Annotated in this window: 51 protein-coding genes, 1 other RNA gene, 1 pseudogene and 1 riboswitch (1 of these 54 running past the window's edge); of the genes and pseudogenes, 11 read left to right on the forward strand and 42 right to left on the reverse strand. The window is 64.3% G+C overall.

All coding sequences use genetic code 11. The annotated features are described in order from the left end of the window. Positions 1-782: pseudogene (locus tag IEX97_RS02965) on the reverse strand (hypothetical protein); the annotation flags it as partial. Between the two features lie 383 nt (positions 783-1,165). Here IEX97_RS02965 and IEX97_RS02970 point away from each other — a divergent pair. The 4 genes from IEX97_RS02970 (at position 1,166) to IEX97_RS02985 (ending at position 4,610) form a co-directional block, all read left to right on the forward strand. After that, positions 1,166-2,149 (forward strand): FTR1 family protein, encoded by a 984-nt coding sequence (locus IEX97_RS02970; protein ID WP_188881049.1) that lies wholly within the window; start codon positions 1,166-1,168, stop codon positions 2,147-2,149. A gap of 166 nt (positions 2,150-2,315) precedes the next feature. After that, positions 2,316-2,618 carry a HesB/YadR/YfhF family protein gene (locus IEX97_RS02975; RefSeq protein ID WP_188881050.1) on the forward strand — a complete coding sequence of 101 codons (303 nt, stop codon included), beginning with the start codon at positions 2,316-2,318 and terminating at the stop codon, positions 2,616-2,618. A gap of 194 nt (positions 2,619-2,812) precedes the next feature. Then, positions 2,813-3,808 (forward strand): HoxN/HupN/NixA family nickel/cobalt transporter, encoded by a 996-nt coding sequence (locus tag IEX97_RS02980; RefSeq protein WP_229776306.1) that lies wholly within the window; start codon positions 2,813-2,815, stop codon positions 3,806-3,808. 166 nt (positions 3,809-3,974) lie between these two features. Continuing rightward, positions 3,975-4,610, forward strand: a complete 636-nt coding sequence (locus IEX97_RS02985; protein WP_188881052.1) for a peroxiredoxin — start codon at positions 3,975-3,977, stop codon at positions 4,608-4,610. 207 nt (positions 4,611-4,817) lie between these two features. Here the strand turns inward: IEX97_RS02985 and IEX97_RS02990 are convergent, their stop codons facing one another. The 14 genes from IEX97_RS02990 to fmdA form a co-directional block, all read right to left on the reverse strand. After that, complete coding sequence (locus tag IEX97_RS02990; protein WP_188881053.1) at positions 4,818-5,651, reverse strand: sugar phosphate isomerase/epimerase family protein; 834 nt, start codon at positions 5,649-5,651, stop codon at positions 4,818-4,820. Positions 5,652-5,734: 83 nt separating this feature from the next. Further along, on the reverse strand, positions 5,735-7,324 hold the full coding sequence (gene cimA / locus IEX97_RS02995; RefSeq protein WP_188881054.1) for a citramalate synthase: 1,590 nt from the start codon (positions 7,322-7,324) through the stop codon (positions 5,735-5,737). A 147-nt stretch (positions 7,325-7,471) separates the two neighbouring features. Continuing rightward, on the reverse strand, positions 7,472-9,568 hold the full coding sequence (locus IEX97_RS03000) for an ABC transporter ATP-binding protein (protein ID WP_188881055.1): 2,097 nt from the start codon (positions 9,566-9,568) through the stop codon (positions 7,472-7,474). Beyond that, positions 9,565-11,334, reverse strand: coding sequence for an ABC transporter ATP-binding protein (locus IEX97_RS03005; protein WP_188881057.1), 1,770 nt, complete (start codon positions 11,332-11,334; stop codon positions 9,565-9,567). The genes IEX97_RS03000 and IEX97_RS03005 overlap by 4 nt, the downstream gene beginning before the upstream one ends. An 81-nt stretch (positions 11,335-11,415) precedes the next feature. Then, entirely contained in the window at positions 11,416-12,348 is a 933-nt protein-coding gene (locus IEX97_RS03010; protein WP_188881058.1) for an urease accessory protein UreD, read from the reverse strand. Next, positions 12,312-12,920: an urease accessory protein UreG gene (gene ureG, locus IEX97_RS03015; RefSeq protein ID WP_188881060.1), complete on the reverse strand. Its 609-nt coding sequence runs from the start codon at positions 12,918-12,920 to the stop codon at positions 12,312-12,314. Before ureG ends, IEX97_RS03010 begins: the two co-directional genes overlap by 37 nt. Before the next feature lie 76 nt (positions 12,921-12,996). Continuing rightward, positions 12,997-13,692 (reverse strand): urease accessory protein UreF, encoded by a 696-nt coding sequence (locus IEX97_RS03020; RefSeq protein WP_188881061.1) that lies wholly within the window; start codon positions 13,690-13,692, stop codon positions 12,997-12,999. Then, on the reverse strand, positions 13,682-14,131 hold the full coding sequence (locus IEX97_RS03025; RefSeq protein ID WP_188881062.1) for an urease accessory protein UreE: 450 nt from the start codon (positions 14,129-14,131) through the stop codon (positions 13,682-13,684). The genes IEX97_RS03020 and IEX97_RS03025 overlap by 11 nt, the downstream gene beginning before the upstream one ends. 82 nt (positions 14,132-14,213) lie before the next feature. Further along, positions 14,214-15,926, reverse strand: coding sequence for an urease subunit alpha (gene ureC / locus IEX97_RS03030; protein WP_188881063.1), 1,713 nt, complete (start codon positions 15,924-15,926; stop codon positions 14,214-14,216). Beyond that, positions 15,923-16,303 (reverse strand): urease subunit beta, encoded by a 381-nt coding sequence (locus IEX97_RS03035; protein ID WP_188881065.1) that lies wholly within the window; start codon positions 16,301-16,303, stop codon positions 15,923-15,925. Before IEX97_RS03035 ends, ureC begins: the two co-directional genes overlap by 4 nt. A 13-nt stretch (positions 16,304-16,316) precedes the next feature. Next, the gene (locus IEX97_RS03040; RefSeq protein WP_188881066.1) at positions 16,317-16,619 is read right to left on the reverse strand and encodes an urease subunit gamma; all 303 of its coding nucleotides are present in this window, start codon (positions 16,617-16,619) and stop codon (positions 16,317-16,319) included. Continuing rightward, positions 16,616-17,674 carry an aliphatic amidase gene (locus tag IEX97_RS03045; protein ID WP_188881068.1) on the reverse strand — a complete coding sequence of 353 codons (1,059 nt, stop codon included), beginning with the start codon at positions 17,672-17,674 and terminating at the stop codon, positions 16,616-16,618. The genes IEX97_RS03040 and IEX97_RS03045 overlap by 4 nt, the downstream gene beginning before the upstream one ends. 50 nt (positions 17,675-17,724) lie before the next feature. Then, positions 17,725-18,000: an FmdB family zinc ribbon protein gene (locus IEX97_RS03050; protein ID WP_188881069.1), complete on the reverse strand. Its 276-nt coding sequence runs from the start codon at positions 17,998-18,000 to the stop codon at positions 17,725-17,727. Positions 18,001-18,010: 10 nt separating this feature from the next. Continuing rightward, positions 18,011-19,189 (reverse strand): formamidase, encoded by a 1,179-nt coding sequence (gene fmdA / locus IEX97_RS03055; RefSeq protein ID WP_188881070.1) that lies wholly within the window; start codon positions 19,187-19,189, stop codon positions 18,011-18,013. A gap of 296 nt (positions 19,190-19,485) precedes the next feature. On the opposite strand from fmdA, the gene IEX97_RS03060 reads away from it, so the two are divergent. Continuing rightward, positions 19,486-21,216 carry a purine-cytosine permease family protein gene (locus tag IEX97_RS03060; RefSeq protein WP_188881072.1) on the forward strand — a complete coding sequence of 577 codons (1,731 nt, stop codon included), beginning with the start codon at positions 19,486-19,488 and terminating at the stop codon, positions 21,214-21,216. Between the two features lie 145 nt (positions 21,217-21,361). Here IEX97_RS03060 and IEX97_RS03065 read toward each other — a convergent pair whose 3' ends face one another. The 4 genes from IEX97_RS03065 to IEX97_RS03080 are packed head-to-tail and all read right to left on the reverse strand — an operon-like array spanning position 21,362 to position 24,441. Then, the gene (locus tag IEX97_RS03065) at positions 21,362-22,108 is read right to left on the reverse strand and encodes a hypothetical protein (RefSeq protein ID WP_188881073.1); all 747 of its coding nucleotides are present in this window, start codon (positions 22,106-22,108) and stop codon (positions 21,362-21,364) included. Continuing rightward, positions 22,108-23,016 (reverse strand): ATP-binding cassette domain-containing protein, encoded by a 909-nt coding sequence (locus tag IEX97_RS03070; RefSeq protein ID WP_188881074.1) that lies wholly within the window; start codon positions 23,014-23,016, stop codon positions 22,108-22,110. The genes IEX97_RS03065 and IEX97_RS03070 overlap by 1 nt, the downstream gene beginning before the upstream one ends. Before the next feature lie 22 nt (positions 23,017-23,038). Next, positions 23,039-23,521, reverse strand: a complete 483-nt coding sequence (locus IEX97_RS03075; RefSeq protein WP_188881075.1) for a hypothetical protein — start codon at positions 23,519-23,521, stop codon at positions 23,039-23,041. Continuing rightward, positions 23,518-24,441, reverse strand: coding sequence for an agmatinase family protein (locus IEX97_RS03080; RefSeq protein WP_229776308.1), 924 nt, complete (start codon positions 24,439-24,441; stop codon positions 23,518-23,520). The genes IEX97_RS03075 and IEX97_RS03080 overlap by 4 nt, the downstream gene beginning before the upstream one ends. Before the next feature lie 39 nt (positions 24,442-24,480). Continuing rightward, positions 24,481-24,595, reverse strand: a riboswitch (guanidine-I (ykkC/yxkD leader). Positions 24,596-24,847: 252 nt separating this feature from the next. Here IEX97_RS03080 and IEX97_RS03085 point away from each other — a divergent pair. Next, on the forward strand, positions 24,848-25,756 hold the full coding sequence (locus tag IEX97_RS03085; protein ID WP_188881076.1) for a dienelactone hydrolase family protein: 909 nt from the start codon (positions 24,848-24,850) through the stop codon (positions 25,754-25,756). Between the two features lie 73 nt (positions 25,757-25,829). Here IEX97_RS03085 and IEX97_RS03090 read toward each other — a convergent pair whose 3' ends face one another. The 12 genes from IEX97_RS03090 to IEX97_RS03145 all read right to left on the reverse strand — a co-directional run bounded on the left by IEX97_RS03090 (position 25,830) and on the right by IEX97_RS03145 (position 39,304). Further along, positions 25,830-26,636 carry a pirin family protein gene (locus IEX97_RS03090; RefSeq protein WP_188881077.1) on the reverse strand — a complete coding sequence of 269 codons (807 nt, stop codon included), beginning with the start codon at positions 26,634-26,636 and terminating at the stop codon, positions 25,830-25,832. A 197-nt stretch (positions 26,637-26,833) separates the two neighbouring features. Next, positions 26,834-27,204, reverse strand: a transfer-messenger RNA (tmRNA) gene (gene ssrA, locus IEX97_RS03095). Positions 27,205-27,321: 117 nt separating this feature from the next. Continuing rightward, positions 27,322-27,804 carry an SsrA-binding protein SmpB gene (smpB, locus tag IEX97_RS03100; protein WP_188881081.1) on the reverse strand — a complete coding sequence of 161 codons (483 nt, stop codon included), beginning with the start codon at positions 27,802-27,804 and terminating at the stop codon, positions 27,322-27,324. Between the two features lie 158 nt (positions 27,805-27,962). Then, positions 27,963-30,437: a ribonuclease R gene (gene rnr, locus IEX97_RS03105; protein WP_188881082.1), complete on the reverse strand. Its 2,475-nt coding sequence runs from the start codon at positions 30,435-30,437 to the stop codon at positions 27,963-27,965. A 165-nt stretch (positions 30,438-30,602) separates the two neighbouring features. After that, complete coding sequence (secG, locus tag IEX97_RS03110; RefSeq protein WP_188881083.1) at positions 30,603-30,842, reverse strand: preprotein translocase subunit SecG; 240 nt, start codon at positions 30,840-30,842, stop codon at positions 30,603-30,605. 368 nt (positions 30,843-31,210) lie between these two features. Further along, positions 31,211-31,981, reverse strand: coding sequence for an RpnC/YadD family protein (locus IEX97_RS03115; protein WP_229776310.1), 771 nt, complete (start codon positions 31,979-31,981; stop codon positions 31,211-31,213). A 162-nt stretch (positions 31,982-32,143) separates the two neighbouring features. Beyond that, positions 32,144-33,421 (reverse strand): phosphopyruvate hydratase, encoded by a 1,278-nt coding sequence (gene eno, locus IEX97_RS03120; RefSeq protein WP_188881087.1) that lies wholly within the window; start codon positions 33,419-33,421, stop codon positions 32,144-32,146. A 147-nt stretch (positions 33,422-33,568) separates the two neighbouring features. Then, a complete protein-coding gene (gpmI, locus tag IEX97_RS03125) occupies positions 33,569-35,086 on the reverse strand; it encodes a 2,3-bisphosphoglycerate-independent phosphoglycerate mutase (protein WP_188881133.1) in 1,518 nt (505 codons plus the stop codon). 69 nt (positions 35,087-35,155) lie between these two features. Continuing rightward, positions 35,156-35,926 carry a triose-phosphate isomerase gene (gene tpiA / locus IEX97_RS03130; protein ID WP_188881088.1) on the reverse strand — a complete coding sequence of 257 codons (771 nt, stop codon included), beginning with the start codon at positions 35,924-35,926 and terminating at the stop codon, positions 35,156-35,158. A 14-nt stretch (positions 35,927-35,940) separates the two neighbouring features. Then, a complete protein-coding gene (locus tag IEX97_RS03135; protein WP_188881090.1) occupies positions 35,941-37,128 on the reverse strand; it encodes a phosphoglycerate kinase in 1,188 nt (395 codons plus the stop codon). A 119-nt stretch (positions 37,129-37,247) separates the two neighbouring features. Further along, a complete protein-coding gene (gene gap, locus IEX97_RS03140) occupies positions 37,248-38,267 on the reverse strand; it encodes a type I glyceraldehyde-3-phosphate dehydrogenase (RefSeq protein WP_188881092.1) in 1,020 nt (339 codons plus the stop codon). Then, the gene (locus IEX97_RS03145) at positions 38,252-39,304 is read right to left on the reverse strand and encodes a sugar-binding transcriptional regulator (RefSeq protein ID WP_188881093.1); all 1,053 of its coding nucleotides are present in this window, start codon (positions 39,302-39,304) and stop codon (positions 38,252-38,254) included. The genes gap and IEX97_RS03145 overlap by 16 nt, the downstream gene beginning before the upstream one ends. 145 nt (positions 39,305-39,449) lie before the next feature. On the opposite strand from IEX97_RS03145, the gene IEX97_RS03150 reads away from it, so the two are divergent. Together IEX97_RS03150 and IEX97_RS03155 are read left to right on the forward strand one after the other, a co-directional pair. Beyond that, positions 39,450-40,406 carry a pyrroline-5-carboxylate reductase dimerization domain-containing protein gene (locus IEX97_RS03150; RefSeq protein ID WP_268238311.1) on the forward strand — a complete coding sequence of 319 codons (957 nt, stop codon included), beginning with the start codon at positions 39,450-39,452 and terminating at the stop codon, positions 40,404-40,406. Between the two features lie 315 nt (positions 40,407-40,721). Then, positions 40,722-42,281, forward strand: a complete 1,560-nt coding sequence (locus IEX97_RS03155) for an ATP-binding protein (RefSeq protein WP_188881095.1) — start codon at positions 40,722-40,724, stop codon at positions 42,279-42,281. A 31-nt stretch (positions 42,282-42,312) separates the two neighbouring features. Here IEX97_RS03155 and IEX97_RS03160 read toward each other — a convergent pair whose 3' ends face one another. Further along, the gene (locus IEX97_RS03160) at positions 42,313-43,284 is read right to left on the reverse strand and encodes a GNAT family N-acetyltransferase (protein ID WP_188881096.1); all 972 of its coding nucleotides are present in this window, start codon (positions 43,282-43,284) and stop codon (positions 42,313-42,315) included. 3 nt (positions 43,285-43,287) lie between these two features. After that, positions 43,288-45,222, reverse strand: coding sequence for an oligoendopeptidase F (gene pepF, locus IEX97_RS03165; protein ID WP_229776314.1), 1,935 nt, complete (start codon positions 45,220-45,222; stop codon positions 43,288-43,290). A gap of 352 nt (positions 45,223-45,574) precedes the next feature. On the opposite strand from pepF, the gene IEX97_RS03170 reads away from it, so the two are divergent. Beyond that, positions 45,575-46,237 carry an HD-GYP domain-containing protein gene (locus IEX97_RS03170; protein WP_188881098.1) on the forward strand — a complete coding sequence of 221 codons (663 nt, stop codon included), beginning with the start codon at positions 45,575-45,577 and terminating at the stop codon, positions 46,235-46,237. Between the two features lie 85 nt (positions 46,238-46,322). After that, positions 46,323-47,675: a lipopolysaccharide biosynthesis protein gene (locus IEX97_RS03175; RefSeq protein WP_188881099.1), complete on the forward strand. Its 1,353-nt coding sequence runs from the start codon at positions 46,323-46,325 to the stop codon at positions 47,673-47,675. Between the two features lie 78 nt (positions 47,676-47,753). Here the strand turns inward: IEX97_RS03175 and IEX97_RS03180 are convergent, their stop codons facing one another. Beyond that, positions 47,754-49,277: a fumarate hydratase gene (locus tag IEX97_RS03180; protein WP_188881100.1), complete on the reverse strand. Its 1,524-nt coding sequence runs from the start codon at positions 49,275-49,277 to the stop codon at positions 47,754-47,756. A gap of 57 nt (positions 49,278-49,334) precedes the next feature. Beyond that, complete coding sequence (lysA, locus tag IEX97_RS03185) at positions 49,335-50,663, reverse strand: diaminopimelate decarboxylase (protein ID WP_373289383.1); 1,329 nt, start codon at positions 50,661-50,663, stop codon at positions 49,335-49,337. A gap of 298 nt (positions 50,664-50,961) precedes the next feature. On the opposite strand from lysA, the gene IEX97_RS03190 reads away from it, so the two are divergent. Then, a complete protein-coding gene (locus tag IEX97_RS03190) occupies positions 50,962-52,302 on the forward strand; it encodes a cation:proton antiporter (protein WP_188881101.1) in 1,341 nt (446 codons plus the stop codon). Positions 52,303-52,361: 59 nt separating this feature from the next. Here IEX97_RS03190 and IEX97_RS03195 read toward each other — a convergent pair whose 3' ends face one another. The 7 genes from IEX97_RS03195 to chrA all read right to left on the reverse strand — a co-directional run. After that, positions 52,362-53,432 (reverse strand): GerAB/ArcD/ProY family transporter, encoded by a 1,071-nt coding sequence (locus tag IEX97_RS03195; protein ID WP_188881102.1) that lies wholly within the window; start codon positions 53,430-53,432, stop codon positions 52,362-52,364. A 22-nt stretch (positions 53,433-53,454) separates the two neighbouring features. After that, entirely contained in the window at positions 53,455-53,679 is a 225-nt protein-coding gene (locus IEX97_RS03200) for a hypothetical protein (protein ID WP_188881103.1), read from the reverse strand. Beyond that, on the reverse strand, positions 53,680-54,876 hold the full coding sequence (locus IEX97_RS03205; protein ID WP_188881105.1) for a Ger(x)C family spore germination protein: 1,197 nt from the start codon (positions 54,874-54,876) through the stop codon (positions 53,680-53,682). It lies immediately after the preceding gene. A gap of 10 nt (positions 54,877-54,886) precedes the next feature. Then, complete coding sequence (locus IEX97_RS03210; protein WP_188881106.1) at positions 54,887-56,533, reverse strand: spore germination protein; 1,647 nt, start codon at positions 56,531-56,533, stop codon at positions 54,887-54,889. A gap of 28 nt (positions 56,534-56,561) precedes the next feature. Next, positions 56,562-56,831, reverse strand: coding sequence for a hypothetical protein (locus IEX97_RS03215; RefSeq protein ID WP_188881107.1), 270 nt, complete (start codon positions 56,829-56,831; stop codon positions 56,562-56,564). Positions 56,832-56,920: 89 nt separating this feature from the next. After that, positions 56,921-57,394 (reverse strand): universal stress protein, encoded by a 474-nt coding sequence (locus IEX97_RS03220; protein ID WP_229776317.1) that lies wholly within the window; start codon positions 57,392-57,394, stop codon positions 56,921-56,923. 107 nt (positions 57,395-57,501) lie between these two features. Further along, positions 57,502-57,671: the end of a chromate efflux transporter gene (gene chrA, locus IEX97_RS03225; protein ID WP_188881109.1), read on the reverse strand. It continues 1,066 nt past the right edge of the window; only the last 170 of its 1,236 coding nucleotides appear in the window; its start codon lies beyond the right edge, outside the window; the stop codon is at positions 57,502-57,504.

The following is a 57,671-nucleotide window of genomic DNA, read 5'->3' on the forward strand; positions in this document are numbered from 1 at the left end:
AGGACGCCGTGCCGTCCGCCCGCGGGACCGGCGCCTCCCGCGGCCCACGAGGTGCGAGGCTCGTCCGCGCCGGAGGACGGCACGGCGTCCTCCGCTGCGCCGGACAGGCGGGATCGCAACCGCAGCGCCGTCTGCCACCGCGCTTTGGCCGCCTTCGCCGTCTGCGTGAGCCATCGCATCCCTGCTCCCGTGCGCACGCGCCGCACCGCCCGCGGCCGCGCGGACGGAAGCAGGTACTGTTCCGCGATGTCGCCCAGCCGGAAGTGGTTGTGCCGCAAAAATTCCAGCACGTTTTGCAGGCACGCCTCGTGGAACGGCTCCTCCACGTTCAGGGTGGCGCACTCTTCGCAGACCAAGGTGCGCAGCGTCTCCAGGAACGACGCACGGAAGTAAACGGTGCGCGGAATGCGGTACAAGGGGCTCTCCCCGCGCGCGTCGACCAACTCCAGCTGTCCCTGTTCAGCCAGCCGCTCCGCCGCCCATTCTGCCGCGACGGGGTGCAGCGGGAACGCCCATTCAGGCTCCGCGATCACGTCGGCCACCCGCACCTCGTGCCAGTGACGCTCCTTCAGCGCCCGGTGGAAGTACGCCAGAACGATGCGCTGGCCCTCCTCCTCGGACTCCGGCCAGCCGTCGATGACAAAATCGTGCGGGTTGCGACCATGGGCGATGTCCTCCCGCACGCTCTCCACCGGCCGTTCTGTCTGGTGTTGCAGATCGTACAGAGGAATGCTGTACAACTGCGCAATTTCGATGGCTTCATATCCCCGCAGTGTCTTCATCGGTTCCCCTCTCGCCTCGACGGACGTTTGCCGTTCACCGCGATTATAGACGTGTTTCGACACGGGCGACAATCCCGTCTCGCGCGGCCTTCCCGCCGCCGCACCGGTGCCGCCGCGCAAGGTCCCGGCGCGTCTTCTGGTGTGTTCTCCCGCAAGAAGCATTCGTGATTGTTTGGACAAAGAAATACTTCAATTCGTCGACACTAACTATTGAAATTCGCATGTACAAATGATAACCTCTGGATAAAGATGAGTAACGCAGTCAACTTTGTCCGGGCGAACCATGCAGGACGGACGAGCGGCTGCGTCGACATCGTCCCGGGAACGTGCCCGCCGGCCGCAAACCGGACGCGTTCCCGGACGCGAACAAGGAGGTTTGGTGCGTGTCTGCATCCATCCGGAATCTGCTCCTCGGACTCGCCGCGAGCGTCGTGATCGCGGCGATGGTCTGGCAGGGTCTCGCCGCCCACGGCAACCCAGACCCGACGGCGAGCCACCTCACGCGCGCGGCAGCCATCCTCGACACCGGCATCCTCGTCTTTCGCGAGGGGCTGGAAGCCATCCTCGTCCTGGCGGCCATCACCGCCAGCCTGATGCGCACGCAGACGAGCTACTGGCGTCCTGTGGCCCAAGGTTCCGGCCTCGCCTTCTTGGCCACGCTCGCCACCTGGGTTGTGGTCGTGGCGCTCATTTCCGCCGTGCGCGCGCCGGAATACGACGTGCAGGCGGCGACCGGGCTGCTCGCGGTCATCGTGCTGTTGGTCGTCATGAACTGGTTCTTCCATCGCGTGTATTGGACAGGGTGGATTGCCCACCACAACCGGAAGAAACAGGACATCCTCGCGTTGGCGCAGGACGCGGGCGGACGTCTTACCCCCGCGGTGTACAGGGGACTCGTGCTGCTCGGATTCTCGGCAATGTACCGGGAAGGGTTTGAAATTGTCCTCTTTCTCCAGTCCATCCGGTTGCAGGTCGGTTCGGGCGCCGTGCTGTGGGGCGCGCTGACAGGGATGGGGTTGACAGGTTTGGTGGCCATGCTCACGTTTGCCGCGCACCGGAAGCTGCCGTACAAGAAGATGCTGGTGCTCACCGGCATCATGCTCGGCGTGGTGCTCGTCGTCATGGTGGGCGAAACCGTGCAAGAGATGCAGCAGGCCGGCTGGTTGTCCACCACCCCCATCGGCGTCGACTTCCCGGGGTGGATCAACGTCTGGTTCGCCACCTTCCCCAACATCGAAGGCTTGACCGGACAGGCGTTCGCCGCATTGTTCGTCGTGGGATCGTACTTCGCGGCCGAATACCTCCGGGTGTGGAAACCGCGCCGCCAAGCCCTGGCGGCGAGCAATGCCAACGGGATACACGACTGACACCCAGGGCAGGCGCGTCGTCACGGCGCGCCTTGCTTGTTGCCAGGCGCACGAGGACCTGACGCCGCATGGTCCGCAGCGACCGGTCGCTTTGTGCCATTGACGCCGCGCCGCCAGGGATGCAAGATGGACACAAGACGGGTGCCGCCAAAAGGAGGAACCCCGCATGCACATCGACGTCTCGCCGCGCGCCGTGTCCTGGATGCGCGAAGAACTGAACGTCCGTCCCGGCGACTGGGTGCGCATCTACGTCCGTTACGGCGGAAGCCCCCAATTTCAACCCGGGTTTTCCCTCGGGCTGGCTGTCGAACCCCCCGCGGATGTCGGATCCTGCACGGAACAAGACGGTATCCGGTTCTACATCCGGCACAGCGACCTGTGGTATTTCGACGGACACGATTTGACCATCGAATACAACGACAAGGAAGAAGGACCGGAGTTTGTCGTCGGCACCCGCGCGGCCCACTGAATGCGCGGGTGTGTTCGTGCCCCTCTCCTGCATCTGGTTTTCCCGACATACCGGCAGTCCCCCGCATCCTGCATCGCTTCCCGGCCGAGCAGGTCTCCCGTCTCAACCCTGCGCATAAATATGGTAGAATGGCGGGTGACCGCCCGTCCGCCATCACCCAACCACGAGGGATGAACCCACGGGAGGGAACACGCTTGACACGTCCGCCATCCGCTCCCTACTTCGCGGTGGTGCTCGGCCTGCACGTGATTGCGCTTGCCTGCCTGGTCGTCGGCGCCCACGGCCGGCCGGCACTGTGGGGTCTGGGCGCGCTCGCCTACGCGTTCGGATTGCGCCACGCGTTCGACGCGGACCACATCGCCGCCATCGACAACACGGTCCGCAAGCTGCTCGAAGAAGGAAAGAACCCGCGCGGCGTCGGTTTCTACTTCTCGCTCGGACACGCGACGGTCGTGTGCATCATGTCGGTCGCCACCGCCATCGCGGCGACCTGGGCGGAACGTGTGTTGCCGCGCTGGCACGTGTACGGCGGCCTGGTGGGGACGTTCGTCTCGGGTGGATTTCTCATCGCGATGGGTCTCATGAACCTGGCCGTCTTCATCCGCATCTGGCGCCGTCCCCGCGCGGCACACGGCGGTGACGGCCACCACGTGCGCGGGGTGTTCGCCGTCCTGTTGCCGCGCCTGACGCGCCTCATCAACCGGGCATGGCACATCTACCCCGTCGGCTTCCTGTTCGGGCTGGGATTTGACACGGCGACCGAAGTCGCGCTGCTCGTGCTGTCGGCGCAGGTCGCCCATCAGGCTGCCTCCGTCCCTGCGGTCCTCAGCCTGCCGCTTTTGTTCACGGCAGGCATGAGCGCCATGGACACGCTGGACGGGGTGCTCATGACCAAGGCTTACGGTTGGGCGTTCGCAGTCCCGGAGCGCCGGCGCACGTACAACCTGTGCGTGACGGGGCTGGCGGTGGTCGCCGCGCTGGGCATCGGCATCACGGAATTCGCCCAATTGGCGGGCGACGAACTCGGCCTGCGGGGGGCGGTGTGGACCGCGCTCCAAAACGTCGATCTCGGTACCCTCGGCTACGTGATTGTGGCGCTGTTCTTGCTCTGTTGGCTGGTATCGCTTGGAGCTTGGAAATGGCTGCGCCGCGATCGGCCGGCGGGCTTGCAGGAGGCAAAACGGGGATGATGCGAGGACCCGCCGCCCCGGTTCTGCATCCTGGCCCGTCCGGGATCGAAACATGCACACAACTCCTTAAAATTAGTTGTCCCATAGGGATATCGTGATTTATACTATGGGTGTCATGCAGAGACGTCCGCTGTGACGTCCTGAAACTCAAGAGGAGGAATGGTCCATGAGCTTGGCACGCCTGAACGAGCCGGCACCGGAATTTGAGGCCAATTCGACCCATGGCCGCATCAAACTGAGCGACTACCGCGGCAAGTGGGTGGTGTTGTTCTCGCACCCTGCCGATTTCACACCGGTTTGCTCCACCGAGTTCGTGCAGTTCGCACGCCGCGCACCGGAATTTGAGCAGCGCAACGTGCAGCTGATTGGCCTGTCGGTCGACGGAGTGCAGGCGCACATCGCCTGGATGAAGGACATCGAAGACCTCGCGGGCGTGAAGGTCAACTTCCCGGTCATCGCCGACCTGGACATGAAGGTATCCAACCTGTACGGGATGATTCAGCCGGGCGCCAGCACCACCGCGACGGTGCGCACCGTGTTCTTCATCGACGACAAGGGCATCCTGCGGGCCATGATCTACTACCCGATGAACGTGGGCCGCAACATCTCGGAGATCCTGCGCGTCATCGACGCGCTGCAGACGGCCGACAAGCACGGTGTGTCCACGCCGGCCGACTGGACGCCGGGCTCTGAGGTCGTGGTGCCGCCGCCGGCCAGCCTGGATGCGGTGGAGAGCAAAGAGGAAGCCGCAGCCAAAGGGTACACCTACCACAAGTGGTATCTGCGCACCAAGTCGGTCTGAACCGTACCGGCATACCGGCATGGTCCGGTCTGGTTTCGGGAAACAGCCGCTCGCCTCGCCGCATCACGTGCGGCGCGGCTTTCACCGCGCCCCCTTCTCCGTAAGGGGGCGCTTTTTTCCACGCACGAAAGCCCGTTTCTTCCCGGCGGCAGAGTGACCCCAAGTGACCCAAGGCGTTTTCAGAACGGCACACCGTCTCACGGTGTGTCAAAGGGACACGCCGATCCGCGCCGCCACCTGGCGCACGTACGCCGCCGCCTGCCGGTATTCCTCCGGCGAAGACAGGTGCTCCAACAACAACGGCGTGTCCGGATGCAACCGGTCGAGCTCCGTCAGGAACACCTCGTAATCGAGATGGCCTGTGCCGGGGATGGTCTCGGAGAGGTGCACGGTGAGCTTGCCGCCGAGCGTGATGTCCTTCCCGTGGCAAGAGCGAATGAACGGTCCCAGCTTGCGGAAGCACTCGCGAATGAACTCCCCGTTGCGGTAGTACCGCCTGGGCGAAGTGATCATGTTCACCGGGTCCAAGTGCACCGCCAACGCCGGCCGGTCCACGGCGCGCAGGATGTCAAGGTATGTGTCCGGCGAATCGGGCAGCGCCCAGGGCATCGTCTCCAGGGCGAAACAGGTCCGCACCGGCCGCACGGCGTCGATGATCTCGCGCACCGTGTCGACGATGAGCGCAAACGTGTCGTCCGAGAAGTTGTCGGGATGCGGCCCGTCCCATTGTTCCCCGCGCGATCCGGCGATGTTCACGCACACCCGGGCGCCAATCTCCTCCGCCAGCGCCAACTGCGCCTGGCAGTAAGCAATCGCCTGTTTGCGCACCTCGTCATCCGGGCTGATGGGATTGCTCCACGCCCCCACCTCCGCAATGAGGATGTCGGCAGCATTGGCCGCATCCCGGTACGCCCGCACCACATCCGGCGGCGCTTCATGGTTGAGGGGAAACACGGTCGCCCGGTACCCCTCCGCCTGCACCGCCCGCACCCAGCCCTCCGGGTCCGGGTGCTGCACAAACACAGGTCCTCCCAGCCTCATGCGTTGTCTTCCTCCCCCGCCATCACGCCTTCAACATCCTGTCGCGGTACGCCATCACGTCCGCGCACCGCGCCGGCAACGCCTCACACCGCCGCAGGCTGTGCCTTGGCCACGCAGAGCAGGAAGTACTGAATGCTGTCGACCAAGGCCTCCCAGCTGGCTTCAATCACGTTTTCGGATACGCCGACCGTCCGCCAGACCTGGTGGCCGTCGGTCGACTCAATCAGCACGCGCACCTTGGCCGCCGTCCCTTCCTTTTCATCCAACACCCGCACCTTGTAGTCCGTCAGGTGCATCGTCTCGATGGCCGGATAGAACGGCTGGATGGCCTTGCGCAGGGCGTTGTCAAGGGCGTTGACCGGCCCGTTGCCCTCGGCCACCGTGTGCACCGTTTGGCCGCCCACCGCCAGCTTCACGATGGCCTCGGCGGTGATGTCGCTGCCCGAGTGCTGCGACGCCACGACGCGCATCGACAGCACCTCGAACGCTTCCTTGTAATCCCCGAACGCGCGCAACAAGAGCAGCTCCTGAGACGCCTCCGCCCCCTCAAACTGATAGCCCTCGTACTCCATGCGCTTGATCTCCTGCAGCAGCTCCCGCATCTCTTCCGTCTTGCCCGAGGTGTCGAGCCCCATCTCCTGCGCCCTGTGCAGGAGATTCGAGAGCCCCGAGAGCTCGGAGACGAGGACGCGCCGCGTGTTGCCAACCAATTCCGGCGGGATGTGTTCGTACGTCTCCGGATTGCGCGAAATGGCGCTGACGTGAATGCCGCCCTTGTGGGCGAATGCGCTGTGGCCCACGAACGGCTGGTAGCTGTGCGGCACGAGATTGGCAATCTCGCACACGTAGCGCGCCGTCTCCGTGAGCAGGCGCAGGTGGTCGGGCGTAGGCAGGCACGGCCGGCGCAGCTTGAGCTCCAGATTGGGAATGATGGATATGAGGTTCGCGTTGCCGCACCGCTCGCCAATGCCGTTGATGGTCCCGTGGACCATGGTCGCGCCTTCCTCCACCGCGGCCAGGGTGTTGGCCACCGCCAGGTCCCCATCGTTGTGGGTGTGGATGCCGATGGGCACCTTCACCCGGCTGCGCACCGCGCGGACCACCTCCGCCACCTGGCCGGGCAGGCTGCCGCCGTTGGTGTCGCACAACGTGACCCAGTCCACGCCCGCCGCCTCCGCCGCCTGCAGCGTGGCGACGGCGTATTCCGGGTTGTGGCGGTACCCGTCGAAGAAGTGTTCCGCGTCAAAGATGACCTCGCGGCCGTGACGCTTGAGGAAGGCGACCGTATCCGAGATCATGTCGAGGTTCTGCTCCAGGCTGACGCGCAGGGCTTCATGCACATGAAAGTCCCACGCCTTGCCGACAATCGTCACCACCGGCGCGCCGGAAGCGAGGAGCGCCCGCAAGCCTTCGTCATCCTCCGCGCGCACGGAAGGACGGCGGGTACTGCCGAACGCGGCCAGCTTCGCATGCCGCAGCACCAGCTCCGTACGGGCACGGCGGAAGAACTCCTGGTCCTTCGGATTCGCGGCCGGAAAGCCGCCCTCGATGTAGGCGATGCCGAGATCGTCCAATTTTTTCGCTATCCGCAGCTTGTCGGTCACCGTGAGGCTGATGCCCTCTGCCTGCGTCCCGTCCCTGAGCGTGGTATCCAGCAACCAAACGCGTTCCATTCCGTATCCCCTCGCCTCAGCCGTCACACCGTGGCACGGGCCGTCCAGCCGAACGGCTCGGCGCGGCCGCGCTGCATTCGAACTGCCTCGACAGCAGAATTACTTTCATGATACTCGAATTCCCGCCGGAGACAACGGTTGCTGCTGTCACGCCGAGGACGCGTCGCCGAGTTGCAGGCGGTACATCTGGTAATACCTTCCGCGCCGCGCCATCAATTCGTCGTGCGTGCCGCGCTCGACAATGCGGCCGCGCTCCAGGACCAGGATCATGTCGGCGTGGCGAATGGTGGCGAGACGATGGGCGATGATGAACGTCGTCCGCCCGCGCTTGAGCACCTCCAGCGCCCGCTGGATGGCCGCCTCCGTCTCCGTGTCGATGCTCGCGGTCGCCTCGTCGAGGACGAGAATGGCCGGATCGAACGCCAGCGCCCGCGCAAACGAGATGAGCTGGCGCTGGCCTGCGGACAACGTGCTCCCCCGCTCCACCACCGGCTCATCCCATCCGTTCGGCAGTCCGGCGAGCAATCGGTCCGCACCCACTTCGCGCAGCGCCCAATCCACCCGTTCCCGGGAAATGGCGGGATCGTCCAGGCTGACGTTCGAGGCGATGGTGCCGGTGAACAAAAACGGGTCCTGCAGCACAATCGCCATATGCCGCCGCAGGTGCTGGGCCGGGATGTCGCGGATGTCCATGCCGTCGACCCGGATGCGACCAGACCGCGGCTCGTAAAACCGGAACAACAGGTTCATGATGGAACTCTTGCCCGATCCGGTGTGCCCCACGATGGCGACCGTCTGGCCCTGGCGCACCGAGAAGCTGATGCCCCGCAACACATCGTCCTTTCCGTCGTACGAGAACCACACGTCCTCAAACTCCACGTCACCGCGGATGCGCGGCATGCTGCCGTCCGCCACGTCCTCCCCGGGCATATCGAGCAGCGCAAACACCCGCTCCGCCGACGCCCGCGCCTGCTCCAAGTTGGACAGCTGGTTGACCACCTGCACCACCGGCTGAAACAGCCGGCCCAGGTAATCGACGAATGCGTACAGCGTCCCGTACGAGATGCCGCCCGGCAGGCGCAGGTAGCGCCAGCCGAAGTAGGCGATGAGCGCGACGAAGAACAGATTGCGCAGCGTCCACGACAGGTTGTACCCGGTCAGCGAGTTGATGACCAAAAGCCGGGTCTGCCCTTGAAAGTAAGCCTGGTTCAACTCCTCGAACTCCGCCAGCGTCCGCCGTTCCCGGTTGAAGGCGTGGATGACCGGCATGCACTGGATGGTCTCGTGGATCATCCCGTTGATCTCCGCCAACAGCGCACGGATGCGCTGATTGACCCGGCCGGCGTACCGCCGGTACAACCAGACCCACACCAAGAGCATGGGCAAAAGCAGGCAGCACACCAGAGCCAGCCGGACGTCGAGCAGAAACAGCGCCACATAGATCCCGGCCATGTTGATGCCGCTCGCGATCACGTTGGCGAGCACCGTCACGTAGAAGTCCCGGATGGCCTCGGTGTCGTTCGTGATCCGCGACACCATCTTGCCGGCCGGCGTCTCGTCAAAATAGCGGACGGGCAGGCGGTGGATCTGGCGGTACACCTGCATCCGCATCGTCTGCAGGATGCGGTTGGCCGCCACCTGCAACCCCAGTTGTTGCCCGTACGTGAGCCCTGCCGACACGGCGATGAGCGCGAGGTACACCCCCGCGAGCCGCCACAGACGCGGGATCTCCGGTTGATAAAAGCGGAACAGTTCGCGGGCGGACAAACGCACCGCCGGCAGCCGTACCTTCCTGCCGCCCGCCTCGACCACCACGGCGCTCTGCCCGAGCGGATGCACCGTCACCGCGCCCGCAGGTCCGGCGGGCCACCTGCCGGCAATCAGGTAAAACCCCCGGCCCGCTTCCGCCAGGTGCACAACCCGGCCATGCCGGGCTGCCGGCGGGAGGTACGCCGACCGCTCGTACCAACGGCCGCGGAAAAACACCCGGTCCGGCCCCGGTCCGCCCACCTCGTACCAGACCGTCTGAATGCCCACGATGTGCCGGTCAATCATCGCTTTGGCGATCAAGGGACCGGTGAGATCGGCGGCGACCGCGACGGAGAGCATCGCCAGCGCGGTGAGGATCTGCCATTTGAACATGCGGGCGTAACCGAGCAGGCGCCAGCCAATCCCGCCGCCCGCCCTACGGGCCGAGCGGTCCCGGCTCGTCCCTTGCGCACCGGCCCCGTGCGCCTCGTTCATGCGCCCTCTCCCCCTTCCGCTGCGCTGCTTGCCGCTTCCAACTGCTGGCGGACGTACTGCGCTCTGTACCATCCGCCGCGGTCCATCAGGTCGGCATGCGTGCCCTCCTCCACGATGCGGCCGGCGTCGAGCACCACAATCCAGTCGGCGTGCTCCACGGCCGCCATGCGGTGGCTGGCGATGACGGTGGTCCGCCCCCGGCGCGCCTGGCGCACCGCATGCAGGATGTGCGCCTCCGTCCGGGCATCCACCGCCGACATCGCGTCGTCGAGGAGCAGGATCTCCGGGTCGGCAAGCAACGCCCGTGCGAGCGCAATCCGCTGCTTCTGCCCTCCGGAGAGCGAGACGCCGCGTTCCCCGACCAAGGTGTCGAGGCCGTCGGGCATGAGGGCGAGATCGCTTAGAAAACCGGCCTGCGCAAGCGCCGCCAACACCTCTTCGTCCGTCGCCTCCGGCCGCCCGAAGCGGACGTTGTCCCGAATGGAACGGGAGAAGAGCAGCGCGTCCTGCGGGACGTACCCCAACCACCCGCGCACACGCGCGAGCGGGATGCGTTCGATGGGCACGCCGTTGATGAGCAGGCCGCCCGCATGGCCAGGGGGGTACTCGCGCAACAGCTGTTTGATGAGCGTCGACTTGCCGCTGCCCGTGCGCCCCACGACGCCGAGCGTCTGGCCGCGGCAGATGCGCAGCGAGATGCCGCACAGGCTGTCCGCGGCGGCCGTCGGATAGCGGAAGCTGTAGTTGCGGAATTCCACCACCACCGGTACCGCCACGTCGATGGGATCCGGCGCATCTTGCACGGCCGGCGTCTCGGCGAGCGTCTCGTTCACGCGGTCGAGCGACGCGTTGCCCCGCTGCATGATGTTGATGAGCTCGCCAATTGCGAGCATCGGCCAGATGAGCATACCGAGGTAGACGTTGAACGAGGTCAGTTCGCCGAGGGTGATCTCCCCTGCAAACACCAGATAGGCGCCGTAGCCGAGGCCCATCAGGTAGCTGAGGCCGACCAGCCCTTTGATGGTCGGTTCGAACAGGCTGTCGACCCGCGCCACCGCGAGGTTCTTCTGAAACACATCCTCCATTTGCGCAGCGAACCGGCGCTCTTCATGGCGTTCCTGGACGAACGCGCGAATGACGCGGATGCCGGCGATGGTCTCGAGGACGCGGTCGTTCATCGCCCCGAACGCGTCCTGCGCCTTGGTGAACCGCTCGTGCACCAACTTCCCGTACCGGGTGACGAGCAGCGCGATGACCGGCAACGGCAGGAGGGAGACGGCGGTGAGTTTCCAACTGATGAACACCCCCATGGTGACGAGCAGGGTGGCCGACCAAGTGGTGGAATCGATGAGGGTGAGCATGCCGAAGCCCGCCGTCTGCGAGACGGCATTGAGGTCGTTGGTGGCGCGCGCCATCAGGTCTCCGGTGCGATGGTGTTCAAAAAACGGTGCCGTCTGGCGGAGAAAGTGGGCCAGCAAGCGGGATCGCAGCGTGCGTTGCAGGGCGTTCGCCCCGCCGTAGAGATAGTACATCCACGTGAAGCCAAAGCCGTAGCTCACCAGGATGAGGAGGCCGTAGACCCACAGGATGAGGCTTAGACGTCCCTTGGTGAGCAGCCCTTGGCTCATCTCGTCGATGGCGTATCCGACCAGCTTCGGCGGCACCACCTCCACGAAATTGAGCAAAAACAACAAGCTCAAGGCGATGGTGTACTGCCAACGGTACGCGCGAAAAAACCAACCGAGCTTGCGCAGCACGTCGAACACGAAGCCGAATCCCCCAGTTGCAGAATGTCCAGCTGCCCGTCTTTACCATGTTCTCTGCAGTCCGGGACATTCCTGCCTGGGTCACAGCTTGCGGAGAGGAGCGGGCGGTGAGCCGAACACCGCTTCGTACACCAAGGCACGCGCAACCTGGAACACGGCTGCGATGGCGGGCGTGGATGGCGCCAGCACGCGCAGCGCGAAGCCGGGCACGCGAAGGGCGGCGAGGCCGACGCGCACGTGCGCGGCGTACGGGGCCAACGCCTCCCACAACCGGTCCCGGAACGTCTCGTCCATGTACGGGTCGATGACCAGCATGGAACCGTAATGGCTGTACCCCTCCAGTTGACCGATGCCGTGCGGCCAGGGCGAGGCCAACGCCGGTTCGGGAGGCGGGCCGAGGCGGACGTGATCGTAGAGGACCAACTCACCTGCCATGCGTACCACCAACTTGGCGCGGATCTCGTCATACGCGTACGGCCGGCCGTCGGGCGCCCAACCGGGTGTGAATATGTCCGTCCAGAGGAGGGTGGCGCGCGGATCCATGTCCACCTCGGTCACTTGCCGGTACCGCGCCCCTTCGTACGCGATGACCGGCTCCGCCCACAGGTCGAGGCTGCTCTCTGCGGCCAGGTGCACATGGGTGGTCTGGACGACCGGCGCGCGCTGCGAGCGAAACACCTTGGTGGCGGATTGCGGCGTGAGGACGGCGCGGGCTCCTGCCTGCAGCTCCAGCCGGGTGTGGTACATGTCGCCGGCCACCCCGCCGCCACCGAGGTGGATGAGGTAACACGTGGCGGCACCGTCGTCCGCAAGGTAGAGCGGCGGCGAGGCTTTGAGCACGCCCTCGCTGTAGACCTTCGCGGCCACGGTGCGCCGGCCGCTGCGGACGAACGTCAAGGCGAGGCGCCCTGCGCACGAACGGTCCGCCGCATGTGCGGCCGCCGCGGCCCATGCATCTGGCCACACCCCTGGCGGCGTCACAGCCCGGTCAGAAACGCGTGTTGTTTCACCCACGTCACCACGTCCTCCAGTCCCACCTCGTCCCGCAGATTGGTGAAAAACAAGGGGCGGTTGCCGCGCGCGGCCCGGGCGTCGCGGTCCATCACCTCGAGGCTTGCCCCCACGTACGGCGCGAGATCGATTTTGTTGATGACCAACAGATCGGACTTGATCATGCCCTGACCGTTCTTGCGCGGGATCTTTTCCCCTTGCGCCACGTCAATCACGTAGATGGACAGGTGGACCAACTCGGGGCTGAACGTCGCCGCCAGGTTGTCCCCGCCGCTTTCGATGAAGATGAGGTCGAGGTCCGGGTGGCGGGAGGTGAGCTCTTCGATGGCTGCGAAGTTCATCGACGCGTCCTCCCGGATGGCGGTGTGCGGACAGCCGCCGGTCTCGACGCCGATGATCCGGTCGGGTGGCAACACCCCCTGGCGGATGAGGTAGTTGGCGTCCTCCTTGGTGTAGATGTCGTTGGTGATGACGGCGACGCTGTATTCGGTGCACAGCCGGCGCGTGAGCTTGTCGACAAGCATCGTCTTGCCGGCACCGACCGGGCCGCCGATGCCGATGCGGACAGGCCGCATACGTTTCCTCCTCCCGTGCCGTCCTGGCAGACGCCGGTTTCAGAACATCGGTGTCCGCTTCAGGACGCGCTTCGGATCACGACATGAAGATGCGAACATCCAGGCGTTCGTGCCGCATCTGCGCCAGTTCCATCCCGGGTGACACCGCGCCGAAATCGTCCCAGTCAAGCGCCAGGGCGCGCTCGGCGCACGCCATGATCCGCGAATGCAGGCGCATCAGCAGGCGTTGCCCCTCCGTCTGGCCGAGCGGGATGGCGCGGACACCGTTTTGCACCAGGGCATTGACGCAAGCGAACAGGTAGGCCGTGAGCCCCTGCCGCAAAGGAATGCCCACTTGCGCCAGGGCCAAGCCGTAGACGACCGCCGGATGGCCGTACGCCGCGTGCTCCCGGATGCGTGTCCGGTATTCCACCCACACGACCTGCTCCGGGAACAGATCGCCCATCAAGCGCAGCAGGCGCTCCCCCATCCGGCGCGCGCCTTCCCGGACTTCACTCGGCAGACACTGTGCGGCGAGCAGGTTATCGACCGCAAAGACATGCTCGGTCTCACCCGCAGATGTCCACTCGTACACCGAGCGGAGCGCGATGGCGTCCGTGTACAAAAGCGGGCCAGAAAGGTACGCGCAGACAAACTCCGCCAAAGTGCCCCCGTCCCGCACCACGCCCTCCTGGATGTACGTCTCCAGGCCGAACGATTGGGTGTACGCACCGGTCGGGAAGCTGGCGTCAAACCACTGCAGCAAAAGGAGCAGGCGCGGTTCATGAAGCATGATGGTGCCCCACGTGCCGGAACGGGCGCGCCACTTTGCGCGTCTCCCGCCGGTACGGCACTTCCAACTCCTGCAGCAAACGCTCCACCAGGTAGTCGTACTGGACGAGGAGGAGGTCGTCCGCGAATTGCACCGGGATGTGACGGTTGCCCAACTGGTGCGCCACCTCACCCATCTCGCGCAGCGAGCGCGGTCCGACCACGAGCAACTCCTCCGGCAGGACGTCGATCACGATGGCCACCCGGTCGTCCATCCAGAGGATGTCGCCGTCGCGCAACTCCGTGCCTTCCGGCAGCCGGATGCCGACCTCGCGCCCGGCATCCGTGGTCACGCGCAGGAGACGTTTGGCGAGGTCATGGCTCGACAAGCGGATGCGTTCCACGGTGCGTCCGTCCAAGGGGTGTGTCGAGACGTGTCCAACCCGCGCTTCCAAAATCACCGCATGCTCTCCCCTTCACCACAAGCCTGCGTTCATCTTCCGGCAGCCGTCCGTCGTGAAAAAATATGACAGAAACCCATCCTTAAAAAAGGAAGTAGCGCTGCGCCAACGGCAACACCTCGGCCGGCGGGCAGGTGATGACCTCCCCGTCCACCCGCACCTCGTACGTCTGCGGATCGACGTCGATGACAGGAAGCGCGTCGTTCCACCGCATGTCCCGCTTGGAGAGCTGGCGCACCCCGCCGACCGGCACCACCTGCTTCTGCAGCCCCAGCCGCGTATGGACACCCGCTTCGTACGCCGCCCGCGACAGGAAGGTGAGCGAGGTGGCGTGGCGCGCCTTACCGAACGCGGCGAACATCGGCCGGTACATCACCGGCTGCGGGGTCGGGATGGACGCGCCGGGATCGCCCATCAGGCTGTACACCACCATGCCGCCTTTGAGCACGAGGTCCGGTTTGACGCCGAAGAACGCCGGATCCCAGAGGACCAGGTCCGCGAGTTTGCCCACCTCGACCGATCCGACGTACGCCGCGATGCCGTGCGTGATGGCCGGGTTGATGGTGTACTTCGCGATGTACCGCTTGACGCGGAAGTTGTCGCCAAGGCCCGTATCCGCGGGCAGTTTGCCACGTTGCCGCTTCATCTTGTCGGCCGTCTGCCACGTGCGCAGAATCACCTCGCCGACGCGGCCCATCGCTTGCGAGTCGGAGCTCATCATGCTGATGACACCGAGATCGTGCAGCACGTCCTCGGCGGCGATGGTCTCCGGCCGGATGCGCGAATCGGCGAACGCCACGTCCTCCGGCACGTGCGGGTCCAGGTGGTGACAGACCATCAACATGTCGAGGTGTTCCTCGACCGTGTTGCGGGTGTACGGCCGCGTCGGGTTGGTGGACGACGGCAGGACGTTCGGCAACGACGCCACCTTGAGGATGTCGGGGGCGTGGCCGCCGCCCGCCCCTTCCGTGTGGTACGTGTGGATGACCCGGCCGCCGATGGCTTGGATGGTGCGCTCGACAAATCCGCTTTCGTTCAGGGTGTCCGTATGGATGGCGACCTGGACGTCGAACTCGTCCGCGACGCGCAGGCAGTGATCGATGGCCTCCGGTGTGCTGCCCCAGTCTTCGTGCAGCTTCAGCCCAATCGCCCCCGCCTGCACCTGCTCGGCGAGCGGCTCCCGCGCCGACGCATTACCTTTGCCGAGGAAGCCGAGATTGACCGGAAACGCCTCGGCCGCTTCGAGCATGCGGAAGATGTGCCACTCGCCGGGGGTGCACGTGGTGGCGTTGGTACCGGTGGTCGGCCCCGTGCCGCCCCCGATGAGCGTCGTCACGCCCGAGCTGAGCGCCGTCTCGATCTGCTGCGGGCAGATGAAGTGGATATGGGTGTCCACGCCGCCCGCCGTCAGGATCTTTCCTTCCCCGGCGATGACCTCCGTGGACGCGCCGATGACCATATCCACCCCGTCCATCACCAGCGGATTGCCCGCCTTGCCGATGGCCGCAATCTTCCCGTCGCGCACCCCGATGTCCGCCTTGTAGATCCCGGTATAGTCGACGACGATGGCATTGGTGATGACCAGGTCCATCACGCCCTCCACCCGGGCCGTGCGCGGGTGTTGCCCCATCCCGTCCCGAATGACCTTGCCGCCGCCGAACTTCACCTCCTCGCCATAGACGGTGTGATCTCGTTCGATCACGATGAACAATTCGGTGTCCGCGAGGCGCACGGCATCCCCGGTGGTGGGGCCGAACATGTCCGCGTACTGCCTGCGCGTCATCGAAAAGGTCATGCCGTTCCCCCCGTATCCGGACTTGCGCCGAGGTCATCGTCCCGATTTTGTGTGTGGCTGCTTGGGCCTTCGGCCAAACTTCCGTTCACCCGGCCTTGAAACCCGTACACCTGGCGCGACCCGCCATATGGGACGAGGTGCACGGTCTTCGTGTCCCCGGGTTCGAAGCGAACCGCCGTCCCCGCCGGGATGTCGAGCCGCATCCCGAAGGCGCGGGACCGGTCAAACACAAGGGCGTCATTGACCTCATAGAAGTGGTAGTGCGAGCCCACCTGCACCGGCCGGTCACCACGATTCGTCACCTCCAGGGTCACGACCGGTTTGCCCGGATTGCACACAATCGGCTCATCCGCCAACACCCGTTCGCCCGGAATCACTCAGACACCCCTCTCACGGAATCGGATGGTGCACCGTCACCAGTTTCGTGCCGTCCGGAAACGTCGCCTCCACCTGAATCTCCTCGATCATCTCCGGCACGCCCTCCATCACGTCGTCACGCGTCAAGATCTGCCGGCCGTACGACATGAGCTCCGCCACCGTCTTGCCGTCGCGCGCACCTTCCATCACCTCGTAGGTGATGAGTGCGACCGCCTCCGGGTAATTGAGCTTGAGCCCCCTCTCCTTTCTCCGCCGCGCCAAATCCGCCGCGACGACGATGAACAGCTTCTCTTTTTCACGCTCCGTCAGCCTCATACCGGGTCGACCACCGCCTCCTCGGCTGCCGTCTCCGGCACAGGGATGCCCTCTACCTGACAATCCGCCGTCCCCAAGGTCGAGCGCGTGATGGACTCCACCATGATCCGCGTCCCTTCGGGATCCGTGACCCAGCGCTTGTAGAAGTCAAACGGGCATTCCGCCACACCTTTGTCGCCGTCGCCCGAGTGCAGGATGCCGGTGTAGCCGCGGTGCAGGAGTTTGAACAAGTGGTTTTGCGCATGGGCGTTGGCACGATAATCCCGAATCTGCGAGATCGACAACTCGGCGTACTGGATTCCGTTCTCCTCCGTGCCGCATTCTCCGAGCGTCCTGCCGTCGAACCCGATGATGGCCGAGTGGCCGAAGTAGGTGTACACCCCGTCGAACCCGGCCGCGTTGGCGACCGCGACGTAGCAGTTGTTGGCCCAAGCCATCGCCTTCGCCATGAGGATCTGCTGCTCTTTCGCGGGATACATGTAACCCTGCGCGCGGACGATGAGCTCCGCGCCCTTCATCGCACAATCCCGCCAAATCTCGGGATAATTGCCGTCGTCGCAGATGATGAGGCTGACCTTCAACCCCTTCGGTCCAGGCGTGACGTATGTCTGGTTCCCAGGATACCAACCCTCAATCGGCGTCCATGGCATGATCTTGCGGTACTTCTGTACGATCTCGCCGCGGTTGTTGATGAGGATGAGCGTGTTGTACGGCCACTTGTGCGGGTGCTCCTCGTGCCGCTCGCCCGTTAACGAAAACACGCCCCACGTGTTCGCTTGCCGGCACGCATTGGCGAAGATCTCCGTTTCTTCTCCAGGAATCTCCGATGCAGTGGCGAGCATCTCGTCGACGTCGTACATGATGCCGTGCGTGCTGTACTCCGGGAACACCACCAGGTCCATGCCTGGAAGCCCTTTTTTCATCCCGACGACCATGTCGGCGATCCGCCGCGCGTTGGCCAACACCTCTTCCTTCGTGTGCAGCCGCGGCATCTTGTAGTTCACGACCGCCACACCGACGGTGTCTCTGCTGCTCGCGATGTCGCCATGGCGCATGTGCATCCCTCCTGTACTTTTTCCTCATCGACCACCACACCGCTTGGCACTCAATGTCCCAACTGCCACGGCCGCGCCGGATGACGATGACGATGTTCGTGCGCAGTCTGCGCGCGCCACTCGTCGCGGGTCATCACCTTGGGCACCTCACCCTGCTCTTCCTTTCGGCGGACAGCACCTGAAACCGCGCAGATTGCGATGTTCGAGAAGATGCGCGTCGCGCTTTGGCCGCAAGAGGGACACGTTGCTGTGGATGACGCTTCCCGCATCGGCATCTGTTTGGCAAACTCCCCGCATCGTTCACACCAGAATTCGTACACCGGCACGTCCCATCCCTCACCGAGGCAGGATGTCTTTTTCAAAGATGGCGGTTGGAATGGCCAACGTGCAGCATGCGTTGGGGATGTCCACGATGCCGCTGATCCTTCCTTCCACGGGTGCGGTGCTCAAGATCATATATGCTTGCTCCGCGGTATACCCGACCGTTTGCAGGTATTGAATCGCATTGAGACAGGCACGCCGGTACGCCACATGCGCATCCAAGTAAGTCTGAGTACCCGTCCGTTCATCCACTGATACCCCCTCGAACACCAAATACTCGGTGTACCGCGGCTCCACAGGTCCAGGGATGAACACCGGATTTGAAACAATGCCGTACTTGGCCATGCCGCCTTTGATCACGTCCACATGCAGGTCGATCCATCCGTTCATCTCGATGGCGCCGCAGAAGGTGATCTCGCCGTCACCCTGGGAAAAATGGATGTCGCCAACAGAGAGCTTTGCGCCTTTCACGAACACAGGGAAGTAGATGCGGCTCCCTTTGGAGAGGTTCTTGATGTCGCAGTTTCCTCCGTTCTCCCGCGGGGGTACGGTCCGCGCCGCCTCTTTCGCAACGCGGTCGAATTCGGCTCCTTTCAACGTGCCCAACACTGCACCCCGCGGCTCCGGCAGGTTGGCGAGCGGAGGAACCCGATCCGGTTGGGTCGCAACCAGTTCGCGCTCACGAGCGTTCCATCGATCCAGCAGCTCATGAGACGGTGCCACACCGATGAGCCCTGGGTGAATCAACCCGGCGAACCGAACACCCGGAACATGCCGGCTCGTGGCGTAGATCCCGTGGAAGTCCCAGATGGATTTGGCCGCTTCCGGGAAGTAGTCGACGAGAAAACTGCCGCCGTTCTCCCGTGCGAAGATGCCGTTGTAACCCCACTCCGAACCGGGCAGAGCGCCGATGTCCAGGATGTCCACCACCAAAAGATCACCCGGTTCCGCCCCGTTGACGTAGATGGGACCGCTCAACACATGCACGCGGGTCAAGTCGACGTCCCGGACGTCGCTGGGATCGTCGTTGTTTTGGATCTGACCATCGGTCCATTCCTTGCATTCAATCCGAAATTCCGTGCCTGGATTGATCGACACCACCGCGGGAATGTCCGGATGCCAGCGATTGTGACCTGGCACGTCCTGCTCCGCCATCGGCTTTGACAAATCGACGCGAAATAATACATCCGGCATAAACACCCTCCTCCGGAACCGCCTTTTCATGTTAAACATACTTACCAATCGGTTTACGCTGGCCAACTCGTGACCAAACGCGTAATCTTGACTATCATCATACCAAAACCTTAGATAATGTCAATAAACATAACCGATAAGGGTTGCGCACGGTTGTATTTCATCTTGATTCATACCCCTCACCAGATGAATATGTAATATTTCATTACATAGACCCTTGCATCGCCCTGAATCGCGTGTTATATTGTCACCAAATCACCCTTCAATTCGACAAAACTCAGAAAGGAGCTGGAGAGATGTCGGCAGTTGAACTGCAGCAAGGACGGCAGCCGGCCAAGCGGTCCTTCAACAAATTTGTCAATAATCCTGTCATGGAGGACTACGCGCTGCGGTACGCACCGCGATCGTTTCGCAAGTGGAGCGAATTTGCGGTGGCGAACTCGGCGCTCGGCGGCATCGCCTACATGGCCGACTTCGCCATTGGCGGTTCCATCGCGCTCAGCTTCGGCTTTACCAACTCACTCTGGGCCATTCTGGTCGTCGCAGCCATCATCTTCTTAACCGGCATTCCCATCGCGTACTACTCAGCAAAGTACAACATCGACATGGACCTGCTGACGCGCGGCGCAGGGTTTGGGTACTACGGTTCAACGCTTACCTCACTCGTCTATGCCTCGTTTACGTTCATCTATTTTGCCTTGGAAGGTTCCGTCATGGCCCAAGCCTTGTATCAGTACTTTCACATCCCGCTGGCCATCGGCTACCTCATCTGTTCGCTTGTCGTCATCCCGCTCGTGATGTACGGGATGACCGCGCTGTCGAAGCTGCAGTTAATCACCCAGCCCATTTGGCTGCTGCTGATGATCGGTCCGTTCATCGCGATCGCGGTCAAAGACCCGGCGGCGTTCTCCGCGTGGACACACTTCGGCGGTTCTTCTGCGAGCGGATCGGCATTCAATACGATAGAATTCGGTTTGGCGATGGGTGTGACACTCTCTCTCATCGCCCAGATTGGTGAACAGGTGGATTATCTGCGTTTCATGCCCGACAAGACCCCCGTCAACCGGGCGAAGTGGTGGTGGGCGGTCCTGCTCGCCGGGCCAGGCTGGGTCATTCTCGGCGCGCTCAAACAGTTGGGCGGCTCGTTCCTGGCTTCGTACATCACGCCCATCGTCGGTGCGGCAAACGCGGATGAACCGATTCGGATGTACACGCACGCCATCGCAGCGGCCGTCGGGAACCCGTTCGCGGCCCTGTCGATCGCGACGTTCTTCGTCCTCTTGTCCCAAATCAAGATCAACGTCACCAATGCGTATTCCGGTTCGTTGTCGTGGTCGAACTTCTTCTCGCGCATCTTCCACGCCCATCCGGGCCGCGTCGTGTGGCTGTTTCTCAATGTCGCCATCGCACTGGCGTTGATGGAAGGCGGGGTGTTCGGGTTCCTCAACACGGTGCTCGGGTTTTACTCGAATGTCGCCGTGGCATGGATTGGCGCCATCGTCTCGGACTTGGTCATCAACAAATCCATCCTCAAGATCAGCCCGTCGTACATCGAGTACAAGCGCGGTCACCTGTACAACTTCAACCCCGTCGGATTCGGCTCGATGATCATCGCCTCCGGCATCTCCATCGCCGCGTTCTTCAATGCGTTCGGGCCGTTCCTCCAGGCGTATTCGGCGCTGTTGTCCATCGTGTTGGCCTTCGTGTTGACGCCCATCATCGCGCTGTTGACGAAAGGCAAGTACTACATCGCCCGCGAGCCCGAGCCCCTCCATATCGTTGCCCGGCACACCTCTGCACACCATGAACATGGGGCCGGCCACGGCCATCATGCTCCCGTTTACCGGACCGCGGTGTGCGTCAGCTGCGGCTATGAGTACGAACAAGAGGACATCTTGCACTGCCCGTTCCACGACGGCCCCATCTGTTCGCTGTGTTGCAGCCTGGAGAGCCAGTGCCATGACGTATGCAAACTCCCGGCCGCATCAGATGACCCTGCGCGCTCGGTGCACGCGGCACGGGGTTAATCCGAATGCAACGTCTGGCATCGAGTCAGAATTGCATCGAGTCGTCTGTTGATTGGCTCCGCTTCAACATTGCAAAGGCCGGGGAGCACGACCCCGGCCCTTTTCTGCTTCATTCAACGAAGAGGGTGTCTTGCATGGAAAGTCACTACGCAAGCGCGGGCAGCCACGACGCCTGGCCTGTCACGAAGAGCAACCCCACCGCCAGGCTGTACACCGCCGTCGAGAGGCCGACACCGAACATAACCGTCTTCTTCCGCAATGTGGCAGCGAATCCGAACAAGCTCATGAGTGCCAACAAGGAGTGAGATACCAAAAGACCCGCCGCGAACAAGAACACCAAAAGCAGCCCTTGCACCGAATCGCCCACGCCGGCAGCCGTGGTGAACAGCAGGAGCTGGGTGGGCGTCTCGGCGCCGACGCCGTGGATGATGCCGATGACGAAGGCGCCGCGCCAGGTCACATCGAGCGTCAACCGCGTGTTGCGCGGCACGTACCGCCCGAGCAAACGCTCCGCAAGCCACGCGATGGCGTTGTACATCCCGAGGTAGAGCAGGCGCCAGCGGCTGACCATGACGTAATCCTGGCCACGGCGGAACAGCGCGGCCAAAAACACCCCCGCCAACAGGATCAGGGTGAGCCCGACCACCCGCTCCATCACACTGTCCACCCAGTGCGGCAACGTCCAGCCCACCAGCACCGCCAGACCGCCGAAGCAGACGATGACCATCTCGTGTCCGAGCGCATACCACGTCGCCAGGAGAAACCCGCGCTTCGCCTGGCGCTCGCTGCCCACCAGGTCGGCGATGGCTGAGATGTGGTCCCAGTCGATGCCATGGCGAATCCCCAAGGCCAACGCCAAGCCGAACAGACCCCACAGCTCTGTTGCGTGCATCAAACCACACCCTCCCACGATCCGCTCATCTCCCACAGTTCACGCACCGCGTCCGTCAGTGTCCGCGGCGGGGCGGCCGTGCGCCCCGGCACCAAGGCGAACGGCAACGACACGAGCGGCAAGCGCAGCCGGGCTTGTTCCATGAGCCGCTTATCCACGAGCAGTCCCGCATCGCCGCTCGCCAGCACCCTCCCGCCGCAGAGCACCGTCACCGCTTCCGCCCAAGCGGCCGCAAAATCGACGTCGTGCGTCGCCACCATCACGGTGACCCCCATCCACTGCATGGCTTGCAGCAGATGTGTCAGTTCGTGAACTGCTTGCGGATCCAACCCGTCGGTCGGATCGTCCACCAGCAAAAAGTGCGGCCGCCTCACCATCGCCGCCGCCAACGCCACCTTGCGCGCAGGCCATCGATGCAGGGCCGCCAAGCGTTCGTCTCGCGCCGCCTGCATGCCCACCATCGCCAGCGCCACCTCCGCCTGCCGCACCACCTCGGCCCGCGGCAGGCGGGTGTGCACCAGCGGTGCGGTGACGTATTCCCACACCGTGCGCATGAACAGCGTCGCGCGCGGCCGGCCCGCCACCAAGGCCATCCCTGCGCGCAGCCGGCGCCAGTCACGCGGCGACCATGGTTTCCCGTCGACCACCACTTCTCCGGCGCTCCACCGTCTGCGTCCGGCCAGAACTTCCAACAAGGTGGTCTTCCCGCTCTCGTGCGCTCCCACCAGCGCGACGCGCTGGCCGTACGGGATGGCCAGCGAGACGCGGTCCAACGCGCGCGTCCCGTCCGCAAAGACCATCGTGAGGTCCCTGAGATGCACCTCGCGCCACGCGGCACCTTCGCAACGCCCGGCCGGCGCGATTCGTCCAGCGGTGCCCTGCCGCACCAGGTTCATCCATCGCGCCATGCCGCATCCCCTCTCCGCCTCATCACGGTTCCTCCGGTAACTCATACCAGCGCACCCGTTCGCCAATCACGGCGCGCAACCGCCACCGCCAACTCTTGCGCCGCGCATCGGTGGCTTCCCGCAAGCGCCGGATACCATCGCGCACCTTCGCCAGCGCCGGGGCGTCACCTTGGAGCAGGCTCTCCGCATGGCGTTCGAGCATGTGCAGATTGTTCGTCACCGTCTTCCACAGCCCCCAATCGCCGGCCAGGACCTCAGCGAAGCGGGCGACGTTGAACACCCCCGGCTCGTCCCGCTCGGCCCAATCCGACGCCAAGATCAGCGCCAACGTGTCCTTGATGTCCTTTTCCGTGAACTCCACAATCTGTAGCTTGGTCAACGCCAGATCGGCGAGCGGCAACGTGACCGGCTGCAGTTCGAGGCGATGGGCGAAGTCAATCCGATGGCACATCTGAAACGCGTCGATGAAGACGTCGATCTTCTCCCGGCCGTACCAATAGATCAAGCGGTGCCGGCCGTGGAGGAGATTGAACTCCTTGTCCGGGACCAGGCCTTTTGCCTCCAGCCACTGTTGTACCCGCCGGCGTTGATACCCAGGCGCTCGACGTCGTTCATGGTCAGGATGGTCGTGCCCCGCTCCCGGGCCACCGAGACGCCCGCCCGCGGCACCTGCCAGCCGCCGATCCCGATTTGGACCAGATTCGACGGCGGCGCGTTGGGGATGTTCGTGGCGTGAAACCACGGCGTGGTGTGCATCCGCTCGTCCATGTCCTTCTCCTGGGTATCCACGTGGCGATCCAGGTGGATGATGCCGACCTTGCCGTCGATGTTCTCCGCCACCCCGCGCAGGCACGGATAGCCGATGGCGTGATCGCCGCCCAGGATGATGGGCATGGTGCCTTTGCTCATCACGTGCGAGACCGCCTTGGTGATTTGGTCGAAACTCTTCTCAATGTTGGCGATGGTGAAGACGTCGCCGAGATCGCAGATCTTCACCTGCTCGCGCAGGTCGACGCCGAGCTCGTAGTTGTACGTGGTGTACAGCGCCGAGATGCGGCGGATCGCCTGCGGCCCGAACCTCGTCCCCGGCCGGTACGTCGTGCCGATGTCGAATGGAACGCCGAGGATGGCGATGTCGAATTGATCCACCTCATGGACGTTTTCCAAAAACGGCATCTTCAAGAACGTGTTGATGCCCGCCCAATGGGGCAGCTCCCCCCGGCTGAAGCACGAGATGGTTCGGTCCTCGATGCTGTCCGCCGCTTCCAGCCCCATGGCGATGGCGCGCCGAATCTCTTCCTCGCCGCGGGTCTTGGGCAACTTCGCTTCCGCGAGGGCCGCGAAATACCCGTCAAGGGTCTCCTTTTGGAACGACATCCCTTCCTGTTCCCGGTACCGTCCGCCGTGGCTGTGGTAAAAGCTCATGGATCACCCACCCTCCTAAAAAAAGAATGAGGGACAAAAACCGCCCGGGTTTTTATCCCTCCGTGTGACGCCCAGGAACCTGAGCACGAACCCCTCTTGGACCAGTCGATGCGTCATTTTTTATAACACATCCGGAACCCTAGGGGTTTCTTTGCTTTCATTTTAGGCGAATATGCGACATAGATCAAGGCGTTTGTCGCAAAAACCGCGTGGTTATGTAATAATTTATGACACGATCGACGCAGATCGCACAGCGTGCCGCGAGGGACAAGAACCGGGAGGCTGATTGCACCGGGGGAGAGGCCAGCACGGTTCAGACGAGCGCGGTGACTTGCACAGGATGGCCGGACAAGTCTATGATGCATGAAGAATCCAAAATCACAAATCCGCAGGAAGTGACGCACACATGGTGCAAACGCCGCCGTTCGACGCCTCGCAACGCCGGGCGGAACTCTATTCCCTGCTCGGGGACCTGCCGCCCCGCAACCTGCCTGTGGGCGCACGGATCATCGGGATGGCAGAGCAGGATGGTTTCGTGGTGGAATCGCTCGTCTTGGACCTGAACGGCCTGGAACCGGTGCCGGCCTACTTCGTGCGTCCAAACGATGCGCGGGAGCCGGTGCCGGCGGTCGTGTTCAACCATGCCTGGGGACAAAGCCGGCGCCAGCTTCTGGAGCGTTTCCACCCCAGCGTCCCGTCATGCGCAGCCGAATTCGCACGGCGCGGCTGGGCGGCCATCTGCATCGACCACTGGGGCTTCGGCGAGCGCAGCGGACGCACGGAAAGCGAGATTTTCAAGTGGATGCTCTGGACCGGCCGCGTGATGTGGGGCATGATGGTGTTCGACAGTCTGCGCGCCGTCGATTATTTGACGGAACGGCCGGACGTCGACCCCGGCCGCATCGCGACGGTGGGCATCTCCATGGGGGCCACCATGGCCTGGTGGCTGGCCGTGCTCGATGAGCGCATCCGCGTCTGTGTCGACATCTGCGGCATGACCGACTTCGACGCGCTCATCGAAACGCGCGGCCTTGATTTGCACAGCATCTACTACTACGTGCCACGGCTGCTGAACCACTTCACCACGGCCGACATCAACCGCCTCATCGCACCGCGCCCGCACCTGTCCATCGCCGGCATCTATGACAAAATCACACCGCCCGCCGGCCTGGCGCGCATTGACGAAGCGTTGCAGGCCGCTTACCGGGAGCTCGGACACCCGACGCACTGGCGCATGTCGCGCTACCACACCGGCCACATGGAGACGGCGGAGATGCGTGCGGAGTGGCTGGCGTTTTTGGAGACGTACCTTTGAAAGCTGTGGATGGTTCCTGGCAGCGAACGGTTCGCAACACCGGATCGTGCATGCCCGTATTTCAATCCGCGTTTCAATCGACGAACGGACCGTTGAAGATGGGGCGTTCTCCCACGGGCTCGCCGAGGGCGAAAACCACGCGCAACCCGTCTTGGCCCGCGATGTGCAGCTGCACCACGGCAGGTTCGCCTGTCCAGAAAATCAGGTCCCCGGGTGCCAGCCCGGCCGTCGGATCCGACGCATTCGCCATGGGCGAGCTCGCCTCCGGTGTGGCCGCAGCCGGTGCGCTCGCCGCCGCTTGTACCTCGCCCCGCCCGGCGAGCACATAGAAAAATCCCTGATGGCCGGCAGGCACGCGAAGAGTCCAGGTACCATCCGCCAGCCAGCACACATCCTGGTAAACCATCGGCCGCCGCACACGCACGGGAGATCCGCCGCCGACCAGGTGCCGGATGCGCACGCCGGACGCCTCGGTCTCCGGCAGCTCGGACGGTTTGACTTCCTGATACTCCGGATCCACACCTTTCTCTGCCCGCGGCAAATTGATCCACAGCTGCAACCCGCTGTCGATGCCGTCGGTCCCCGGCATCTCCGAATGGACGATGCCGCGTCCTGCGGTGACCTTCTGCACACCGCCCGCCGGAATGACGCTCTCGTGTCCTGCGCTGTCTGCGTGCGCCAGCGCCCCTTCGAGCACGTACGTGATGATCTCGAAGCCACGGTGCGGGTGGTCCGGAAACCCTTCCGGGTGTTGGATGGCGAAATGATCGAGCAACAGAAACGGATCGATGTACGGCACCGTGTACGACGGGAACAGCCGCAGGTGGGCGACGCCCATACGGCTGGCCCGGCGTGCATCCGGATAAGTTACAAACGCCACAATGGCATCCCCTCCACAGCCACAGATCGTGCCATTTCTAACTTTACTATAGTCACTTACTGTTTGTAAACAAAGCTGAACGTGAGGCAACTCGTTTCCGGTCTGTCTCCCCATCAGGATGACGCGGTTCATCGCGTAAAAAACCCAGCCGCGACCTGCAAGCGGCTGGGTCTCTACACACATACATGTTCACTTCCTGGTGGAGGCGGCGGGAGTCGAACCCGCGTCCGAAGACCTCGCCACGTGAACATCTACGGGCGTAGTACGTCTACTTATCGTCCCCTTGGCCCGCGGACGCACACGCTGGCGCAAGGGCGAGTTCGCCATGTCTCACCGGCGGCCCGCGAACGAGGCCGGCGGCCAGCCCGCTAAGGTGACGCTACCCGGCGCGCACGGGCGACGCGCTAGGCAGCGGCCTGGATGCGATTAGGCAGCCAGGGCGAGGTTGGTGTTTGCGGTAAAGCGCTTCGCTTTGCCAGTTAATTTTCGCCCGCGTTGGTACGTGGTTCGCGGCCCCACGGCCCGCCGTTCACGCTCGATCGATCCCCGTCGAATCCAAAACGCCCCCATGTCAACGCTGCATCTTGTATCGTACACCAGCCGCTTGCATCGGGCAAGCGGATGCTGGTGGCGGCCTTGGTAAGCCATGCGCGATCCCGGCACTACGCGCGCGCGGAACGCCGCGTCACGCATCCGCGTAGCTTTTCTGGCGGTTGCGCAACGCCCGTTGTATTTCCAGGTTGGCGTCGCGCTTGCGCGCCGCTTCGCGCTTGTCGTACAGCTTCTTCCCTTTCGCCAAGGCGAGTTCGACCTTGCAGAACCCGCGCTTGATGTACAGTTTCGTCGGAATCAGGGTATAGCCCTTTTCACGCACCGCACCGATGAGCCGGCGGATCTCCTGTTTGTGGAGAAGCAGCTTGCGGCTGCGCGTCGGCTGGTGATTAAACCGGTTCCCCTGCTCGTACGGGCTGATGTGCATGTTGTGCACCCAGACCTCGCCGTCCTCGACGCGGGCATACGCGTCCCGCAGGTTCACCGAGCCTCGGCGCACCGACTTGATCTCCGTGCCGGTGAGCACAATCCCCGCCTCGTACGTTTCCTCGATGAAGTAATCGTGAAACGCCTTCCGGTTTTGGGCCAGCACCTGCCCCTCCTGCGCCTTCGCCATCTCTCCTCACCTGCCCTATCCGACAACTCGCCCATGCGTGGCTCTCAGGATATCACGCCATCACAAAAGTGACAAGAGACTTTTCCCCAAGGGCGTGCCGTGGCCGGCGAAGCGACTCGCACCGTGCTGGAGCGGAGCCGGCCACGGCCGCCCCATCGTCACCGCCTCCCGCGCCGCTTACCGGCTCGGGCCTTCCCCGCACGCGCCGGGGCCGCGGCAGACGCCCTTGCATTTCGCCGTCGGCGCGGTACAGCAAGCTCTTCGGCCACGGCCGCAGGCCGTCGGCGCTTCTTGTGCCGCCGCACCGGCAGTGCCACCTCCCGGCCGTCCACCACCACAAACTCCGGCAGTTCCACAGGTATCATGCGGCCACCCCGCTTGCCCTTCGCACGCCGCGAAAGCCGGGCACGCTGTGCCCGCTCGGCCTCGGCCTTGCGGCGTGCCGCCGGATCCAGGTCCTCATCGTAAACGACCACCGGCCCCTGCTCGCCGAAGGTCATCGTCCCTTCCCGCAGGTGAGCCACCAGGTCAAAGTCGATGGTGAGCTCCTCCTTATTGGCGCCGATGACGCGCACGCGCACCGGATCGCCCAGGCGAAACACGCGGCGCGTCCGCTCGCCGACGAGCGCCACCTGCTTCTCCAAGAAGGTGTAGTAATCGTCCGTCAAGTAGCTGATGTGGATTAAGCCCTCAATCCCGTTCTCCAGTTGCACAAAGATGCCGAACTGGGTGACGCCGCTGATGAGGCCGTCGAACTCCTCACCAATCCGCTCCTGCATGTACTCGACCATCTTCAGTTGGTCGACCTCGCGCTCCGCTTCTTCCGCCACCTTCTCCCGCTCGCTGGCCTGGACAGCCGCTTCGGCCACGAACGCCTCCAGCTGCTCCCGGCGCGCCTCATCGATCCCTTTCGTCAAGACCTCACGGATGATGCGGTGGATGACCAGATCCGGATAGCGGCGGATGGGCGACGTGAAATGGGTGTAATATTCCGCCGCCAGCCCGAAGTGCCCGACGCACTCCGGGGCGTAGCGGGCGTGCTTCATCGAGCGCAGCATCAGGGTGGCAATCATCCGCTCCTCCCGCGTGCCGCGCGCCTTCTCCAGCACCTCCTGCAGGGCGCGCGGATGCACCTTCCCCGACAGCCCCTTGATGTGGTAGCCGAAGTTGTGGACAAACTCGTTGAGCTCGAGCATCTTGTCGAGCTCCGGCTCCTCGTGGATGCGGTAGATGAACGGCACCTGCAGCCAGTGGAAGTGCGCGGCGACCGTCTCGTTGGCGGCGAGCATGAATTCCTCGATGATTTGCTCCGCGATGGTCCGCCGCCGCGGACGGATCTCCACCGGCCGCCCCAAGTCGTCGACGATGACCTTGATCTCCGCGAAGTCGAAGTCAATCGCACCGCGCCGCATCCGTTTCGCGCGCAGGATGAGCGCCAGTTCCTTCATCAGCTCGAAGTGCGGGACGAGCGCTTCGTAGCGCGCCATCACGTCCGGATCCCTGTCCTCCAGGATGCGGCGGACGTTCTCATACGTCATCCGCTCCGTCGTGCGGATGACGCTCGGAAAGATGTCGTGGCGCACAATCCCGCCGTTTTCGTCGATCTCCATCTCGCACGACAGGGTCAGGCGGTCCACCTGCGGATTGAGCGAGCAGATGATGTTCGACAGACGCGGCGGCAGCATGGGAATGACGCGATCGACCAGGTACACGCTCGTGCCGCGGCGGAACGCCTCGCGGTCGAGCGCCGAGCCTTGCGGCACGTAGTACCCGACGTCGGCGATGTGGACGCCGAGGAGGTAGTGGCCGTTGGGAAGGCGCTTGACGTGCACGGCGTCGTCCAGGTCCTTCGCGTCCTCCCCGTCGATGGTCACGATGACCTCCTGGCGCAGGTCGCGGCGGCCGGCGTAGTCCTTGGCGGACAACTCGAGCGGAATCGCCTCCGCCGCCGCCAACACCTCCGGCGGGAACGCCTCGGGCAGCTTGTACTTGCGCACCACGCCGAGGATGTCGACCCCCGGTTCATCCGGGTGGCCGAGCACCTCCACCACGCGGCCCGCCGGCCCGCGCGTCGCCGTGGGGTACTCGGTGATCTCCACGACCACCACATACCCGTCGTGGGCGTCGCCCATGTCGTCCTTGGCGATGAAGATGTCCTGCGGGAAGCGGCGGTCGAGCGGCGTGACAAAGGCGTGATCGCGGTGGCGGGTGAACTTGCCCACCACGCGATCCGTCGCCCGCTCGAGGACGCGGATGATGCGTCCCTCCCGCCGCGCACCGCTCGCCGTCTTCTCCACCCGCGCGATGACCTTGTCGCCGCTCATGGCCCCGCCCAGCTCTCCGGCCGGGATGTACACGTCCGGTTCGCCCGGCGTCTCGGGCACGACAAAGCCGTAGCCGCGGGCCTTCATCTGCAGGCGGCCGACCACCAGGTTCATCCGCTCCGGCACGCCGTAGCGGTTGGTGCGCGTGCGGACGACGTCGCCCCGCTCCTCCATGTCGTTCAGGAGTTTCATCAAAACATGAAAGTCTTCTCCGCTTTCCATGCCGAACGCGCTCGCCAGTTCTTGCGCCGTCAACGGCCGGTAGGCTTCGTGTTGCATGTATTCAATTAACTGTTGCCGTGTCACCATCCACGTCACCTCTGCGATTTACGCCGCATGCCTGTCCGAATGCCCGTCCGCCCCGCGCCCCCAAAGACCCCTGACGACGGCCGGATTGAACCTAGTATGGCTTGGAAAGAAGAAGAAAAAACCGGGTGCCGTGCACCGGACCCGGTTGCATCGTTATCCATGGCCTCACGCGCCATGTGCCAACAGATACGAGATGAACATGGCCACCAGGAAGAACAGGACCGCAATAACCACCGTCACCCTGGCCAACAACGAATCGATGCCTTTGCTGCGGCGGTTGACCATCTGGTCCTGGCCGCCCGAGATGACGCCGGACAAACCCGCGCTGCGGCCGGACTGCAGAAGGATGACCCCAATCAACAGTATGCTCAAGATGACCAAGAAGACTTTGGCAACGGCTATCATGGGCCGCCAACCCCTTTCCGCCTGGCTCCCGTTCCGGCGCCGCGCAGCTTTCGTCGCGCCATGCGCGCGGATCCACACGGCAGCCGCGGACACGCTCGCTTCCAGTCTACCATGAAAGGAAGTGCGAAACAACCGAACGCGATCACAAGAGCCCAGATCACTCACATCGAATCTGACCGAAGAATCCTTGAATTCAAAACAAATCTCAACATTTTTTGCAAAAAGCGCTGCAAAGGATAGTGTCATAGGGATTCTTTTCATGATGGCTGACTCTGCCTGGCTTCATCGGGATAACGCCTGCGCAATCACGCGGGCTGTCAACCCCGGCCTTGCTCATCGCAAGACCTGGCTTTACCGGCTGTGTGAGTTCACTGCATCTGCTTCATTTGTTCAATTTCTTCCCGACTCAAGCGGGTTACTTTTGCGATAACATCGATGCTGACGCCTTCCGCAAGCAAATTCCGTGCCACTTCGCGGCGCTCTTGTTCACGACCTTCTTGTTGTCCCTCTTGATACAGTTCTTCCACGATCTTCGACACTTTCCTCAACTCCCTTTTCAACCGCGTGCGTTGGGCTTCGTCAAGCGTCTGGTCCCCAAGCGCCAAGATCGCACTGACGACCAGGTCACGCTCCGTTTCATCCGGCACGGCAGGGATCAACGCCAACACCCGCTCAAACGCCTGCCCTTCGTCGCGCACATGCATGTTCATCGCCAACGCCAGTCGCAACCGATCGCCAGGTTCCCACATGCCGGCCTGCAAATGTCTCTCCACCGCCGCAAGCGCCTCGTCGCCGTCCAGCTTCGACAAATACACGTTTTCCACGCGATACACCGCAACGCCGATGCTGAGTTCCTCCGGCACGCTCGTGATCCCGCCGTGGTACAGCACCACCGTCCGCACATTGGCTTTGTACGCACGGGCCAAGCGTACATCGTACTCGAAAAAGCGATGCAGCGTCGGCTCCCGCGTGCTTTGAAACTCCAGGTGGAAAATCCGCCCGTCCTGCATGCGCCACGCCCGGTCGATACGCAGCGTGTTCGCTGGCAACTCTGTCGGCAGCGGCTCTTGCAACTCCACACCGCGCACACCCAAGACCTCCAGCGCGCCATCCGACAAGGCGCGCGTCAGGGCCTTCATGATCGTGTCCTGCCCGGCCACGTGTACACCTCGTATCACCAGTGTAGAAGATACGGTGCGATTGAGCAATCCTAACGCCAAAGGCGGACCTGTAAACTCCTGCAAAATGCACGGCCGGCCGCGATGATGGCCGGCCTCCGTCATGGTCTTCCGCATGCCGCCTCAGCGGCGGAACGCGCGGATGCCCGCGTACGCGGCGGCTGCGCCCAGGCTCTCCTCGATGCGCAGCAGTTGGTTGTATTTTGCGACGCGATCCGTCCGGCTCGGCGCACCCGTCTTGATTTGGCCGGCGTTCGTCGCGACGGCGATGTCGGCGATGGTCACGTCCTCCGACTCGCCGGAGCGGTGGGAAATGATGGCCGTATAGCCAGCCCGCTTCGCCATTTCCACGCAAGCGAACGTCTCGGTCAGGGTGCCGATTTGATTGACTTTCACCAGGATGGAATTGCCGACCCCCTGCTCGATGCCGCGGCGCAGGCGCTCCGTGTTGGTCACGAACAAATCGTCGCCGACCAGCTGCACCTTCCCGCCAAGCGCCTTGGTCAGATTGGCCCAGCCTTCCCAATCGTCCTCGGCGAGGCCGTCCTCAATGGAAAGGACAGGATAGCGGCTGAGCAGCGATTCGTAGTAACGGATGAGCTCGTCCGACGTCCGGACGACGCCCTCGCCTTCAAAATGGTACTTGCCGTCCTTGTACAGCTCGGTCGACGCGATGTCGAGCGCAATCGACGCGTCCTCGCCCGGACGGTAGCCCGCTTTCTCGATGGCCTCGACGATGATGGCGATGGCCTCCTCGTTCGTCTTCAGGTTCGGCGCAAAGCCACCCTCGTCGCCGACGGTGGTCGCCAGGCCCTTTTGGTGCAACACCGCCTTGAGGCTGTGGAAGATCTCCGCACCCATGCGCAGCGCCTCTTTGAACGTGGGCGCGCCGTGCGGCACCACCATGAACTCCTGGATGTCCACTGTGTTGTCCGCGTGTTTGCCACCGTTCAGGATGTTCATCATCGGCGTGGGCAACACGTGCGCGTAAAACCCGCCCAGGTACCGGTAGAGCGGCAGCTCCAACTCCGCGGCCGCCGCCTTGGCCACCGCCATGGAGACGCCGAGGATGGTGTTGGCGCCGAGCTTGCTCTTGTTCGGCGTGCCGTCGAGCTCCAACAGCTTTTGATCAATCTCCACCTGGTCCTGGGCTTCCTCGCCGATGAGCTCCGGCCCGATGATCTCCAGCACGTTCTGGACCGCCTTCTGGACGCCTTTGCCCAGGTAGCGGCTCTTGTCGCCGTCGCGCAGCTCAATGGCCTCATGCGCGCCCGTCGACGCCCCCGACGGCACAATGGCCCGTCCGATGGCGCCAGACTCCAGTTCCACCTCCACCTCCACCGTCGGGTTGCCCCGCGAATCGAGGACCTCGCGCGCGTGAACATCATAGATCTCGGACATCGCTTCTCCCTCCAAACCCGGGCCATGGCGGCCCGTCATTCCGGCGGGAGACCACTCCCGCCCGCGTAAAATCGCACAGGTCGCATGTCCGGCACCTTACGGCCGTGCCGGGGGCATCCACGCCCGCGCCCGGCACGCCGGGCACCGTCAACGCCGAATGAGCGAACGGCCGGTCATCTCCTTCGGTTGCGGGATGCCGAGGATGTCGCACATCGTCGGCGACAGGTCGGCGAGGATCCCTTCCTCCAGCCGAATGCCCGGGATGGTGACGATGAGCGGCACCAGGCTCAGCGTGTGCGTCGTGCACGGTCCGCCGGTTTCCGGGTCAATCATCATGTCGGCGTTGCCGTGATCGGCCGTGACGAGCGCGATACCGCCCACCTGTTCCACCGCCTTCATCACGGTGCCGAGGCAGGTGTCCACCGCCTCGACCGCCGCGATGGCCGCCTCCAGCACCCCGGTGTGCCCGACCATGTCCGGATTGGCGAAGTTGAGGATCATGACGTCGATCTCGCCGCTCGCAAACCGGGCCGCGGCGTGCTCCGCCACCTCGTAGGCGCTCATCTCCGGCTTGAGGTCGTACGTCGCCACCTTCGGCGACGGCACCAAAATCCGCTCCTCGCCCGGGAACGGCTCCTCACGGCCGCCCGAGTAGAAGTACGTGACGTGCGGAAACTTCTCCGTCTCCGCCACCCGCAACTGGGTCAGCCCGTGCCGGGCCAGCACTTCACCCATGGTGTTGTCCAGATTGGTCGGCTCGTACGCAACCGTCCCGCCGACCGTCTCGCTGAACTTGGTCATGCACACGTAGTGCACGCGCGGAAACTTCGGTCCGCGGTCGAAGCCGCGGAAGTCGTCGTTGGTGAACACCTGCGAAATCTGAATGGCCCGGTCGGGCCGAAAGTTGAAGAGGATGACCGCGTCGCCGTCGCGGATGAGCCCCACCGGCTCACCGCGATCGTCCACGATGACGGTCGGCACCACAAACTCGTCGGTGATGCTCTTCGCGTAGCTGTCTTCCAGGGCTTGCAGCGGATCGCGCGCGTGGTCGCCTTCGCCGTATACCATCGCCCGGTAGGCTTTTTCGGTGCGCTCCCACCGTTTGTCGCGGTCCATCGCGTAATACCGGCCTTGCACGGTCGCAATCTGCCCGACGCCCACCTCGCGGATGGTGGCGAGGACCTGCTGCAGGTAGACCCGTCCCTGGGTCGGCGCAGTGTCGCGGCCGTCCATGAACGCGTGGATGAACACCTTCTTCACGCCGTAGCGGCCAGCCATGCGGATGAGGGCGAGCAGGTGGTCGATGTGGCTGTGTACGCCGCCGTCCGACACCAGGCCCGCCAGGTGCAGCGCGGTGCCGTGGGAGAGGACGTGTTGCATCGCCTCCACCAGCGCCTTGTTCGTAAAGAACCCGCCGTGCTCAATGTCCAGGTTGATGCGCGTCAGGTCCTGGTAGAGGATGCGGCCGGCCCCGATGTTCGAGTGGCCGACCTCCGAGTTGCCGAACTGGCCCTTCGGCAGCCCGACCGCTTCTTCGCTCGCCTTGAGCGTGGTGTGCGGGTATTTCTCCCACAGCGCGTCGAAGACGGGCTTCTTCGCCATCGCGACCGCGTTGCCGTACGTGTTCTCGCGCAGCCCGAAGCCGTCGAGGATGATGAGCGCCACCGGCCCGCACCCGGACGGACGGGCTTGGCGCGCAAACGGCGCATCCGATTTGGTGATCTGCGGTGCCACTTACTGTCCCCCCTTCGCCACGGCTTCCGCCATCGCCACAAAGGACGATGGGTCCAGGCTGGCGCCGCCGACCAGCGCACCGTCGATGTCCGGCTGGGACGTGAACCCGGCGATGTTGTCCGGCTTGACGCTGCCCCCGTACAGGATGCGCACCCCTGCGGCCGCCGCCTCGCCCTTTTCCCGCGCCACCACCTGGCGGATATAGGCAATCACCTCTTGGGCGTCCGCAGGCGTCGGCGTCCGCCCGGTCCCGATGGCCCACACCGGCTCATACGCGATGACCATCTGCGACGCCTGCTCCGCCCGGACATCGGCGATGCCCGAGACGGTCTGCGCCTCCACCACCGCGAGCGTCCGGCCAGCCTCGCGCTCCGCCAGGTCCTCGCCGACACAGAGCACCGGCGTCATCCCGTGCGCCGCCACGGCCGCCACCTTCTGCCGCATCCACGCGTCCGGCTCGTGAAACACGTTTCGCCGCTCCGAATGACCGACCAGGACGTACTGGACGCCGAGCTCCGTCAACATCCCGGGCGCAATCTCGCCCGTGTACGCCCCCTCCTCGGCAAAGTGAACGTTCTGGGCCCCCAGCTTGACGCACGAAGGCAGGATGACGCGCAGCGCGTGCAGGGCGGTGAACGGCGGGCAGACCGCGTAATCGACCGCGGGCGAGAGGCGCGAGGTCTGCCGGCCCAGTTCCTCCGCAAAGGCGCGCGCTTGTGCGACCGTTTTGTACATCTTCCAATTGCCCATCAACAGTTTGCGCCGTGCCATGAGCTTTTCCTCCCTCAAGCGCGATCGCGCAATGCCGCGACGCCGGGCAGCTCCCGGCCTTCGAGGAACTCGAGCGACGCGCCGCCGCCCGTGGAAACGTGGGTCATCTTGTCCGCCAACCCGGCCTGCTCCACTGCCGCGACAGAATCGCCGCCGCCGATGATGGTCACGCCGTTCACCGCCGCCACCGCCTCCGCAATCGCGATGGTACCCCTGGCGAACGCCGGCATTTCAAACACACCCATCGGCCCGTTCCAGATGACCGTCTTCGCTCCGGCGATAGTCTGGCGATACCGTTCGACCGTCGCGGGGCCGATGTCGAGCGCCATGCCGTCCTGCGGCACCTGGCCGACCGGATACACCGCGTGCGGGGCGTCCGCCGCAAACGCCTCGGCCACCACCAAATCCACCGGCAGCAAAAGCGGCTTGCCGAGCGACCCCGCCTGCTGCAAAAGCGCGCGCGCGGTGTCGAACGCCTCTGGCTCCACCAGCGATTTGCCCATGGTGTGGCCCTGCACGGCGAGGAAGGTGTTGGCCATCCCGCCGCCGATGATGAGGGCGTCCACCTTGGGCAACAGGTTTTTCAACACGCCGATTTTGTCGGAGACCTTCGCTCCGCCGATGATGGCGACGAACGGCCGCGCCGGGTTGGCCAGGGCGCCGCCCATGACGGAGATTTCCTTTTCCATCAAGAATCCGGCCACAGCCGGCAGGAACTTGGCCACGCCGGCGGTGGACGCGTGCGCCCGGTGCGCCGAACCGAATGCGTCGTTCACGTACACGTCGCCCAGCTGCGCCAGCTGGCGGGCGAACGACTCGTCGTTCTTCTCCTCTTCCTTATGAAAACGCAGGTTTTCGAGCAACAGCACCGCGCCGGACGGCAACGCCTGCGCGGCGGCCGTGGCCGCTTCGCCGACGCAGTCCTCCGCGAAGCGAATGTCCGTGCCTGGCAACAGCGCCTGCAGGTGGCGCGCCACCGGCCGCAGCGAATACTTCAGGTTGCGCTCCCCCTTCGGCCGGCCGAGGTGGCTCATCAGGACCACCGAGGCGCCGTGATCGAGCAGATAGCGGATGGTCGGCAGCGCGGCGCGGATGCGCGTGTCGTCCGTGATGGTCTCCCCGTCCATCGGCACGTTGAAGTCCACCCGCACCAAGGCGCGTTTTCCCTGCCAATCGACATCCCGGATGGTCAGCTTGTCCATCGTCCCGCCTCCCGCGTCCGTCAAAGTCGCTCAAAAACGGGGAGAATGCCGAACCATTCTCCCCGCATGCACAATACACGTGCCGGACCCGTCCGGACGGCCGCGGTCCGGCCGCAGGTTCACTTTGCACCGACCGGCATCTTGCTCGCGATGTACGCCGCCAGGTCGACGACGCGGTTGGAGTACCCCCACTCGTTGTCGTACCAGGCGATGACCTTGACCATCGAATCGATGACCATGGTCGACAGCGCATCGACGATGGAGGAGTGCGGATCGCCGTTGAAGTCGCGGGAGACGAGCGGCTTGTCGCAGTAGGCGAGGATACCCTTGAGCGAACCCTCAGCCGCCTCCTTGAGCGCCTGGTTGACCGCCTCGACCGTCGCCGGCTTCTTGAGCTCCGCCGTCAAATCCACCACCGATACGTTCGGCGTCGGCACGCGCATCGCCATGCCGTTCAGCTTGCCCTTGAGGTGCGGCAGCACCAAGGACACCGCCTTCGCCGCGCCGGTGGTCGTCGGGATGATGGACAAGGCCGCCGCGCGCGCCCGCCGCAGGTCCTTGTGCGGCAAATCGAGGATCTGTTGGTCATTGGTGTACGAGTGCACGGTCGTCATCAGGCCGCGCTCGATGCCGAACACCTCGTCAATCACCTTCGCGATGGGCGCGAGGCAGTTGGTGGTGCAAGACGCGTTCGAGATGACGTGGTGCTGCTCCGGGTCGTATTTTTCATGGTTGACGCCCATCACAATGGTGATGTCCTCGTTCTTCGCCGGCGCCGAGATGATGACCTTCTTCGCGCCGCCGCGGGTGATGTGCGCCTCGGCTTGCGCCTTGTCGGTGAAACGCCCGGTGGACTCGACGACGATGTCCACGCCGAGATCCCGCCACGGCAGATTGCCCGGGTCGCGTTCCGCCAACACCTTGACGCGTCTGCCGTTCACGACAATGGCGCTGTCTTCCGCGCGCACGTCCGCGTCGAGCCGCCCGTGCACCGAGTCGTACGCGAGCAACATCGCCAAGGTCTCGGCGTCCGTCAGGTCGTTCACCGCGACAATTTCAATCTCCGGCCGGTTCATCGCCGCCCGGAACACGTTGCGCCCGATGCGGCCAAACCCGTTGATGCCTACTTTGACTGCCATACGTCTCCCTCCGTCTGCATACTGAGGATTTGGTGCCCTGCGCCCTCGTCCGTGACCAATACGTCGATGCGGTACGCCTTGGCGGCGGCGGCGATGGCCCCCGCCTTGCTGCGCCCGCCGGCGACCGCCATCACCAGGCGCGCGCGCCGCAGGTCGGCCAAGCGCAGGCCGATGACCGACATGGCGAGCACGGTGCGGCCGTTTCGATCGAAATAATACCCAAACGCTTCCGCCACCGCACCCCGCTCCACCAGCTTCGCCTGCTCCGCCGCCGGCAACCCGCGCCGCGCCGCCATCTGCAGCGCCCCGCCGATGCCGTGCACCACGACGGTCGCCGCCCGCACCTCGGCGATCCGCTGTTCGATGTCCGGCTCTTCCAACAGGTGCTGCAACGTCTCCTCGCGCACGTAGTCCGGCACGTGCAGCATGACCGACGTGCCGCCAAGCCGCGCCGCGAGCTCCGCCGCGATGGTGTTGGCTTCGAGCGCGATGGCCTCGCCGAGCCCGCCCCGCGCCGGCACCACCTTGACGCCGGGCGGGCCGGCGCGCTCCGGCATCCGCTTGGCGAGCGCCGCCATGGTGCTGCCGCCGCTGACCGCCACCACGTCGCCGGGCAACAGGTGTTCCCGCAGGCACACCGCGGCATGATACCCTAGCATGTCCTTGACCCACGCCTCCTCATCGCTGTCGCCGGCAACCACCACCACCGACGGGATGCCGAGCGCCGCCGACAACCGGCGCCCGAGTTCGGCGCGGCCTTCAATCGCCGCGAGCACCTGCTCCAGTTGCTCGAGCAGGGCCAAGCCTTCATCGGACAAGGACATACCGGACGGACCGCTCACAATCAGGCCTTGCCGGCGCAGGATGTCGACCTCGCCGCGCAGCACCCGCTCGGTCACCCCCAGTTCCTGCGCCAAAGCCCGGCGGCCTATCGGCTGTAACAGGCGGAGCCGCTGCAAGATCCGCGCGCGCGACCACAACACGTCGACCAACTCCGGCACAATCCGCCGGATGAGCGTCAGCGCGACCCTGTTCACTCGCGGCCCTCCATCGCCCGGGACAAATCACGTCCCGATGGTGCGGTTCGCGTCCCGCCCATGACAAAGAAAAACACGGTGCAAGGCAACCGCCGATTCCATTGTATAGCAACGGTGTGCCGCAGACAAGCGATGGCCGAATAAACTGGAATGCACAACATCAGACCATCACCCCGTCACCCACCATGAATGGCGCACCGCCGGCACCTGGCACCGCGGCTGGATGCCAAGCGTGCTGACGGCGGTCGCTGGAGGGAAGACCATGCGCATCGGCGTTCTCGGCACGGGCAACATCGGCAGCATGCTCGCGCGCGTGTTCGTTCAGGTCCCGGAATGCGAAGTCACGGTCTACAATCGATCCCCTGCCAAGGCATACGCCCTGCAGGCGGATGTGCCGCGGCTGGCCGTCGCCGGCACCGCGCGGGAGGTGTTGGCGCAGAGCGACATCGTCTTCCTCTGCACCAAGGCACAGGACGGTCTGGCCCTCATGGCCGACGCAGGAAAGCACCTGCGCCCCGACCAGGATGTGGTCACCACCATCAGCACCGTGTCCATCGCGGCGTGGGAGGCGCTGACGCCTGCCCGCATCGCCATCGCCATACCCAGCATCGTGCAGGAGGTGCGCAAAGGGGTCATCCTCGTCGCCCACGGCACGCGGATGGCGGAAGCGGATCAGGAGCGGATCGAACGGCTGCTCGCCGTCGCCGGCGTCCCGTTCGTCATCGAGGAGTCCCAAATCCGCGTCTGTTCCGACCTGACCAGTTGTGGTCCCGCGTTCATCGGCCACCTCCTGCAGGTCTGGGCCCGACAGGCAGCGTCCTTTGGCCGGATCAGCGCTGCCGAGGCCGAATTTCTGCTCAACAAGACCCTCATCGGCCTCGCCGCCATGTTGGAGTCGGGGGCCACGCTGCGGGACATCATCACCCGGGTGGCCGTCCCGGCCGGCGTCACCGAAGCCGGCATATGCGCCATGACCCCGTTGGCCCGCAGCATGTTCGCGGCGCTCCACGACGCCACCTGGCGCCGCGTGCAGGCCCAAGAAGACACGTGCGGCCCCAAAGCGGGCGAAACGGCGGACAATCTGTCGGATGCAGGCGGATGAAGGCGAGCCCCTTGTCCTCGCCCGGACGATCATCGATAATAGAAATCGGAAATTGTCCGACATATCTTTTGCCAACCTTCCCATTCTCTCCATAGCCTGGAGCAGAAACAGGTTGGTCGTTGTGCCGTGCAACCATCCCGTACCGACACGAGGTCCCGTCCAAACATGCGTGATCGAACCGTTTTCCCGCAACCGGTCGGCACCAGGACAGGAGAGCTTTGGCCTCCCCTTTGCACCTGCGGCCGAGCCGAAGACCTACAACAGAACATCCGCTCCGCGTGGGAACAGTTTCGCACCGGCGCTGCGCCAGCATGGGTGACCGCGCGCATCCGCCCGGAAGTCGTCGGCGGCTGGGAACGGTGCCGTATTTGGTTGCGGCAGACCGACCAACTCGCCCTGCCGCGGCTCAACCAGGCTGACCTCGGCCGCATCTGCCAGCGCAACTTCCCGCTCATCCGCGCGGCGCGCGCCCATTTCAACCGGTTGCTGAAAGACATGGCATCTTGGCAAGGCGCCGTGCTGTTGTGCGACAGCGAGTGCTGGCTGGTCGACATGATGGGCGCCCCTGCGGCGGTGGAAGCCCTGCGGCAAAGCGGGATCGAGACGGGTGTCAATGTGGACGAGCGCTACCTGGGCAACAACGGGATCGGCAGCGCCATCGCCACGCGCCAGCTCGCTTGGTGGGAAGGAGCGGAACACTACCACCGCGCCCTGCACGAGTGGTCGACCGCCGGCGCACCCCTCATCTCGGGGTCGCTCATCGGAGCCATCGCGGTCGCCGTCCCGTCCCCGACGCTCGATCCGTCGCTCATCACGCTGGTCCAATCGGCGGCGGTGGCCATCCTGAATTGGCTCGAGGTGGAGGCGTCGCGGGAAGATACCCTGCGCATGCACCACAGCTTGCTGAGCCAAATCGAATACCACGTGGTGTATCTGAACGCGCAGGGAGAAATGGTGCAGGAGCGCCATCCGCTGCCCATCTCCGATCGCGTTCGCTGCGCGATGCACGCGCTGACGCGGCAGGAAGAAGCGGACCATGCGGAGTTGACGCTCGACGACCAGGTCTATCAGGCGGACATCCGCTGTTTGTATGACAGCACCGGCCAACTGTCCGGCAAGATTGGCGTCTTCCGCAACGTGACCCAGCTCAAGCGCCTTGAGGCGCGTGCCCAGGACGCCGAAAAGCTGTCGCTCTTGACGTCCTTGACCGCGGGCATCGCCCATGAAATCCGCAACCCGCTGACGACGGCGCGCGGATTCCTGCAGCTGTTTTTGAAACGGCTGTCGTCGGAGGAGGACAAGCGGTTCTTGGAGCTGACCATCGAAGAGCTCGACCGCATCCACCACCTGGTCACCGATTTCATGTCGCTGGCCCGGCCGAACCCGCCGCGGTTCGCCCACGTCGACGTGGCCGCCCTGCTCGAAGCGGTGGCCGAGTTCATCCAGCCCGAGATGTCGCTGCATTCGGTGCGGTTTGACGTGACCCCCCTGCCGCGCGGTGTCTGGGTGTGGGGAGATGAGAACCAACTGAAACAGGTGGTGCTCAACATCATCCAGAATGCGCTCCAGGCATGCACCCAGAACGACACCATTCGCCTGTCCGCGCGCGTGCACGGCCAGATGGTCGATATCGTCGTCGAAGACACGGGCCTCGGCATGGACCCGGACCAGGTGCGGCGCGCATTCACGCCGTTTTACACCACCAAGGCCAGCGGGACCGGGTTGGGGTTGTTCATATGCAAGCGGATTGTCGAGGCGCACCAGGGGAAAATCGACATCGACAGCGCACCGGGGCGCGGCACGCGCGTCACCGTCCGCCTGCAGTGCACGCACAAGCCGGAACGCGAACCGCGCAACGCGGACGCCACCGTCTGACGAGGGCCACGCGCGGACAACGGACGCTCGCTCAGCCAGGCAGGGTGTCGAGCGGACGGACCCACACCTCCGCCGCTTCCCGGTTCGCCGCCGCGGCGGCTGCGGCGGCTGCAGGGCCTTCGCCAGCCGGTGGCCCGCCCGTTGCGGCGCGCGGGCGAAATTGGAGCTGCTGGAAAAACCGCCGCGCCCGGGCGTTGCCGGGCGGCAAGCGCACCCAGACGGACGTCCCCCCGAGCAGCTGCGCAAACGACGCCATCGCCTCTACCGCCTCGCTTGCCAACCCCAGCCGGCGCCACAGCGGATCGACATAGACGAGGGTGATCTCGGCCGTCCTGTCCGGGCCGATGTGCAGTGCGCAACAACCGGCGACATCCGGGCCGGCACCCGGTGGGACGCCGGATCTGCCCGCACGGTCTGGTCCGACGATGAAGAACACGTGGCGCGCCGGGTCCGCCAGCCATTCGTCGGCGCGCCACCTGCCCGTCTGCGGTACGGCGTCTGCGGCGCCCCGTGCGGCCGGCCACTCCGCCAACACCTGCAACTCCGCCGCCGCAGCGTCGAGCAGCGCCTGCAGCCGTTGGGCTTCTTGGGGCGGGACGCGCCGCAAAGACGACCTCCGTGCCGTACCCCCGGCGGAACCCAATCCGGCATCGTCCCATCCGCCTGCATTCGCCGGCAGCGTACTGCTTGCGCCGCGTCCCGCGCCGTGTGCCGCAGCGGATGCTCCGCCTCCCTGGATGCCGCCCGGCGCCCCCTCGGCCGGCCGGGGACGCGGGCGAGGCACCGGCCGGCGCGCATCCCGTTCCGCCCGCAGCCGGCTCGCCGCCCGGCCAAACCGGTCGAGCCACCAGAACAGCGTGAACACGCCGCCGTAGGTCAACCCCACGCCCATCCACAACGGCAGCGGACGACCGAGCGCGCGCAGGCCGAGGGCGGCCAAGGCGCAAAGCGCGAAGACCGCCAGCGAAGCGGCCAACAAGGCGATCCGCAGCCGCCTGCGCATCGTTCACGCCTCCAACAGCGCCGCCAGTTCATCCACCAGGGCATCGAACTGACGAAGCGTCGCGCGCACCGGCTCGGGCGACTCCATGTCGACGCCCGCCTTGCGCAACAGCTGGATGGGGTAATCCGATCCGCCGCTCTTCAAAAACTCGAGGTAACGCGTCACGGCCGGCTCGCCTTCCGTCAAGATCTTCTGCGCCAGCGCGGTGGCCGCGGAGATGCCGGTGGCGTACTTGTAGACGTAAAACGCGTTGTAAAAGTGGGGAATGCGCGCCCACTCCAATTGGATGTCTTCATCGACGTGGCACACGGCGGAGAAGTACGCCCGGTTGAGGTCGTAATACGTCCGGCACAACCAATCGGGTGTGAGCGCCCCGCCCTGCTCGACCTGCTCATGGGTGAGCTTCTCGAATTCCGCGAACATCGTCTGGCGAATGAGGGTGCCGCGCACCCCTTCCAACTGGTGATTGATGAGGTACGCCCGGCGTTTTTTGTCATTCGTGTTTTGCAACAGGTGATGCATCAAGAGGGCCTCGTTGCACGTCGAGGCCACCTCGGCCACGAAGATGGTGTAGTCGGCGTACGTCACCGGCTGGTGCTTGTGCGAGAAATACGTGTGCATCGCATGCCCGAGTTCGTGCGCGAGCGTGAACACGTCGTGCAGGTTGCCTTGATAGTTGAGAAGGATGTACGGATGGACGCCGTACGTGCCCCAGGAATACGCGCCGCTCGTCTTGCCCTTGTTCTCGAACACGTCGACCCAGCCGGAGGTCAGCCCCTCCCGTGCGACCTGGACGTACTCCTCCCCGAGCGGCGCCACCGCCCGCAGCACCACTTCCACCGCCTCTTCGTACGACATCCGCCAGTCCACATCGCCGACGATGGGGGTGTACAGGTCGTACATGTGCAGCTCGTCGAGGCCGAGCACCCGTTTGCGCAACGCCAGGTACTTGTGCAGGCTGGGCAGCGCCTCCCGCACCGCCGCAATCAGGTTGTCGTACACCGAGACGGGCACGTTGTCGGCATCGAGCGCCATTTGCCGGGCCGACTCGTACCGGCGCAACCGGGCGTACACCACATCCTTCTTGACACTGCTGCCGTAGATGGCGGCCAGGGTATTGCGGTGCTTGGCGTACGTGCTGTACACCGCGTCGAACGCCGCTTTGCGCACATCCCGGTTGCGGCTCTCGAGAAACTGGATGTAACGCCCGTGCGTCACCTCCACCTCGCGGCCTTGTTCATCCCGGATCTTCGGGAAGCGGGTGTCGGCGTTGTTGAACATGGTGAAGATCTGGCTCGGTGCCTGCGTCACCTCACCGAACGCCGCCAGGATCTCCTCCTGTTCGCGTGAGAGCACATGCGGTTTCTGGCGCAATAATTCTTCGAGGAGAAACCGGTACTGGCGCAGCGGTTCACACGCGGACAAGAACGCTTGCAACCGCTCCTCCGGTATCGAGAGGATCTCCGGTTCGAGGAACGCCCGCGTTGCCTGGACCTCGACGTACAGCTTCATCGCGCTGTCGGTCAACGCCTGGTATTTCGCATTCGTGTTGTCTTCATCCCGCCGCATGCGCGCGTATGCGTACAGGCGGCCGATGAGCTCGCTTATCTGGTCCTGCAGCCGGAGCGCGCGCAGCAGGTGCTCGGCCGATTCGCCCAACCGGCCGTTTTCTGCCGCCAGTTCCTGCAGCAATTGGCGCAGTCTCTGCGCATCCTGCTCCCAAAGCGCATCTACTGCATACATGTCCTCGAGGCGCCACTTGTACCGGTCCTCGATCTCGCTGCGCAAAGGCAACTCCGCGGTGGCCACGCCGCCTTCCGCCTTGCTGTCTTCCGCAGCCCGTACCAACCGCGCAGGGTACGCCCCTGCCCGTTCCGGCTCGGCCCAAGCGACAGGCGCCGGACCGGCGCACATCTCTGTCTTCAACCATCTATCCAAGCAGATCCCTCCTCGTCCGTACGGACGATTGGTTTACGCAGGCGCCAAGGAACGGCGGATACGCAGGCGACAACTGGAAGAGCCTGACTCGACGCCATCATTGTAATACACCGCCGCACCCCCTGCACACCCGCCGGCTGCCGGGCATGCTGCACACACCGCGCGATCCGGTCTGTTCCATTTTGCCCGAGTTTGCCCGAGGCGCATCGTTTCTTCCGTACGTCGTTGACGCAAGCGCAGGAATGTGCGGAAATCAACCTGAACCCCGCGTGCACCACCCGCGGACCGTTCGCATCCGCGCGCGGCCCGGGCGACGCCCGCGGTACAGCACGCAGCCCGGGAGGGATAGCGCATGTTCCGCCGCTTGCCCCCGCACGCATGGCCTGCCCATCGCGTCCTGCACGCTTTGTGTCTCGCCATCGCGGCCAAGGCTCCGGAGACGTACCGCCATGCGCAACGCGTCTCCGCCTATTTCTTGCTGCTGGCCGAGAAGGTATACGGCGGCCTGTCGCCGCAGCACGCCCGCGATGTGGCGTGCGCCGGATTGCTGCACGACCTTGGTAAGCTGTACCTTCCAGAACGGATTCTGGAGAAACCAGGCCGGCTCACCCCTGCCGAGGCGGCGCTGCTGCGGCGCCACCCCCGCCTCGGTGCGGAAACGCTCGCCGCCATCCCCGGGCTTGCTCAGGCTGTCTCGGTGGCGCTCCACCACCACGAACGGTATGATGGCCGGGGTTACCCGGACGGCCTGCGCGGAGAACACATCCCGCTCGACGCCCGGATTGCCGCGTTGGCGGACGCGTTTGACGCGATGACCTCCGCCCGCCCGTACCGCTCGCCCCTGTCGCTCGATGCGGCGCTCGGCGAGATGGTGGCCGCGCGCGGTTCCCAGTTTGATCCCGAGCTCGTCGCGCTGTTCGTCCGCCATTTCGACAGCATCCGCCGCCTCTATTACGAGCTGCATGCGCCCGTCCGGCAGCAGAGCGGGGTAATGTTTTCCCCCCTTGTACTCTGACTCCTTCCATGATACCGTGGATACGGCGAAGTTGTGGAAAAGTGTTGAATGCGGCCCGCTGCGGCCGATAAACGGAGATGAACGTGTGCGCACCGCAACCCAGACTGTGTTCACGTTTTTGAACAAGGTGCTGCTGTCGTTCCTGGCGTTTATCAACAGCGCGCTGGCGGCACGGACCCTCGCCAAAGGGGACCGCGTCCAGTTCCAGTTTGCCGGCACGGTGACGACCACCGGCACCACGTTCGTCGGCGGCTACACAGGATACTACGCCTACGCCCTGCCGAAATCCCCCGCGGACACAGAGCGCATCGTCCATACCGGAACGTGGTTTGTCGCGTTCGCCTGTGTCTTGGTGTGGGGGGGCGAGTGGCTGCTCGTGCGGGTGCTCGGCCTGCACTTGTCGGCCGCATGGGCGTGGGCCGTCGCTTGCATGCCGCTGAACTTCGTGTTCGGTTTCGGCACCCGGTTGCTGCAAGGCAGTGACGAGATCACATGGCTGAACCGTGCCAACACGGTGCAACCCTTGCTGTTCCTCGTGACGTACGTCCCGCTCTGGCTGCACCGGCAGCTTCCGGAATCGGCGCGCATCCTTTGGACCTACCGGCTCTGGTGGCTCAGCTTCGCCGTCGCCGCCCTGTGTTCCGTCGGCATCGCCTTTTGGCGCCTGCGGCGCCAGGGCAGGTTGCAAAACCTCTTTCCCGCCTGGCGTGGCTGGTCGCGCCACCACATCCGCGGCACCTTGGACTATGGCAGTTGGTTGTCCGTCTCGTACGTGGTCAACTACGCCAACCTGCGCATGGATTTTTGGTGGGTGCTCGGCATGTTGCCGGCCCGGGTGGCTTCGGACTACGGGATTGCCGTCACTTCGTCCGAAGTGCTCGTCACCATCGCCAACTCGGTGGCTTCGGTGGTCTTTACCCGCATGACGGGCGGCCCGCGCCAGGACGCCATCCGCATCACTCAGGCCGCTGTCCGCCAGACCCTGCTTTCCGCCACGGCGGTGGCGGCGGTGATGTGCGTGACGTTCCCGTGGCTCATCGTCACCGTCTTCGGTGCGCGCTACCAGCCCGCGGTCGTGCCGTTCCTCATCCTGCTGCCCGGCCTGGTCTTCCGGGCGAGCGGCCTGCTCATCATCCAATATGCCACCAATCAACTGGGCAATCCGCGCATCTCCATCTGGATGAACGGCGTCTCGGCCGCCATGTGCGCCGCGGTCGCGGCGGCGGCCGTACCGCGGCTGGGGCTGGCCGGCGGCGCCGTGGCGTCCACCACCTCCTACGTGGTCAGCTACGCCCTGTACGTGGCTTGGTTCGCGCGCCATACCGGTACGCCTGCCCGCGACCTGTATACCATCCGCGCGGGCGATCTCGCCCCCTACCGCCAAATGGCACAGCGCATGTGGCGGCGCGTGACCCGCCGGAAACAAGGCGCGGCGTGACGGTTGCTCCCGCTCTGCCGCGAGGGCAACCGCACGCCGCGCCTGCCGGCCAACCATCCGCATCGAGAGAACCCGCCCTCAAACGAATACCGGGTCCTTGAGCTGCTCCAGCTTGAGCAGGGACTGCTCCTCCACTTCTTTATGCAGGCTGTTGCCGTGCGCGTCCATCGTCACAATGGCGGGGAAATCATCGACTTCGAGGTGCCACATCGCTTCCGGAATCCCGAACTGCTCGAGGAAGTGCACCCCCTTGACCCGTTTCACACACCGGGCGTAAAACTGGGCGGCCCCGCCGATGGCGTTCAGATACACCGCGCCGCACTTCTGCAGGCCGGCCAGGGTTTTCTGCCCCATACCGCCCTTGCCGATGATGGCGCGGATACCGAACTTCTCGATGATGTCCGCCTGGTACGGCTCCTCGCGCGCGCTGGTGGTCGGCCCCGCCGCCTTCACCTGCCATTCGCCCGCTTCGTCCTTGAGCATCACCGGTCCACAATGGTAGATGATGCCACCCCGCAAGTCGACCGGGCTGTCGTGGTGCATAAGATACTTGTGCAGTTCGTCGCGGCCGGTGTGGACCTCGCCGCGGACGAGCACCACGTCGCCCACCTTGAGCGAACGGATCTGTGCTTCGGATATGGGTGCCTGCAGCACCACCGCCCGGCTGGTGTCGAAGCCGCCTTGCGGCCGCTCCAGCCGCTCCTCGTGGTCGCGGTACAGCCAGCGCTTGATGCGGCCGCTTTCCGGATCGATCACGACGCCGAGCCGCCGGAATGCCCAGCAATTGTAGGCCACCGAGACGAAAAAGCTCGCCGGCAGGCGGTTGGCGACGCCAATCTTGCAGCCGAGCAGCGTCACGCGGCCGCCGAACCCCATGGTGCCGATTTCGAGTTGGTTCGCCTTTTCCATAATGTAGCGCTCGAGCTTGGCGAGCGTCGGGTTCGGGTTCTCGTCATCGACCGGGCGGAACAACTGCTCCTTCGCCAGCTCGTAGCCGCTCGTGCGGTCGCCGCCGATGCCGACGCCGATGAAACCGGCGCTGCAGCCCTGGCCCTGTGCCTGGTAGACCGCATGCAGGATGCACTTGCGGATGCCGTCGAGATCGCGCCCGGCCCGGCCGAGGCCCGGCAGGTCGGTCGGCAGCGAATACTGGATGTTTTTGTTCTCGCAGCCGCCGCCCTTGAGGATGAGTTTGACCTCCACCTCATCTTGCTCCCACTGATGGAAGTGGATGACCGGGGTGCCAGGGCCCAGGTTGTCGCCCGAGTTCTTGCCGGTGAGCGGATCGACCGAGTTGGGGCGCAGTTTCCCCCGCCGCGTCGCTTCCGCGACCGCCGCGCGGATGTCCTCCGCCATTTTGATCTGGTTGAACCCCACCGGGCAGTGGACGATGAACGTCGGCATGCCGGTGTCCTGGCAGATGGGCTGCACGTCCTCCTCCGCCGAAACGATGTTGTCGATGATGGTCGAGAGGGCTAACGCCGCGCGCGTACCCAACTCCTCCGCCACGGCCGCCCGCTTGATGGCCCGCCGCACGTCGGGCGGCAGGTTGGTCGACGTCTCCGTGATCAGTTCAACCAGGCTCTCCTGCATCGCGTTCATCCCGCATCTCCCCTCCGCGCACTGTGGCCCTTGGCCACAGTGAAGTCCCGCGCGCCGTCAACGGATGGCGCCGCCGACGGCCGCGGTCTCCCCTTCCGCTTCATACCGCAGCGGCCGGTCGAAACGGGCAACGTCCGCCCACGTCTCGCGCTCCACGACGAGCGCTGTCTTGCCGTCGCGCACAAACACGACCGCCGCATGCGGGATCCGGTTGTAGTGGCTGATCATGGCGTAGTTGTAGGCTCCCGTGCCAAAGACAGCCAGGATGTCGCCCGGGCGCGGCGGAGCGAGCCGCGCGTCGCGGATGAGGATGTCGCCGCTCTCGCAGCACTTGCCGGCCACCGTCCACACTTCATCCGCCGCCTCGTGCGCCCGGTTGGCGAGAACCGCCTCGTACTTGGCGCCGTACAACGCGTAGCGCGGGTTGTCGGTCATGCCGCCGTCGACCGCCACGTAGTTGCGCACCCCGGGGATGACCTTTTGCGTACCGACCGTGTAGAGCGTGATGCCGGCCGGGCCGGCGATGCTGCGCCCCGGCTCCACCCAGACGGCCGGGATGGCGAGGCCGCGCGCCGTGAAGGCAGACTTGACCGCCCCGGCGATGGCCTCCACGTACTGGCGGATGGGCAGCGGATCGTCCTCGTCGGTGTAGCGGATGCCGAAACCGCCGCCGACGTTGAGCACCGCAAGCGGCAGTCCCATGCGCACACCCTCTTCGTACACCTCCGCCATGCGCTCGATGGCTGCGATGAAGCCCTCCGTCTCAAAGATCTGCGATCCGATGTGCGCGTGCAACCCGATGCAGCGCAGGTGGTTCAATTCGCGCACGCGTGCCATCGCCTGGCGGGCTTGCCCGGTCGCGCGGTCGAAACCGAACTTGCTGTCCTGTTGGCCGGTGGAGATGAACTCATGCGTATGCGCCTCCACGCCGGGGGCGACGCGCAGCAACACGTCCACCGTCCGGCCCAGCCGGTGCGCAGCCTCCTCGACCATCTCCAGCTCAGTGAAGTTGTCGACGACGAACGCGCCGATGCCCGACTCGATGCCGTATTCAATCTCGGCCATGGTCTTGTTGTTCCCGTGCATGTGGATGCGCTCCGGCGGAAAGCCGGCGGCAAGTGCGGTATACAGCTCGCCCCCCGACACGACGTCGAGCGCGCAGCCCTCCTCCTGCACCAATTGGCACATGGCGAGGGCACAAAACGCCTTGGCCGCGTACGCCACCTCGTACCGCAGGCCGGTCGTCGCGAATGCGTCGTGAAACGCACGGATGCGGGCGCGCAAATACGCCTCATCGTAGACGAAAAGCGGCGTCCCGAAGCGGCGCGCCAACGCCACGGTGTCACAACCGCCAATCCACAAGTGTCCTTCTGGCCCTATCTTCATCGTACCTTCCAGCTTCAACGCCCGTTTCACCCTCCCCGTTGTCCACTCACTTCAACATAACAAATCTGCGCCCATCTGGCCAGAAGGCTGCGGCGGACCCAGGATCTTCCCCAAGGAGCAGGCGGCCGCGGAACCCAGGGCGCGGGGCGGACAACATGCGGACGCGTGTCCTGGCGGGGCGGCCTCGCTCCGCATACGGTAACAGTGCCGTCCGCATCCTTCGCGCCGGCCGGCCGCGGCACGGCTCACCACGAATCCACGAAACGCACCACACATCCGTGAAAAGGAGGAAATGCGCATGTTCAGCTTGACCGGAGCCGAACTGGCCCGCTTTCTGCTCGGCCTCGTGGCTCTTTTGGTCGCGGCCAACCTGTTCGGCTACCTGGCGGAACGCCTCACCATCCCGCGGGTCATCGGGGAAGTGGCCGCCGGTTTGCTCATCGGCCCCACGTGCCTGGGTCACTTCTTCCCGCACGTATTCTCGTGGGTCTACCTCGGTTTCCCTGCGGAAGGCAAGCTGTTCGGGCTCATCTACCAGTTCGGGCTTATCCTCTTGATGTTCGTGTCAGGCCTTCGCTTTCAAGCCCGTTTTCCGCGGGAGGACGTGAAGTTGGGCGCCGCCGTCATCGCGGGTTCGACCGTCATTCCGTTCGCCGTCGGCTGGTTGGCGACGTATGTGTTCAACCCGGCGCAGTTTCTCGGACCTGACCACAACCTGCTGGCGCTGCGGATTGTCATCGCCATCTCCATCGCCGTCACGTCCATTCCGGTCATCTCGAAGATCATGCACGACTTGGGCATCATCCACGCGCGGTTCGCCCGGTTGGTCATCACCATCGCCGGCGTGCACGACATCATCCTCTGGGTGGCGCTCGCGGTGGCATCCGGCATCGTCAGTTCCAAGCACGGGGTCAGCGCGGCCGTCTTGCTCAAGAGCGTCGCGGTGACGTTCTCGTTCCTGATGGTATGCCTGCTCATCGTGCCGCGCTTCTTGCGCAAGGTGACGTCCTGGCCTGCCAACCTGTTGTTCCGGGCGTCGTTCGTGGGTTATTTCCTCGTCATCCTGTTTGCCTTGTCCGACATCGCGGGTTACCTGAACGTCGATGTCATGTTCGGCGCGCTCTTGGCCGGCATCGCCACCAAGCTGACGCTGCCGCCGCACCTGTTCCAGCGGGTGGAAGCCAGTGTGCGCGACATCTCGTTCTCGTTCTTCATCCCGTTGTACTTTGCGATTGTGGGGCTGCAGCTCAACCTGGCCCAGCACTTCAACCTCGGATTCTTCATCCTCTACGCCCTGTTCGCCACCGCCGCGCAAGGGTTGGTCGTCTACTTGACGTGCCGGGCCGTACGTTGCGATCACCTCACCAGCATGAACCTGGCGGCCGCGATGAATGCGCGCGGTGGTCCAGGGATTGTCCTGTCGACCGTGGCGTACACGCTCGGGATCATCAACCAGACGTTCTTCGCCATCCTCGTCATGCTGGCGCTGGTGACGTCGTGGATGGCGGGCGCCTGGCTGCGCGGTGTGCTCGTGCGCGGCCGACGGCTGATGCCAGGGGACGAACACCTGGTGATCCAGAAGGTCCAAGAGGAGGTCGCGTTCGATCCGCAGCTCGTCCCGTCCCATGAGTCGGGGTAAAGGACGAAGCGGCCACGGGCATGTGGACCGCCCGCACCCCGGCGCACAGCAAGCGGGCTTCAGCGCGCCGGGGCGCGGCGAAACAGCAGCAAGACCAACGAGCATGCCGGGATGACCAGCGCGAACACCAACGTGAACACGGTCCAGTTCCAATTGAGACGAATGACGTCGACGGAGCGCCGGAACAGCCACATCGAACTGGCGACGGTCAACAATCCGACCGGGAAGGTGAGATGGCGGCCCGGCGCCACCCGGTGGAACAACGTTTCGCCTGCGTGGCAGACGACGTACAGGTCAAACGCGATCTTCAGGAACATCATCGGCATCCACAGGCTGATGATGAACAGATCAAACCGGTCCAAGAAGTCGGTGATGATGATCTGGCGCACCTGTTCATATACGGGATACATGAGGCGCGCGGTGATCTCACTGCCGAGCACCAGCGTCGTGCCGACGAACGACAGCTCGAGCATCAGCGTGCCGATGCCGAGCGCCACCAGGCCGCGTTTGAGGTCGAACGTCCGATCCGTGAAGATGAGCGGCAGGACGATGACCTCTCCGAGATAGCCGAACAGGACCCAGGAACCGCGCAGCCACCCTTGCCATCCGTTCTCAAAGACAGGTTGCAGAAAATCCCAATGAAAGTCTTTGGTCAGGCACACCAACATGAAGACGACGGCGTACGCCAACACCGGGTAGAACAGCTCGGCCATGCGCGAGGCCACCTCAATTCCGGCCCGCACCGCCATGGCGCCGCTGAAGACCACGAGCGATCCGATGAGCAAGGTGGGCGTTTGCGGCAACAGGGAGACGCTGACGATGTCGACGAGCAACCGCAGGTCGCGCGACGAGATGAGAAAAAAGAAAAACATGTACAGGAGCACCAGCATGCGCCCCGCCAGCTTCAGGTGGTTGACCAGCACCGCGAGGTAGTCCTGATCGGGGAAGCGGCGCATGACCGCCCAGATGAGGCAGAGGGACAATGCGGCCGCCGCAGCCGCCGTGGGAATATCGTACCATGCCCCTTGCTTGTCCACCTGCGCCACCTGTGCCGGGAGGTTGATGATGGTGACGATGAACATGTAGCTGCTGCCGATGAGGATAGCCTGGCGGCGTGATACCTTCTCCATCTGTCTTTCCGCCCTCTCTGGCTCACGGACCGACGGGTGGCAGGATGGGGCGCAACGCCCGTTCCACGAGATCGGTGAACGTCGGCACATGGGTGATGGGCCCGGACAACAGCCACAGCGCGCCCGCCACCACATACAGCGAACCGGAGAGGATGCGCGTGAACCAGTTGGCCTGGCGCAAATCCGGGATCTGAAACAGGAAGAACGCGCCGGCCACCGCGATGAACTCAAACAAGTTCCGCGTCATTCACTCCGTCAACTCCTTGCGTGGAATGCCCATCGGCTCGCGCACATTCCCCGTGTTCTCCACCTGCACCTCCGCGTCGACCACGGTGTGCACCTTCGTGTACACCTCGTCCCAATGCGTGCGCAGCTTGCGCCACACGGCGTACTGCTGCCGGTGGAGCGCATCGCCGTAACCGATGGGATCGGCGTGAAACCGGTGCTGGAGGGCGGCAAGCGCCTGGTAGACCTCCTGTTCGATGACGCGCTTGGCGGTTCGTTCGATGACTTCCATATTTTCTCCAGCCGCCAGGTCGTAATTCGATTCGTTTTCAATCACGGCGCCGGTCGCCCGGATCCGCAACGAGTACACCGGTTGTCCCTGCCTCATCCGAACGCGCAGCGAGGCATCGGTCTGGGGGAACTGGATGGTGATTTTCCCTTCGCCCTTCGGCGGCTTCACCGTGATGACCGGGTTTTTCGCCTGATTCATCGCCCAAAGCAACCCTTCCGCGGCGCCGCCTTCGAGATACCCAGCCAACCGGTCACCGCGGAAGACCGCATAACCGGCCACACGAATGGTCGATACCGCGTCGTGTTCGCCTTCAGGCTCTGTTTTCACCACCGAGATGGCGGGCAACACCGGATCGAGCCCGTCTGAAATCAGCGCGTGCAACACATCCCGGATCCGCCGCGGGTTTTTCATCGTCTGCGTCCCTGCCAACTCGCGGATCATCTCCGCCGGGTAGCGCTCCATGGGTGCGTCCGCGTTGAGCACGCTGCCGCCCTGCCCCTTGACGACGAGCATGAACGCGGTCAGCCGGTTTTGCGGAATGCGGGCGTTGACGTCGATGACCGGCGAGATCCCGACGCGCGCCAAGTCCTCGCCGATGAGCAACACCCGCATGTGCGCAAAGCTCATCCTGCGCGACATGGCGAGCTGCAGTTCGCTGTTGGCTTCCCGGATGGTGTCACCGACCGCCGAGTCCACGTAAAACGTCTTGGTGCCGCTTGTCCCGCCGCCGCCGCTCTGCCCCAGGGTGCCCATTTGGCCCGGCAACGGGATTTGGACCATGACCCGGTAACGGGGTCCCGCTTTGTCGATGGCGGTCGCGACCACGAAGGCGACATCGTTGATCTCGCGCCGGTCCCAGCATCCGGAGAGAAACAGGGACGCTGCCACAGCCGCCGCCACGGTTCGCCGTCGCCCAGCCAACGCCATCCCCCGCCCTTCACCGGCGCGGTGACGGCCGCAGGCCGTCCGGCATCCGCCGCCGGTTCGCTTTTGCATACGACCACGGCCGCGCATCCATGTGCCACCACGGCGCGCGCACGAGGATGTCTTTGAGCTCACCCGGCCGGTAAGGCGCCACGCCCGCCAGGTACGGTACCCCGAACGACCGCAGCGAACACAGGTGCACCGCAATCCAGAACACGCCGAGGACGATGCCGAACAACCCCAACACGGCCGCCAACAGCATCAGCGGAAACCGCAGCATGCGAATGGTGATGGCGGCGTTGAATTTGGGAATGGTGAACGATGCGATCCCGGTGAGCGCCACCACAATCACCATCGGCGCGGAGACAATCCCCGCCTGCACCGCCGCCTGACCGATGACGAGCGCACCCAGAATGCTGACCGCCTGTCCGACCGTCCGTGGCAGACGAATGCTCGCCTCGCGGAGCGCTTCGAACGAGATTTCCATGATCAACGCCTCGATGAGGGCGGGAAAAGGGATGGTTTCGCGCGCCGCGGCCACCGTCAGCACCAGGCTCGTCGGGATCATATCCTGGTGATAGGTGATGGTGGCGATGTAAAACGCCGGCAACAACAGCGCGATGAGGAAGAACCCGAAGCGAAGCCACCGAATGGCATTGGACATCCAAAATTGCTCATAGTAGTCCTCGCTCGACTGCAGCATCTGCCAAAACGTGATGGGCCCGGTGAGGACAAACGGCGTTCCGTCCGTGAAGACGGCGAATCGCCCCTCGAGCAGTTGCGCCGCGACCGTGTCGGGCCGCTCTGAGTACTGCATCTGCGGAAACGGCGAACGCGGGCTGTCGCGCAGCAATTCCTCGAGGTAACCGCTTTCGAGCACCGCGTCCAAACGAATGTTCTTGAGACGCTGTGTAACCTCCGCGATGACCTTCTTATCGGCAAGTCCTTCGATGTACGCCAACACCACCTGGGTTCGGGTCTGCGTACCGATGGTGAACGGCACCATCTTCAAGTTGGGGGTGCGAATGCGCTGGCGCAACAGCGCGGTGTTGGTGCGCAACACCTCGGTGAAACCTTCCCGCGGGCCTCGGATGACGGTCTCGGACAGCGGTTCCGCCACCTGACGGCGGTTGGTGTTGACGATGTTGAGCGCAAGCCCCTTCGTCTGCCCGTCCATGAGCAGCACCGCGTGCGCAGACAGGATACGCTCCACCGCCTCGCCCAGGGTGTGAACCTCTAGAACCTGGGAAACCGACAACCCCATCTGCAGCACGGTGTCCAGGGAACGCACCACATCCGGATGCTCAGGATCCTCAAACAAGAGCGGATACAGGGCGTGCATATGCAGGTCGTCCGTCTTCACCAAGCCGTCGATGTACACGATGAGCCATTCGGTATCCGGGACGCGCACCTTGCGGAATACCACATCGGAGCAGTCGCAAAACAGCTCCCGCAGCGCCGCTTCGTTTTCGGACAAGCGCGGCGCGAGCGGGCGCTCTTCCCATGCGCCGCGTTCTGCTTCCTGTCCTTGTCCGGATGGAGCTTGCGCTTGCGACGCATGCTGCTGGGGCGTCTTTCCAGGATCATCCTCGGGCGAACGGGAAGCCGAAGCAGGGTCCTGTCGCCGTGTCAGCGGGCGCAGCCGTGTCGTTTTGTTCATGGGTTCCCTCCCGCTGCCAGGATGGTCTTCATGACCAGTGTTTCCCGTCCGCGCGGAGAACATGAGCGGTGAAATCGTCATCCGTGCCGGGCCAAACGGCGAATCCGCGCGCTCTCACCTCGCTTTCCACCCGGCGGATGAGATCCTCGAGCACTTTGGCGTCGTCGATGTGGCGAATGGCCGCCTGCACGGAATCAGGCACCAGCCCGTAACGCAATGCCAGCAGCCCGATGAGCCGGTCCTGCGCTTCGTGCGGTACCCGGTCTGCCTGCGCCGCTGCCTCTGCCGTGGTCCGCATGACGAACCCTCCTTCACACAACCTGTATGCATCGGTGTCCATCAGGCCAAACGGCATGGCGTCATCGCCAAACGGCGTGGCGTCACAGGTCAATGCGAGACCAAAACCGGCAGCTCGGTGCGTTGGAGCAGTTCATGCACCACCGGTCCCATCCGCAGCATGTGCCGGTTCGATCCGCCGACGATGACGAGATCGGCCCCTTCTTCGCGCGCCACCTCGCCAATCGTATGCGCCGGATCGCCTATCTCATGCCGGAACTTCACCCGCGTCCGCCAAGGCTGGAATTCATGCAGGACAAGCTCTTCTATCTCCTTTGTGCGCAAAAGTTCATCGCGAGTGAGGATTTGGCGCAAGCCAATCGGGGTCTTGTAATAAACGGATGCGTTTTGGCGCGACACATGCAGCACCGTCAGCCAAGCGTCATCGATGTGGGACAAAAAGAACTTGGTCAGCAGCACCGCGTTTCCGGCCGGGTTGACATGATCGACCGCCCACAGGATCTTCATCTGAAACACCCCCGCGGCCATCCATTGGCGGATGGCGATGACGTTCTCCGACTCCATCATCCGCCATGGCCGCGCACACGAACAGACACGGAATGACCGGTCCCAGCGAAGCCGTGCACAGGATATCTTCAACCCATCGGACTAGTACGAACGGCCGAGGCAACTCAGATCCAGGACAGCATCATCCCCGCAAACGCAGAAAGGATCACCGCACCCCACACGGGCAGCCGCCACATGGCGATCCATCCGTACGCCACGATGGCCACACAAAGGTCGGCCGGCGTCCGCACCGCCGTCGTGAAGACCGGGTTGTATAAGGCTGCCGCGAGCACTC

The organism is Paenalicyclobacillus cellulosilyticus, from assembly GCF_014647315.1.
GTDB classification, from domain to species: domain Bacteria; phylum Bacillota; class Bacilli; order Alicyclobacillales; family Alicyclobacillaceae; genus Alicyclobacillus_J; species Alicyclobacillus_J cellulosilyticus.

Bases quoted from the DNA above. Each gene is read 5' to 3' on its own strand.
- IEX97_RS03220 (WP_229776317.1), bottom strand. From the start codon at position 57,394: ATGGAGTCGGAGAACGTCATCGCCATCCGCCAATGGATGGCCGCGGGG.
- IEX97_RS03205 (WP_188881105.1), bottom strand. From the start codon at position 54,876: ATGGCGTTGGCTGGGCGACGGCGAACCGTGGCGGCGGCTGTGGCAGCG.
- rnr (WP_188881082.1), bottom strand. From the start codon at position 30,437: ATGGTGACACGGCAACAGTTAATTGAATACATGCAACACGAAGCCTAC.
- IEX97_RS03085 (WP_188881076.1), top strand. From the start codon at position 24,848: ATGGTGCAAACGCCGCCGTTCGACGCCTCGCAACGCCGGGCGGAACTC.
- IEX97_RS03210 (WP_188881106.1), bottom strand. From the start codon at position 56,533: ATGAACAAAACGACACGGCTGCGCCCGCTGACACGGCGACAGGACCCT.
- ureG (WP_188881060.1), bottom strand. From the start codon at position 12,920: ATGCGGCCTGTCCGCATCGGCATCGGCGGCCCGGTCGGTGCCGGCAAG.
- IEX97_RS03060 (WP_188881072.1), top strand. From the start codon at position 19,486: ATGTCGGCAGTTGAACTGCAGCAAGGACGGCAGCCGGCCAAGCGGTCC.
- IEX97_RS03000 (WP_188881055.1), bottom strand. From the start codon at position 9,568: ATGAACGAGGCGCACGGGGCCGGTGCGCAAGGGACGAGCCGGGACCGC.
- fmdA (WP_188881070.1), bottom strand. From the start codon at position 19,189: ATGCCGGATGTATTATTTCGCGTCGATTTGTCAAAGCCGATGGCGGAG.
- IEX97_RS03170 (WP_188881098.1), top strand. From the start codon at position 45,575: ATGTTCCGCCGCTTGCCCCCGCACGCATGGCCTGCCCATCGCGTCCTG.
- IEX97_RS02985 (WP_188881052.1), top strand. From the start codon at position 3,975: ATGAGCTTGGCACGCCTGAACGAGCCGGCACCGGAATTTGAGGCCAAT.
- IEX97_RS03040 (WP_188881066.1), bottom strand. From the start codon at position 16,619: ATGAGGCTGACGGAGCGTGAAAAAGAGAAGCTGTTCATCGTCGTCGCG.
- gap (WP_188881092.1), bottom strand. From the start codon at position 38,267: ATGGCAGTCAAAGTAGGCATCAACGGGTTTGGCCGCATCGGGCGCAAC.
- IEX97_RS03180 (WP_188881100.1), bottom strand. From the start codon at position 49,277: ATGAACGCGATGCAGGAGAGCCTGGTTGAACTGATCACGGAGACGTCG.
- IEX97_RS03160 (WP_188881096.1), bottom strand. From the start codon at position 43,284: ATGCGCAGGCGGCTGCGGATCGCCTTGTTGGCCGCTTCGCTGGCGGTC.
- eno (WP_188881087.1), bottom strand. From the start codon at position 33,421: ATGTCCGAGATCTATGATGTTCACGCGCGCGAGGTCCTCGATTCGCGG.
- cimA (WP_188881054.1), bottom strand. From the start codon at position 7,324: ATGGAACGCGTTTGGTTGCTGGATACCACGCTCAGGGACGGGACGCAG.
- secG (WP_188881083.1), bottom strand. From the start codon at position 30,842: ATGATAGCCGTTGCCAAAGTCTTCTTGGTCATCTTGAGCATACTGTTG.
- tpiA (WP_188881088.1), bottom strand. From the start codon at position 35,926: ATGGCACGGCGCAAACTGTTGATGGGCAATTGGAAGATGTACAAAACG.
- IEX97_RS03115 (WP_229776310.1), bottom strand. From the start codon at position 31,981: ATGAAGGCCCTGACGCGCGCCTTGTCGGATGGCGCGCTGGAGGTCTTG.
- IEX97_RS03020 (WP_188881061.1), bottom strand. From the start codon at position 13,692: ATGCTTCATGAACCGCGCCTGCTCCTTTTGCTGCAGTGGTTTGACGCC.
- IEX97_RS03080 (WP_229776308.1), bottom strand. From the start codon at position 24,441: ATGAGCTTTTACCACAGCCACGGCGGACGGTACCGGGAACAGGAAGGG.
- IEX97_RS03215 (WP_188881107.1), bottom strand. From the start codon at position 56,831: ATGCGGACCACGGCAGAGGCAGCGGCGCAGGCAGACCGGGTACCGCAC.
- IEX97_RS02975 (WP_188881050.1), top strand. From the start codon at position 2,316: ATGCACATCGACGTCTCGCCGCGCGCCGTGTCCTGGATGCGCGAAGAA.
- IEX97_RS02990 (WP_188881053.1), bottom strand. From the start codon at position 5,651: ATGAGGCTGGGAGGACCTGTGTTTGTGCAGCACCCGGACCCGGAGGGC.
- smpB (WP_188881081.1), bottom strand. From the start codon at position 27,804: ATGGCGAAGGCGCAGGAGGGGCAGGTGCTGGCCCAAAACCGGAAGGCG.
- IEX97_RS03135 (WP_188881090.1), bottom strand. From the start codon at position 37,128: ATGGACAAGCTGACCATCCGGGATGTCGATTGGCAGGGAAAACGCGCC.
- IEX97_RS03200 (WP_188881103.1), bottom strand. From the start codon at position 53,679: ATGACGCGGAACTTGTTTGAGTTCATCGCGGTGGCCGGCGCGTTCTTC.
- IEX97_RS03065 (WP_188881073.1), bottom strand. From the start codon at position 22,108: ATGCACGCAACAGAGCTGTGGGGTCTGTTCGGCTTGGCGTTGGCCTTG.
- IEX97_RS03195 (WP_188881102.1), bottom strand. From the start codon at position 53,432: ATGGAGAAGGTATCACGCCGCCAGGCTATCCTCATCGGCAGCAGCTAC.
- ureC (WP_188881063.1), bottom strand. From the start codon at position 15,926: ATGACCTTTTCGATGACGCGCAGGCAGTACGCGGACATGTTCGGCCCC.
- IEX97_RS03045 (WP_188881068.1), bottom strand. From the start codon at position 17,674: ATGCGCCATGGCGACATCGCGAGCAGCAGAGACACCGTCGGTGTGGCG.
- IEX97_RS03190 (WP_188881101.1), top strand. From the start codon at position 50,962: ATGTTCAGCTTGACCGGAGCCGAACTGGCCCGCTTTCTGCTCGGCCTC.
- lysA (WP_373289383.1), bottom strand. From the start codon at position 50,663: ATGAAGATAGGGCCAGAAGGACACTTGTGGATTGGCGGTTGTGACACC.
- IEX97_RS03070 (WP_188881074.1), bottom strand. From the start codon at position 23,016: ATGGCGCGATGGATGAACCTGGTGCGGCAGGGCACCGCTGGACGAATC.